Genomic DNA, 56,317 nt, shown 5'->3' on the forward strand with positions numbered 1-56,317 from the left:
GCTGAGCAACATCGCCATCCTGCTCGGCGCGGAGTTCGACGCCGAGCTGGAGCGCAGCCGCGCCATCGCGGCCGGGCACCCGGCCGACGAGGAGCCGTACGTCGAGCTGCGCGATGACCGGAAGCTGAAGAAGAAGCGCAACGCCGCCACCCGCCGCTGACCGCCCGGGCCGCCCGGCCCGCCCCGCCGCCTCCGCCGCAGTCGAGCGACGGGGGCGGCGGCGCGCGCTGCGGCAGCGCTCAGCCGAGGAGTTTCCAAGATCCAACACGTGCTTTTGCTCAGATGGACAAAAGTTTGGACTGGATGTGCCGAAGCTATGGACACGTCGCCCCGAAGGCTCCTACTGTGTCGGACACGACACATCGCCGTTGCGTCGGTGTGAACGACTCCGATGCGGAGGTGAGTCCCGGTGCGGACGGTTGACCCCCTGCACGTACGGCTGCTCCGAACGCTCCGCGACGAGGGGGCGGTGTCCCGGGCGGAGCTCGGCGACCGGTTGCAGATGCCCCGCCCCCGCCTCCTCGCCGAGCTGGACCGCCTGGTCGCCCTCGGCTACGTCGCCGAGGCGGGGCTGGCCGCGTCCCGCGGTGGCCGACGCTCCACCCTGGTCGAACTCAGTCCCCACCTGCGCTTCGCCGCGGTCGACCTGGGCGCCAGCTCGATCGACGTCGAGGTGGTGAACGGCCGGCTGGAACCGGTGACCGCCTACACCGAGCCGGCCGACATCCGCTCCGGCCCGAAGGTGACCCTGCAACGGGTCAACGAGCTGCTGCACAAGGCCAAGGTGGACGGGGCGTACGAGCGGCTCGACGCGATCGGCATCGGCGTGCCCGGCCCGGTGAGCTTCCGCGACGGTGTGCCGGTCTCGCCGCCGATCATGCCGGGCTGGGACCGGTTCCCGGTCCGTGAGCTGCTCACCCGCGAGCACGGCTGCCCGGCCGTGGTCGACAACGACGTGAACATCATGGCGATCGGCGAGCGGCACGGTGGCGTCGCCCACTCGGTGGACGACTTCCTCTTCATCAAGATCGGCACCGGCATCGGCTGCGGCATCTACCTCAACGGGGAGGTCTACCGGGGCACCGACGGGTGCGCCGGCGACATCGGCCACATCCAGGTCGACCCGAACGGCCCGATGTGCTCCTGCGGGAACCTCGGCTGCCTGGAGGCGGTGTTCAGCGGCGCCGCGCTGGCCCGGGAGGCCATCGCGGCGGCCCGCGCCGGGGTCTCCCCGGCGCTCGCCGACCGGCTGGCCGCCCGGGGTGCGGTGACCGCGCTGGACGTGGCGCAGGGGGCGGCCGAGGGGGACGTCACCTGCATCCAGCTCATCCGCGACGGCGGCCGGCGGGTCGGCAGCGTGCTGGCCGGGCTGGTCAGCTTCACCAACCCGTCGATGATCGTCATCGGCGGTGGGCTCGCCCAGCTCGGTCACATCCTGCTCGCCGAGATCCGCAGCGTGGTCTACCGCCGCTCGCTGCCGCTGGCCACCGGCAACCTGCCGGTCGTCCTCTCCGAGCTGGGCCCACGGGCCGGTGTCGCCGGTGCCGCGGTGCTCGCCAGCGACCTGGCCTTCGGGGAGGCGTCATGACGGCCCCGGACCCGGTCGGCGGCCCGACCGCCCCGGGGACACCCACGGACCACGGGGGACCGACCGGCCCGGGACGGCGCGGGGCCGGTGACACCGGCCAGGGGGAGCGCGCCGTCCCGGGACCGACCGACCGCAGCGAGGAGGCCGACGTGACGAAGGCACCACTGGTGGAGGCCCCGGCCGACACCGTCGCGGGCGAGGTGGTCCTGCGCCTCACCGACGTGGTCAAGACCTTCCCCGGCGTACGGGCGCTGGACGGCGTGCAGCTCGAGGTGCGGGCCGGCGAGGTGCACTGCCTGCTCGGGCAGAACGGGGCCGGCAAGTCCACCCTGATCAAGGTGCTCTCCGGGGTGCACCGGCCGGACTCCGGGGACGTCGAGTGGCGTGGCGAACCGGCGGCCTTCGCCAACCCGCAGGCCGCGATGCGGGCCGGGATCGCCACCATCTACCAGGAGCTCGACCTGGTCGAGGACCTGTCGGTGGCGGAGAACGCCTTCCTCGGTCACGAGCCGCGTCGGCTCGGATTCGTCCGCCGCGGCCACATGGCCCGGCGTACCCGGCAAATCCTGGCCCGGCTCGGCCACCCGGAGATCCCGCCCGGCCGGCTGGTCCGCCACCTGCCCGCCGCCGGCAAGCAGATCGTCAGCATGGCCCGCGCCCTCTCGCACGAGGCCCGACTGATCATCATGGACGAGCCGAGCGCGGTGCTCGCCCACGACGAGGTGGGCAACCTGTTCCGGATCATCCGGGAGCTCACCGCGCAGGGCATCGCGGTCATCTACATCTCGCACCGGATGGAGGAGATCCGCGAGATCGGCGACCGGGTCACCGTACTCAAGGACGGCCGGACCACCGCGGCGAACCTGCCGGCCCGGGAGACCCCGACCCGCGACCTGGTCGCCCGGATGACCGGCCGGACCATCGAGTACGTCTTCCCGGAGCGCCCGGCCGACGAGACCGCCGGCGCGGAACTGCTGCGGGTCGACGGGTTGACCCGGACCGGCGAGTTCGCCGACGTCTCGCTGACCGTGCGGGCCGGTGAGATCGTCGGCATCGCCGGCCTGGTCGGCTCCGGCCGCTCCGAGCTGCTGGAGACGATCTACGGCGCCCGGCGGGCGAGCGGCGGCACGGTCCGGATGGGCGACCGGATGCTGCGCCCGGGCAGCGTCGGGGCGGCGGTGCGGGCCGGCATGGGGATGGCCCCGGAGGAGCGCAAGAGCCAGGCGCTGCTGCTCGGCGAGCCGATCTACCGCAACGTCACCCTGGCCACCTTCGGCCGCTACGCCCGCCTCGGGTTCACCGACGCCGGGCGGGAACGGGTCGCGGCGGACCGGATCGCCGCCTCGCTGGAGCTGCGCCCCCGGGACGTACGCCGGCCGGTGCGCACCCTCTCCGGCGGCAACCAGCAGAAGGTGGTGGTCGGCCGGTGGCTGCTCGGGGACACCCGGCTGCTGCTGCTCGACGAGCCGACCCGGGGCGTCGACGTCGGTGCCCGGGCCGAGCTGTACCAGGTCATCCGGGAACTCGCCGCGCGGGGCGTCGGGGTGCTGCTGGTCTCCAGCGAGGTGCCCGAGGTGCTCGGCCTGGCCGACCGGGTGCTGGTGATGCGGGAGGGCCGGGTGGTCCGGGAGGCCCCGGCCGGCGAACTCGACGAGAACACCGTGCTCGACCTCGTCATGGCGGGGTCTCTCATGGAAGGCGCGCCGGCATGACCGAGCGATGCGCCCAGATCGACGCGTGGATGGAGGCGGCATGAGCGAGATGACACCCACCGCGGCGCCGGAACGGGCGGCGGGGCTGCCGGCCCAGTCGCCGCCGGTCGACCCGGCCGAGACGGCGAAGGCCGACGCGCTGCGGCTCTCCTGGTGGCGCGGCGACGGCGGGGAGGGCGCCAAGCGCAACCTCGGCCTGCTGGCGACGCTGGTGGTACTGGTCGTCATCGGCATCCTCACCCGACCCGACCTCTACGGCAACGCGAGCTGGGTGTGGGGCAACACGCTCACCATCCTCAAGCTGGCCTCGGTGGTCGGCGTGGTCACCGTCGGGATGACCTTCGTGATCATCGGCGGCGGCATCGACCTCTCGGTCGGCGCGATCGTCGCGCTCGCCGGGGTCTGGTCCACCACGGTCGCCACCCAGAGCTACGGCGCCGGCGGCATGATCTTCAGCGCGCTGGTTGTCGGGCTGGCCGTCGGCGTGGTCAACGGCCTGCTCATCTCGTACGGGCGGCTGGTGCCGTTCATCGCCACGCTGGCCATGATGGTGGCCGCTCGCGGCCTGGCCGCCGAGATCTCCGACAAGCAGACCCAGGTCTCGAACAACCAGTTCATCAACGGCATCGCCAGCACGAACGTGCTCGGCATCCCGCTGCTGGTGTACATCCTGGCCGCGGTGGTGATCGCCGGCTGGGTGCTGCTCAACCGGACCACCTTCGGCCGCCGCACGGTGGCCGTCGGTGGCAACCCGGAGGCGGCCCGGCTCGCCGGCATCAACGTCCGCCGGCACACGCTGCTGCTCTACGCGCTCTCCGGCCTCTGCTGCGGCATCGCCGCGGTCATGCTGACCGCGCAGGCCACCTCCGCCCAGGCGGCGATGGCGAACCTCTACGAGCTGGACGCGATCGCCGCCGCGATCATCGGCGGCACGCTGCTCAGCGGCGGGCGGGGCACCATCATCGGTTCCCTGCTCGGGGTGGTCATCTTCTCCACCATCACCAACCTCTTCGCCATCAACGGCCTCTCCACGGAGGCCCAGAACATGGTCAAGGGCGGCATCATCGTCGCCGCCGTCCTGGTCCAGCAGGTCCAGTTCGGCAGCGTCACCCAGTTCCTCCGCCGCAACCGGGCCACCACCACCTGATTCCACCGCGACACCGGCGGCCACCTCGACAGCGACGGTGGCCGGGCCCAGCACACCCATTTTCACCCCACCACCTCATCCAGGAGGCCGTCATGACAACGCAGGGTCGCGATCTGTCGCGCCGCCGGCTGCTCTTCGGCGGGGCCGCGCTCTCCGCCGGCGTAGTGCTCGCCGGGTGCACCAGCAACGAGCAGGCGCCCACCGCCGCCCAGACCAAGGCCGCCGCGGCCGGCGGCAACAACGATCCCGGCAAGAAGGTGACCATCGGCTTCTCCGCTCCGGCCGCCGACCACGGCTGGATCGCCGCCATCACCAACAACGCCAAGGCGCAGGCCGCGGCGTACTCCGACGTGGAGCTCAAGTCGGTGGAGGCCGGAGCGGACGCGGCGGCCCAGCGCGCGGCGCTGTCCACCCTGATCTCCCAGAAGCCCGACGTGATCGTGCTGCTGCCGCACGACGGCAAGGAGCTCAACGCGTTCGGCCTGGAGGCGATGAAGGCCGGCATCCCGGTGGTCAACCTGGACCGGGCCTTCCCCGACGCGCGGGCCTACCGGCTGCAGATCAAGGGCGACAACTACGGCATGGGGGTGGCCGCCGCCACCTACATCGCCGAGCAGCTCAAGGCCAAGGGCGTCAGCAACCCCGTCATCGGCGAGATCCCCGGCATCGACTCGCTGGAGCTGACCCAGGAACGCTCCAAGGGCTTCGCCGACACCCTCGCCTCCTTCGGCCTCAAGGTGGCCAACCGCCGCCCGGCCGAGTTCACCGCCGACTCGGGCCAGCAGGCCGCCACCGGCCTCTTCCAGGCGCTGCCCAAGATCGACGCGCTCTGGAACCACGACGACGACCAGGGCATCGGGGTCCTCGCCGCGGTCAACCAGGCCAACCGCAAGGAGTTCTTCATGGTCGGCGGTGCCGGCTCGAAGAAGGCCATGGAGGACATCAAGGCCGACAACACCGTCCTGAAGGCGACCGTCACCTACAGCCCGTCGATGGCCTCCTCGGCCATCTCGCTGGCCCGGCTGATCGGCCAGAAGAAGGGCATGTCCGACCTGGTCGAGCTCCAGGTTCCGAAGGAGATCGTGCTGGCCTCGGAGACGATCACCAAGGAGAACGCGAGCGACTACCTGAAGCTCGGGTTCTGACACACGGGGGGAGACCCACCTTGTCCACTCACGACAACGTCCTGCGGGTCGGCATGGTCGGCTACGCGTTCATGGGCGCCGCGCACTCTCAGGCGTGGCGCACCGTGAACCGGGTGTACGACCTGCCGGCGCGGGTGCGGATGGCACTCATCTGCGGCCGGGACGAACCGAAGGTGGCCGAGGCCGCCGACCGGCTCGGCTGGGACGGCCACACCACGGACTGGCGGCGGCTGGTCGAGTCCGACGAGATCGACGTGGTCGACATCTGCACACCGGGTGACAGCCACTGCGAGATCGCCATCGCCGCGCTGGCCGCCGGCAAGCACGTGCTCTGCGAGAAGCCGCTGGCCAACACCGTCGAGGAAGCCCGGCAGATGACCGCCGCCGCCGCCCAGGCCCGCGCCGCCGGGATCCGGGCGATGTGCGGCTTCAACTACCGCCGAGTGCCCGCGGTGACGATGATGCGGCAGCTCATCGCGGACGGGCGGCTCGGGCAGATCCGGCACGTCCGTGCGGTGTACCTGCAGGACTGGATCGTGGACCCGCAGTTCCCGCTGGTCTGGCGGTTGCAGAAGGACAGGGCGGGCTCCGGCGCGCTCGGTGACATCGGCGCGCACATCATCGATCTCACCCAGTACGTCACCGGGCAGCGGATCACCGGGGTCAGCGCGGCGACCGAGACCTTCGTCAAGGAACGGCCGTTGCCGGCCGGGTCGAGCGGCCTGGCCGCGCAGGCCGACGGCAACGGCCGGGCGACGGGCCAGGTCACCGTGGACGACGCGGCGGTCTTCGTGGCCCGGCTCGACGGGGGAGCGCTCGCCACGTACGAGGCGAGCCGGTTCGCCACCGGCCGCAAGAACGCGCTCCGGGTCGAGATCAACGGGTCGCTCGGCACCGTGGTGTTCGACCTGGAACGCCTCAACGAGCTGGAGTACTACGACGCCACCCGGCCGGCCGCCGAGCAGGGCTTCACCCGGATCCTGGTGACCGAGGCGGAGCACCCGTACATGTCGGCCTGGTGGCCGCCCGGCCACATCATCGGCTACGAGCACTCCTTCACCCACCAGATGCGCGACTTCGTCGAGGCGGTCGCCACCGGCACCGACCCGGCGCCGTCGTTCGCCGACGCGTTGCAGGTCCAGCTCGTGCTCGACGCGGTGACCCGGTCGGCGGAGCTGGCCGCCTGGACGGAGGTGGAGCCCGCGCTGGCCGAAGTGGCCGCCTGATCCGACGCGGCGCCGCCCGGCGCCGCCCGACGAGGCTTCCCGGAGCCGACCGGCGAGGGCCGCCGTGGTTGCGCCCCACGGCGGGAACGAGGTCGACTCCAGGGAGCGTGCCACCGGAAACTCCGGCACGGCACGACCAGCACGGCCGTCCGGTGCGGCCGGACCGGGATTCCCCGGCCGCACCGGCGGACCGGCCCGACGACCTGGGGAGGGACCACGATGCGTACGGGTGTCTGGCTGGTGGGAGCGCGCGGCTCCGTCGCGACCACCAGCATCGTCGGGGCGTTGGCCCTGCGGGCCGGGCTCACCGACCCGACCGGCTGCGTCACCGAACTGCCGGAGCTGCGGGGACCGGCCCTGCCGGCCTTCGCCGACCTCGTGTTCGGCGGCCACGACGTGGTGGCGTGCCCGCTCGTCAAGCGGGCCGAGGCGCTCGCCGCCGCCGGGGTGCTCCCCGGCCGGCTGGTGGACGCCCTCACCGCGGACCTGGCCGGCGTCGAGGAGGCGCTGCGTCCCGCCCCGACCGGCGGCACCGAGGCCGAGCGGGTCGACGCCGTGGTCCGCGACCTGACCGACTTCCGGGAGCGGCACCGGCTGGACCGGGTGGTGGTGGTCAACGTCTCCGCCACCGAACCGGTCGCCGCCGCGCACCCGGCCCACCAGGACCTCGCCGCGCTGCGCGCGGCGCTGGCCGGCCCCGCCGAGGTGCTGCCGGCCAGCTCGCGCTACGCGTACGCGGCCTTCACCGCCGGCTGCCCGTACGTCGACTTCACCCCGTCCACCGGGGCCCGGCTGCCCGCGCTGGCGGCGCTGGCCGCCGAAGCCGGCCTGCCGTACGCCGGGCATGACGGCAAGACCGGGGAGACCCTGGTCAAGTCCGTGCTCGCGCCGATGTTCGCGATGCGGCACCTGGCCGTGCGCTCCTGGTCCGGGGTGAACCTGCTCGGCGGCGGGGACGGCGCCACGCTCGCCGAGCCCGCCGCCAACGCGGCCAAGGTGGCCAGCAAGCAGCGGGTGCTCGGGGAGACCCTCGGCTACGTCCCGCAGGGCGACACCCGGATCGACCACGTGGAGGAGCTGGGCGACTTCAAGACCGCCTGGGACCTGGTCACCTTCGCCGGCTTCCTCGGCACCGGGATGCGGATGGAGTTCACCTGGCACGGCTGCGACTCGGCCCTCGCCGCCCCGCTGGTGCTCGACCTGGCCCGGCTCACCGCCGCCGCGCACGCCGCCGGCCGCCGCGGCCCCCTGACCGAGCTGGCCTTCTTCTTCAAGGACGGCATCGACGCGCCCACCCACGCGCTGGCCGAACAGTGGACCCTGCTCCGCGAGTTCGTGGCCGGGCTGCACGCCGGGGAGCGCCGATGACCCGCATGGGCGACCTCGCCGAGCTGGTCCGGGCGCCCGCCGCGCTCTCCGTACCGGGGGACGTGCTCGCCGGCGCGGCGGCGGCCGGCGCGCTGGGCCGGCGTACGCCCGCGCTGGCCGGGGCGTCGGTGCTGCTCTACTGGGCCGGCATGGCCGGCAACGACTGGGCCGACCGGCGGCTGGACGCGGTGGAGCGTCCCGAGCGGCCGATCCCGTCCGGCCGGGTCCGCCCGGCCGCCGCGTTCGGCGTCGCCGCCGGCCTGACCGCCGCTGGGCTGGCCCTCGCCACCGCCGCCGGGGGCCGGCGGGCCGCCGCCGTCGCCGTCCCGCTCGCCGCCGCGATCTGGGGATACGACCTGGTGGCCAAGGACACCGCCGCCGGTCCCGCCGTGATGGCCGCCTGCCGGGGCCTCGACGTGCTGCTCGGTGCGACCACCGCCGGCCCAACGCCGCGCCGATCCGGCGCGTCCGGTCCGTCCGGGCGCCGGAGCTCCCCGGCGGTCGCCGCCCGGTCCGCCGGGCTGGTCCGGGCGCTGCCGGCGGCGCTGACCGTCGCCGCGCACACCTGGACCGTCACCGCGCTCTCCCGGCGCGAGGTCTCCGGCGCGGACCGCCGGCTGCCCCGGGCCACCCTGGCCGGCACCGCCCTGGTCGCCGCCACCGCGCTGGGCCGCGCCGACCCGATTCCGGTCGCGCTCGCCGCCGGCTACGCCACCCGCTACGGGTCAGCGCAGGCCCGGGTGCTGGCCGACCCGTCGCCGCCCCGGGTACGCGCCGCCGTCGGCGCGGGCATCACCGGGCTGCCCGCGTTGCAGGGCGCGCTGACCGCCCGGGCCGGTGCCCGGCTGCTCGGCCTCGCCGTCGCCGCCGCCGCGCCGGTCGGCCGCCGCCTGGCCCGACTGATCTCACCGACATGACCGGCCAGGCGGCGGAGCTGCGGTTCGGGTACGGGACCAACGGGTTCGCCAACCACCGGCTCGACGACGCGCTCGCCGTCCTCGCCGACCTCGGCTACCGGGGGGTGGCCCTCACCCTGGACCACGACCACCTGGACCCGTTCACGCCGGACCTGCCCCGCCGGGTGGCCGCGGTGCAGCGCCGGCTGGCCGCGCTCGGCCTGGCCGTGGTGGTCGAGACCGGGGCCCGCTACCTGCTCGACCCGTGGCACAAGCATGCCCCGACGCTGCTGCACGACGATCCGGCGCTGCGCGTCGAGTTCCTCCGCCGGGCCGTCCGGATCGGCGCGGACCTGGGCGCCGAGGCGGTCTCGTTCTGGGCCGGCGTACGCCCGCCCGAGGTGCCGGGGTCCGTCGCCTGGGAGCGGCTCGTCGCCGGCTGCGCCACGGTCTGTGCCGAGGCCGAGGCGGCCGGCGTGCCGCTCGGCTTCGAGCCGGAGCCGGGGATGCTGGTCGAGGACATCGCCGGCTGGCGGCGGCTGCGGGACGCGCTGGGCGCGCCGTCCGGCTTCGGCATCACCCTCGACATCGGACACTGCCGGTGCCTGGAGCCCGATCCGGTGCCGGACTGCGTCGCGGCGGTCGCCGACCACCTGGTCAACGTGCAGATCGACGACATGCGCCGGGGCGTGCACGAGCACCTGGAGTTCGGCACCGGCGAGATCGACTTCCCGCCGGTGCTGCGCGCCCTCGCCGACGCCGGCTACCGCGGCCTGGTGGCCGTGGAGCTGCCCCGGCACTCGCACGCCGCGCCGGCGGTCGCCGCCCGCTCGCTCGACTTCCTGCGCATCGCCGCCAAAGGCGGTGGCTGACCACCTGCCACCCGGCTCAGAGGGGAGACGCCAGTGACACCCGACCGACTGCGCGCCGCGTTGCGGGGCGTACCCGATCCGCAGTGGCTGGACGCGGCGCTGCGCCGCGTCGCCACCGAACCCACGGCGATCCCGCGGCTGTTCGCCATCGCCGCCCGGCGGTGCGGCCGGGCACCGCTGCCCGACCCGCCCGGCTGGACGGCCGACGAGGCCGCCCGGGCGCTGCTGCTCACCGCCCTGCCCGGCGACCACGCGGCGGTGGCCGACGCCCTCTACCGGCAGGGCGACGCCGCCGAGAAGCGGGCCGTGCTCCGCGCGCTGCCGCTGCTGCCGATCGGCGCCGAGTGTGTGCCGCTGCTGCACGACGCGATCCGCACCAACGACACCCGGCTGATCGCCGCCGCCCTCGGCCCCTACGCCCGGCACCTGGAACAGGCGGCCTGGCGGCAGGCCGTGCTCAAGTGCGTCTTCACCGGCGTACCGCTGGCCGTCGTCGACGACCTGGCCGGCCGGGCGGACGGCGAGCTGGCGGCGATGCTGGCCGCGCTCGCCGCCGAACGGCACGCGGCGGGCCGGACCATGCCCGCCGACGCCACCGACCTGCTCGACCGGCTCGGCGCCGGCTCGCACTCCACCACCGCCAGGGAGGCGTGATGCGCATCTTCGACCCGCACATCCACATGACGTCCCGGACCACGGACGACTACGAGCGGATGGCCGCCGCCGGGGTACGCGCCGTGGTGGAGCCGGCGTTCTGGCTCGGCCAGCCGCGCACCAGCGTCGACTCGTTCGTCGACTACTTTGACTCGCTGGTCGGCTGGGAGCCGTTCCGGGCCGGGCAGTTCGGCGTCCGGCACCACGCCACCGTGGCGCTGAACCCGAAGGAGGCCAACGACCCGCGCTGCCGCCCGGTGCTGGATGTGCTCCCGCGCTACCTGGACAAGGACGGCGTGGTCGCGGTCGGCGAGATCGGCTACGACTCGATGACCCCGGCCGAGGACGCCGCGTTCGCCGGGCAGCTCGCCCTCGCCGTCGCGCACGACCTGCCCGCCCTGGTGCACACCCCGCACCGGGACAAGGCCCGGGGGGTCGAGCGCAGCCTGGCGGTGGTCGCCGAGTCCGGCATCGACCCCGGCCGGGTGCTGGTCGACCACCTCAACGAGGTCACCGTGAAGCTGGTCCGGGACACCGGCTGCTGGCTGGGCTTCTCCATCTACCCGGAGACGAAGATGTCGCCGCCGCGGATGGTCGAGCTGCTGAAGACGTACGGGACCGAGCGGATGCTGGTCAACTCGGCCGCCGACTGGGGACGCTCCGACCCGCTCCTGACCCGGGCCACCGGCGAGGCGATGCTGCTCGCCGGGTTCACCGAGGACGACGTCGACCGGGTGCTGTGGCGCAACCCGGTGGAGTTCTACGGCCAGTCCGGCCGGCTCGACCTCACCGACCTGGACTCCGTGGCCCCCACCTTCGCCGGCAACTCCATCCTGCGCGGGGGCGAGTGATGCGGTTCCGGCACGCGGACGGCAGCAACGTCCACCTCGGCTACTGCACCAACGTCCACCCGGCCGAGGACCTGGCCGGGGTCCTCGCCCAGCTCGACACGTACGCCGTCGGCGTCCGGCGGGCGCTCGGCGCCGACCGGCTGGGGCTGGGGCTCTGGCTGGCCGCCCCGGTCGCCGCCGAACTGGCCGCCGACCCGGCGGCCCGCCGCCGGCTCCGGCAGGAGCTGACCGTACGCGGGCTTGAGGTGGTCACCCTCAACGGCTTCCCGTACGCGGCCTTCCAGGCGCCGGTGGTGAAGGGCGCGGTCTACCACCCGGACTGGACCACCCCGGAGCGGCTCGGGTACACGCTGAACCTGGCCCGGGTGCTGGCCGACCTGCTCCCCGACGACGCGGCCCGCGGCTCGGTCTCCACCCTGCCGCTGGCCTGGCGGACCCCGTGGGACGCCGACCGGGCCGACGCCGCCCGGCGCCGCCTCGACGAGCTGGCCGCCGGGCTCGCCGCGGTGGAGCGGGAGACGGGCCGGACCGTCCGGGTCGGCTTCGAACCGGAACCGGGCTGTCTGGTGGAGTCGACCAGACAGGCCCGCGAGGTATTGTCGGCCATGGATACCGACCGGCTCGGGATCTGCCTCGATCTGGCGCACCTCGCCTGCGCCTGGGAGGAGCCGGTCGAGGCGCTGGGCCGGCTCCGGGACGCCGGGCTGCCGGTGGTCAAGGTGCAGGTCTCCGCCGCCGTCGAGGCCAGCGACCCGGCCGGCTCGGCCGAGGCGCTGCGCCGCTGGGTCGAGCCGCGCTTCCTGCATCAGACCCGGGCCGCCGGCTGCGCCGGCGCCGCCGACCCGGCCGACCCGGCGTACGCGGCCGACGACCTGGACGTCGCCCTCGACGCGCGGCTGCCCGGGGCGTGGCGGGTGCACTACCACGTGCCGCTGCACGCCCCGCCCGAGCCGCCGCTGCGCTCGACCATGCCGGTGCTGCGGGCCGCCCTCGCCGCGCTCTTCGCCGGGCCGGTGGCCGGCTGCGACCACCTCGACGTCGAGACGTACACCTGGGGGGTGCTGCCGGAGGCGCGGCGGCCGCGCACCGACGCGGAGCTGGCCACCGGCATCGCCGCCGAACTGGCCGTCGCCCGCGACGAGCTGCTCGCGCTCGGACTGGCCGCACCGGCGGGGGTGGTGGCGTGAGCGCGAGGAGTGAGCCGGGTTGGCGAGCCCCGCAGTCGCGAACGAAGGAGGGTGCCGCATGAGCAAGCGCCTCGTGGTGCTGGACGTGGTGGGCCTGACCCCGCGGCTGCTGGCGCACATGCCCCGGCTGCGCGCGGTCGCCCAGGCCGGCTTCCAGGCCGAGCTGGGCACCGTGCTGCCCGCGGTGACCTGCTCGGTGCAGTCCACCTTCCTCACCGGCGAACCGCCGTCGGGCCACGGCATCGTCGGCAACGGCTGGTACTTCCGCGACCTCGGCGAGGTGCTGCTCTGGCGGCAGCACAACGCGCTGGTCGGCGGGGAGAAGCTGTGGCAGGCGGCCCGCCGGGTCGAGCCCGGCTACCGGGTCGCCAACGTCTGCTGGTGGTACGCGATGGGCGCCGACGTGGACTGGACGGTCACCCCGCGCCCGATCTACTACGCCGACGGGCGCAAGGAGCCGGACTGCTGGACCGACCCGCCCGAGCTGCACGACGAGCTCACCGGCGCGCTCGGCACCTTCCCGCTCTTCACCTACTGGGGGCCGGGCGCCGGGCTGCCCTCGTCGGCCTGGATCTGCCGGGCCGCGGAGCAGATCCTGGCCGATCACGCGCCGGACCTCACCCTGGTCTACGTCCCGCACCTCGACTACGACCTGCAACGGTTCGGCCCGTCCTCGCCGCAGGCCGCCGCCGCGGCGGCCGAGCTGGACGGGGTGCTCGGGCCGCTGCTGGACGCCGCCCGGGAACGGGACGCCACCGTGGTGGCGCTGTCGGAGTACGGCATCACCGACGTCTCCCGCCCGGTCGACGTCAACCGGCTGCTGCGTGCGGAAGGGCTGCTGCGGGTCTACACGCAGGACGGGATGGAGTACCTGGACCCGTGGACCTCCCGCGCCTTCGCCGTGGCCGACCACCAGGTCGCGCACGTCTACGTCAAGGACCCGGCCGACGTGCCGGCGGTGGCGAAGCTCTGCGCGGCCCTGCCCGGGGTGGCCGAGGTGCTGGACGCCGCCGGCCAGGCCGGCTACGGGCTGGACCACGAGCGTTCCGGTGAGCTGGTGCTGGTGGCCGAGCCGGACGCCTGGTTCACCTACTACTACTGGCTGGACGACGGCCGCGCGCCCGACTTCGCCCGGCTGGTGGAGATCCATCGCAAGCCCGGCTACGACCCTGCGGAGCTCTTCTTCGACCCGGCCGCCCCGGTCGCGGCGAAGCGCCGGGCCGCGGTGGCGCTGGCCCGCAAGAAGCTCGGGATGCGCTACCTGATGAGCGTGGTCGGGCTGGACGCCGGGGCGCGGGCCGTGCGCGGCTCGCACGGCCGGCTGCCCGCCGACCCGGCGGACGGGCCGGTGCTGCTCTGTTCCGACCCGGCCGCGGCCCGGGACCGGGTCGCCGCGACCGACGTGAAGGGTCTGCTGCTGCAGCTGGCCGGATTGGCCCGGGAGGCGCCGTGACCCTTGCCGTCGCACCGACCGACCCGGCCCTGCTGCGGGACCGCTTCGACGCCGCGCTCGCCGCGTTCCTGCGCGGGCGGCGGCCGGGTCGGTCGGACGACGGTACGGGGGACGTCCACGCCGTGCTGCGCCGGTTCGTGCTGGCCGGTGGCAAGCGGCTGCGGCCCCTCTTCTGCTACTGGGGCTGGCGTGGCTTCGGCGGCCCGGACGGGCAGCCGATCGTGGTCGCGGCGGCGGCACTGGAGCTGTTCCACGCCTTCGCCCTGATCCACGACGACATCCTGGACCGCAGCGAGCTGCGGCGCGGCCGGCCCTCGGTGCACCGGATCTTCGCCGACCTGCACGCCCGCTCCGGCTGGCGCGGTGACCCCGAGGCGTACGGCCGGGACGCCGCCCTGCTCTGCGGCGACCTCTGCGTCGCCTGGTCGGGGGAGATGTTCCACGGTTGCGGGCTGGAACCCGCGCGGGTCCGGCCCGGCCTCGCCGTCTTCGCCCGGATGCGGGCGGAGGTGATCGCGGGGGAGTACCTGGACGTGGTCTCGGCGCTCGGCGACGGCTCGGTGGCCACCGCGCTGGCGGTGATCCGGATGAAGACCGCCCGCTACACGGTGACCCGCCCGTTGCAGGTCGGTGCGGCGCTGGCCGGCGCCGCCCCGGCCGACGTGGACGCCCTCACCGCCTTCGGCGACCCGCTCGGGGACGCCTTCCAGCTCCGCGACGACCTGCTCGGGGTCTTCGGCGACCCGGCGGTGACCGGCAAGTCGAACCTGGACGACCTGCGCGAGGGGAAGCCGACGGTGCTGATGGCGCTGGCCCGGGAGTCCGCCGACCCGGTCCGGGCGGCGCGGCTGCGCGCGCTGGTCGGCCGGCCCGCCCTGGACGAGGCCGGCGCCGCCGAGGTCCGCGGGATCGTCGAGGCGGTCGGCGCCCGCGCCGCGGTCGAGGGGATGATCCGGGCCCGCGCCGACGCCGCCCTGGCCGCGTTGGACCGGCTCCCGCTGGCCGGGCCGGCGCGAGCCGCCCTGGCCGACCTGGCCGCCCGCGCGATCGACCGCAGCCGGTGACCTGACGGGAGGGGACGCGGTCACGCCTCGCGTTGGCCCCTCCCACCAGCAAGGAGAGCGACATGCGGAAAGTCCTCCGAACGGTCCTCGGCGCGGCGGCCGCCGTTTCCGCCACCCTCGCCTGCACCAGCCAGGACATCCCGGCCGACGCCGACGACGACCCCTACGACGTGCTGATCTTCACCAGGACCACCGGCTTCCGGCACGACTCGATCCCGGCCGGCATCCAGGCCGTCCGCGAACTCGGCGCGGCGAACAACTTCACCGTCACCGCCACCGAGGACGCCGCGCAGTTCACCACCGCCAACCTGGCCCGGTACGAGGCGGTGGTCTTCCTCAACACCACCGGCGACGTGCTCGGCCCGGCCCAGCAGGCCGCGTTCGAGGCGTACATCGGTGCCGGCGGCGGCTTCGTGGGCGTGCACTCGGCGGCCGACACCGAGTACGACTGGCCCTTCTACGGCCACCTGGTGGGCGCGCGGTTCGCCGCCCACCCGGCGATCCAACAGGCGACCGTGACGGTGGAGGACCGCACGCACCCCGCCACCGCGCACCTGCCGCAGACCTGGACCCGCACCGACGAGTGGTACGACTACCGCACCAACCCCCGCTCCTCGGCACACGTGCTGGCCAGCCTGGACGAGTCGTCGTACGTCGGCGGCGCGATGGGCGGTGACCACCCGTTCGCCTGGTGCAGGGCGTACGCCGGCGGGCGCTCCTTCTACACCGGCGGCGGGCACACCCAGGCGTCCTACGCCGATCCCGCGTTCCGCGCCCACCTGCTCGGCGGCATCCGGTACGCGGCCGCCCGGGCCCGGGCCGACTGCGGTCCGTAGACCGCGTCGTGCTGTGCCGGCCTTCCGCGCCGGCTCCAGCCCGCCTAGAGTGAGGGCGGCGACCGCGAGGTGGCCGGTGACCCGACGGGAGGCGCAACCCGTCGGGCCCAGGCGCGACCGCGCCCACCGGTGCTCCGTCGGGTCGCCCGCACCCGGTCGTCCCTCGCCCCGGTCGCTACGGAATCCCCCATCACGACAGGGGAGAAGGACAATGGCGCGACCCATCACGCTCTTCACCGGCCAGTGGGCCGATCTTCCGTTCGACGAGGTCTGCCGGCTCGCCGCCGAGTGGGGGTACGACGGCCTGGAGATCGCCTGCTGGGGCGACCACTTCGAGGTCGACAAGGCGCTCGCCGACGACTCGTACGTGGACCGGAAGCGGGCCACCCTCGCCAAGCACAACCTCCAGGTCTTCGCCATCTCCAACCACCTGGTCGGCCAGGCGGTCTGCGACCACCCGATCGACGAGCGGCACCAGGACATCCTCCCGGCCCGGATCTGGGGCGACGGCGAGCCGGAGGGCGTACGCCGCCGCGCCGCCGAGGAGATGAAGGACACCGCGCGGGCGGCGGCGAAGCTCGGGGTGAAGACGGTGATCGGCTTCACCGGCTCGTCGATCTGGCACACCCTGGCGATGTTCCCGCCGGTGCCGCCGGCCATGATCGAGCGCGGCTACCAGGACTTCGCCGACCGGTGGAACCCGATCCTCGACGTCTTCGACGAGGTGGGGGTCCGGTTCGCCCACGAGGTGCACCCGAGCGAGATCGCCTACGACTACTGGACCACCAAGCGGACGCTGGAGGCGATCGGCCACCGGCCCGCCTTCGGGCTGAACTGGGACCCCTCGCACTTCGTCTGGCAGGAGCTGGACCCGGTCAACTTCATCTTCGACTTCGCCGACCGGATCTACCACGTCGACTGCAAGGACGCGAAGGTCCGCACCGGTGACGGCCGCCGTGGCCGGCTCTCCTCCCACCTGCCCTGGGCGGACCTGCGCCGCGGCTGGGACTTCGTCTCCACCGGCCACGGCGACGTGCCGTGGGAGGACTGCTTCCGCGCGTTGAACGCGATCGGCTACACCGGCCCGATCTCCATCGAGTGGGAGGACGCCGGCATGGACCGGCTGGTCGGCGCGCCCGAGGCGCTCCAGTTCGTCCGCCGGCTCGCCTTCGACGCCCCCGCCGCGGCCTTCGACGCCGCGTTCAGCAGCAGCCGCGACTGACCCGTCGTGCCCCGGGGGCCGGCCGCGCCGGGCCCCGGGGCGCAGCTCAGCAGGCCGCGAAGACCTGGTCGCTGACCAGGCGCGCCGCGCCGACCAGGCCGGCCCGGTCGTCCAGGTCGGAGAGGACGATCGGCATGCTGCCGGTGGCCAGCGGGGTCGAACGCCGGTAGACCACGCCGCGGATCTCGGCGAGCAGGACCGGCCCGATGCCGGGCGCCGCGCCACCGATGATCACGATGGCCGGGTTGACGAAGCTGACCAGACCGACCAGCACCTGGCCGAGCCGGCGGGCGGCGTCGCGGACCAGGGTCTGCGCGGTCGGGTCGCCCTCGGTCGCCGCCCCGGCGACGTCGGCCATGGTCAGCGTGCCGTCCCCGGCCAGTCGCTCGGCGAGCGCCGTCGAGCGCCCGCTCCGGGCGGCGGTCACCGCCTCCCGCACCAGGGCCGGATCCGCGCAGTACGCCTCGACGCAGCCGCTGTTGCCGCAGACGCAGAGCGGCCCGTCCTCGGCGAGCTGGAGGTGGCCGATGTCGCCGGCCCCGCTGGCCGCGCCCCGGTACAGGGCCCCGCCGAGCACCAGCCCGCAGCCGACCGCGCTGCCCAGCTTGACGTAGAGGAAGTCGTCGAACGGCCGGCCGGTGCCGGCGTGCCGCTCGCCGAGCGCCATCACGTTGGCGTCGTTGTCGACCTGCACCGGGCAGCCCAGGTCGGCGGCGATGGTGTCGCGGACCGGGAACCGGTGCCAGCCGGGCAGGGCGGGCGGGGAGACCGGGGCGCCGTCGCGGACCGCGACCGGCGCCGGCAGGGCCACCCCCACCCCGGTGAACCGGGCCAGGCCCGCCTCGGCCCGCAGCTTGCCGAGCCGCTCCACCGCGCGGCCCACCACCGCCTCGGGGCCCAGCCGCACGTCGACCGGCTCCCGGTGCCGGCTGAGCACGGTCAGCTCCCCGTCGGTGAGCGCGACGTCGAGCTGCCCGTCGCCGACCACCACCGCGCCGAAGCGGACCTGCCCGGCGATCCGGAGCAGGGACGACCGTCGACCGCCCCGGGACGCGGCCGGCCCGGCGCCCTCCACCAGACCCTGCGCGGTCAGCCGCTCCACCTCGGCGGTGAACCGGGCTCGGGGCAGGCCCAGGGCGTCGGCCAGTTCCACCCGCGAGCGCGGGCCGTCGTCCCGCAGCAGGCGGAGCAGCCGCGCCTGGTCCGCGTTCTCCGGTCCGATCATGGTCATCGCGATCACCTCCCCTCGAATGTGCCACACGAGTGTCACCATCGCGTGACGCGAGGGGGCCGCACCCGGTTTCCCGGATGCGGCCCCGGCGTGCTGGGGGTTCGGGTCAGCCCCGCAGGCTCGCCATGTGCTGGTAGCTGATCTCCGCGAAGCGCAGCGACCGGCCCGGGTCGGCGCTGCCACCGGGCGCGGTGTCCTGCTCCCACATCGGGTTGTGGTAGCCCTTGGCGCCCATGTTGGCGAAGAAGCCGCCGTAGTCGATGTCGCCCTGGCCGAGCGGCACCATGTCGTACCCGTTGGTGGTGCTCGTGTTGATCTTGCCGTCCTTGGCGTGGAACAGCGGGAACCGGATCGGCTGGGCGGCGACCACGGCCAGCGGGTCGAAGATGCTGGTCTGGGTCACCCCGTCCGGGTCGGTGTAGCTGCGGTAGCGGTACTGGGCCACGTGCGCCCAGTAGATGTCCATCTCGAACCAGACCCACTCCGGGTTGGTCCGTGCGATGAAGTACTCCAGCTTGCGGACGCCGGAGGACCGGGTCGGGCGGCCCTGCGCGTCCAGCGGCCCGCTGTCCAGCAGGAAGTTGTACGCCGCGTCGTGGTTGTGCGTGTAGAGCTTCAGGCCCCGGGCGGCGGCCATCTGGCCGAAGGTGTTCCACCGGTCGACCGCGGCGTCCCAGTCGGCCTGGTAGTTGCTGCCGGTCGGGTCGCTGCCGGTGCCGATGTGGGTCATGCCGAGGATCTCGGCGGTGTCCAGGGTCTGCTCGAACTGGGCGATGGTGTCCGGGGTGACCGTGCCCGGGACCGAGGCGTGCGAGCCGTTGGCGCGCAGCCCGTTGTCGTCCAGGATCTTGCGAATCTCCTGCGGGGTGATCTGCCGGCCGAGGATCGAGGTGTGCTGGGTGTACCCGGCGAACTCGACCTCCTGGTAGCCGATCTCGGCGAGCCGGGCGAGCACCCGCTCGAACCCGAACGGCACGCCGGTGGCGTCGGGGGCGGCGCTGATCCGGTCGCGGACGCTGTAGAGGATGATGCCCCGCTTGCCGGTCGGGACGAGCAGACCGTTGCCGGCGAAGGCGGCCGACGGGGCGAAGCCGGCGGCGCCGACGGCGACGGCGCCCGCCGCGCCGGCGATGGTGCCGAGCATCCGGCGACGGCTCATCCCATGCGATGTGTCGTTCATGTCCTGACTGCCTTTCTCACGGTGCTGGACGGTGTGGGAGGTGGCGGGGTGGGGCCGCCGCCGGGGCGGCGACCCACCCCCGGCGTCACGGGGTGACGCCGATGCCCTGGCCGGTGAACTCGACCCAGTTGAGGTTGCCGAAGCCGCTGGTCGGGCCACCGGAGACGGTGGTGAGGACCAGGTAGAGCTTGTGCGTCCCGCCCGGGTCGGTGATCGGCACGGTGGTGCTGGTGAAGGCGTTGTTGCCGGCGGTCGCCTTGACCGTGGCCGTGGTCAGCAGCGGGCCGGTGGGGGAGTCCAGCCGGAACTCGACGCCGAACCGGGGCTGCCCGGCGGTGGCGGCGCTGCCCCCGGAGGTCCGCAGCGTCACCGACTGCATGTTCTTCAGGTTCACGGTGTTGTTGATCGCGAGCCAGTCACCGCGGTCGAGGCTGCCGCGCTGCTGCCCGCCGCCGGTGTCCGCCGTGGTGGCGACCGTGGTGCCGGACTCGTCGGTGGCGAACTCGACCTCGTGCCGCTTGGCCTGGACGATCTGCTGGTCCACCGTGGTCAGCGCCGGCTGCCCGTTGGCGCCCTTGTCGGTGTACGACGCGCTGACCACGCCGTAGATGTAGCCGCCGTGCGAGGCGTCGTCCGCGTCCGTGGGCAGCACCCCGGAGCAGCCGAACTGGTTCGCCTCACCGTGGCCGTGGCTGTCATGGCCGAGGACGAAGGTCACCTCGACCTTGCTGCAGTCGATCGGGCCGTCCTCCGGGTCGGTGACGGTCACCGACCAGGGGATGTCGTCGCCCCAGCTGAAGAAGCCGCCCTCGAGCGGGGTGACGACGGTGACGGTCGGCGCGGTGTTGCCGACGGTGATGGTGGTGTTCGCCGACGCGGTCTTGCCGCTGGAGTCGGTCACCGTCAGCCGGGCGGTGTAGACGCCGTTGGTGGTGTAGGTAAACGACGGGTTCGGGTCGATCGAGTCGGTCGTGCCGTTGCCGTCGAAGTCCCAGGCGAACGAGATCGAGTCGGCCGGGTCGGGGTCCTTCGAGCCCTCGCTGGAGAAGGCGACGGTGAGCGGTGCCCGCCCGTTGGTCGGGGTCGCGTTCAGCACAGCGGTGGGCGCCCGCAGGCCCTTGACGTAGCTGAACTTCAGCATCGCGGCGTCCGGGTTGATGTTGAAGAACCCGTCGCCGTACGTCAGCAGGTAGAAGTTGCCGTCCGCACCCCAGCGCATGTCCATCGGGTTGTCGCAGAGGAACGGCTTGGCCGGGGTGGTCGGCGCCTGCCCGCAGTTCAACACGTTGTTGATCTTCAGGATGTCGCCGTTGTCGTCCAGCCGGATCTCCTTGAGGGTGTCCCGGGTGAACTCACCGAAGAAGATGGCGCCGTCGTAGTACTCGGGGAACTTCGTCTCCGACCTCAGCTCCGGGTCGTAGTCGTACTTCGCCGCCCCGTGCGGGCCGACGCCACCGGTGCCCAGCTCCGGGAAGAGCACCGGGCAGGTCTGGGTGGGCGTCGACAGGTAGGACTCCGGACACGGGGTCGGCGCCTGGAACGAGTACCACAGCTCGGACTTCTCCACCCGCGGCAGGTCGGTCAGGCCGGTGTTGTGCCGCGACGTGTTCTTCGGTGCCGCGCAGTCGAACGGCGCGACCGGCGAGATGGGATTGGTGGTCCAGTCCATCTCGATGTACGGCAGGTTCGGCTGCACGCACAGCGGCCAGCCGTAGTTCGCCGGCTTCTCGACCACCATCATCCGGCCGGTGCCCGCCGGTCCCCGCCCGACCTGGGCGACCGAGGAGTCGGGGGAGTAGTCGGTGATGTAGGCGACGTCGTTCTTGTCCACGGTGATCCGGAACGGGTTCCGGAAGCCCATCGCGTAGATCTCCGGCCGGGTCTTCGCCGTGCCGGCCGGAAAGAGGTTCCCCGCCGGGACGGTGTACGAGCCGTCCGCGCCCACCGTGATCCGCAGGATCTTGCCGCGCAGGTCGTTGGTGTTGGCCGAACTGCGCCGGGCGTCGACGAACGGGGCCTGGTAGACGCCGGTGGCGCTGACCGAGTCGTTGTGCGGCGAGAAGCCGCCGGACCCGCCGCCGCCGGCCGGGGTGTCGTCCCCGGTGACCAGCCAGAGGTTGTTCTTCGAGTCGAACGCGATGTCGCCGGCCACGTGGCAGCAGGCGCCCCGGTCCACCGGCACCTGGAGGATCTTCTGCTCGGTGCTCAGGTCCAGCGACGGGTTCTCCCCGTCCACGAACTTGAATCGGGAGAGCTGGAAGTAGCCCTTCCACACGTCCCAGGCGGTCGGGTCGGTGCTGGTCGTCGGCGCGCTGCCGGTCGGGGTGTCCAGCGGCGGCGCGTAGTAGAGGTAGACCCACTTGTTGGTGGCGAAGTCCTTGTCGATCGCCGGGCCGTACATCCCGTCCTCGCTGTTGGTGTAGACGGGGATCTGGGCCAGCACGGTGGTCGAGTTGGTCTCCGGGTTGTGCAGGCGTACGCCGCCGCGGCGGTCGGTCTGGATCACCCGGCCATCGGGGAGCACGTCGAAGCCGATCGGCTCGTTGACGTTGGGCTGCGCTCCGACGACGGTCATCTGGTAGTTGGCCAGCACCGTCGCGCCGCAGTCGCCGTCGGTCACGCCGGCCGCCCACTGGATCGCCCCGCCCAGGTGGGCCCGCAGGTCCACGGTGCCGTAGCTCTCCGGGGTGGCGCCGAGTCCGGTGTAGAACGACCGGCCGCCCTGGTAGTCCTTGCACCAGGTGATCGGGTGGTCGAAGCCCATGGTGCCGCCGGCGTAGGTCTTCTCGTCCACCGTGGCCAGTACGTGCGAGACGCCCCGCACGTTGGCCGCGAAGTTGTACCAGCGGTCGGTGGTGCTCCAGCGCTGCGGCAGCGACTCCGACGCCGGGTGGACCCGGTCGGCGACGGTGACGGTGGCCTTGCTGGCGGCCGACGGCGCGCCGGTGGCCCGGGTGCCGAGCACGTTGGTGAGGAAGGACCAGTCCGGTTCGGCCTCGATGGCGGAGTTGACCCCGACGAAGCCGCCGCCGTCGCGGTAGTACTGCTCGAAGGCCGCCTGCTGGGCGTCGTTGAGCACGTCGCCGGCGGTGTTCAGGAACACCACGGCACGGAACTGCTTCAGGTGCGGCTCGTCGAACTTGCGGGGGTCGTTGGTGACCTCGACGGTGAACCGCCGGTCCTGCCCGAGTTGCTGGATGGCCTGCACACCGGCCGCGGTGGCGGCATTGTTGCCGCTGGCCGACCGGGTGAAGACGAGCACCTTGTACTGGATGCCGTTGCTGTTTGGAGCTGGGGCGGTGAGCACCGGCGCGGCCTGCGCCGGGGTCGGAGCCTGCTCCGCCGTCGCGACGAGCGTCGCGCCGACGAGGGCGAGCAGGCTGAGATGGATGGCGGCCCTACGGCCGAATGGTCTGCGCATCGAACCTCGCTCTGGTCGGGCGGGTCCGCCTCAGCGGATGAGGCTGAGGAGGTCGCTGGGAGGTGACGAGAGCCTGGCCAGGTTCTACGCGAGACGATATTTGCGTCCGGGACCAAAGAGAAGAGGGGGAACCCAAAAGTTTTAGATGAATCGACACCACTTTCGTTCAGGATGAGCAAAAGTAGGTCGTGGGTGCTCTTCGGACAGACGGGAGCGGGCCGGTCGCCCGATGGCGACCGGCCCGCTCTCCGGATACGTCAGAGGTTACTGCTCGTGCCGGACGACTTGCTGCTCGTGCTGCTGCTCGTCGAGCCGGTCGCGCTGGTCGAACCCGGGCCGGTCGACCCGGACTTGGCGCCGACGGTGGCCGGCGTGCCGGCGAACGGCTTGTCGGCCGCGGTCAGCCCCTGCTTGCTGCCGTTGCCGGTGCCCAGCTTCTCGCCGAGCTTGGTCTGGCCCAGCTTGTCCTTGCCCTCGGAGTAGAGCCGGGTCGCCTGGGCCTGGGCCACGCCCGCCGCCTCCTGGACGGTCGGGTGGTCGAGCACCTTGCGGCCCCGGATCATCAGCTCCTCGTACTTCTCTCGGCCGGCACGGGCGCCCAGGACGAATCCCGCAGCCAGCCCGCCAAGAAACATGATCTTTCCGCGCATGGCGGCTCCTTCCGTACCTGACGCGCCGCCGTCCCCGTCCGGGCGGTTCCCCGGCGGGAGCGACCATCTCGCGCCTGCGTCCTCTGTCGGCGGCTAACTACCCATCCTGCTCTCCGCTCATGCCTCCTTGGGGCGAGATGACGATTTGTCCGTTTTGCTGGTGGGGTCGCGTGGCCGGGACGTGGGCGGTCCCCGGTGCGGTAACCCCCTGGCGCACCACCCCCCGATGTCCTGTACTCTTGTCCCCGTCGCCCGGCGCGGAGAGATCCGCAGCGCCGGGTGATCTACGGTCCCCCGTAGCTCAATTGGCAGAGCAGCCGGCTGTTAACCGGCAGGTTTTTGGTTCGAGTCCAAACGGGGGAGCTCAGCTCCACGACGCCCGTCGGCCTGGCCGGCGGGCGTTTCTCGTGCGCCGGCACCGGCCCAACGCCCGGTTTCCGCCCGCGGGCGCCGCTTCGCCCGGCAGGATGGTCGCTGTCGACTGGGACTCCCGCTGCGTCGACCGGTGCGTCGGTACGAGGGTGGGTGGAGATGGCCGGAGGGCGAGGCCGCTGGACGGCCACCCTGATCGCGCTGGTGGTCGTGCTGGGCTGGCTGGTCCTCGGCGGCATCGCCGGGCCCTACTCCGGGAAGCTCGGTGACGTCGCGACCAACAACAACGCCTCCTTCCTTCCCGCCGACGCCGAGGCGACCCGGGCGCAGAACCTGTCGGCCGGCTTCGTCGAGAGGGAGACCACCCCGGCCCTCGTCGTCTACGAACGCACCTCGGGCATCACCCCCGCCGACCAGCAGCGGATCCAGGTCGACGCGGCGCGCTTCGCCCAGGTGCCGGGCGTGGTCGGCCCGCTGCCGCCGCCGATCGTCAGCCAGGACCGGCAGGCCGTGCAGGTCGTCGTCCCGATCGACAGCTCGGAGGGCGAACAGATCCGCGCGGTGGTCGACCGGTTGCGCACGATCGCCGGCGCGGACCGGGACGGCCTCACCGTCGACGTCGCCGGGCCGGCCGGGCTGCTCGCCGACCTGATCGAGGTGTTCACCGCCATCGACGGCCCGCTGCTGCTGGTCACCCTGGTCGTGGTGCTGGTCATCCTGCTGATCGTCTACCGCAGCCCGGTGCTGTGGATCTTCCCGCTGCTCGCCGCCGGGATGTCGTACTCGCTGGCCGCGCTCTGCGTCTACCTGCTGGCCAGGAACGACGTCATCAAGCTGAACGGGCAGGCCCAGGGCATCCTCACCGTGTTGGTCTTCGGCGCCGGCACCGACTACGCGCTGCTGCTCATCGCCCGCTACCGCGAGGAACTGCACCGGCACGACCGGCCCGGGGCGGCGATGCGGGCCGCCTGGCGGGGCGCCGCCCCGGCGATCATCGCGTCCGGCGCGACGGTCATCGTCAGCCTGCTCTGCCTCCTGCTGTCCAGCCTCAACTCCAACCGGGCGCTCGGCCCGGTCGCCGCGGTCGGCATCGCCGCCACGCTGCTGGTGATGCTCACCTTCCTCCCCGCCCTGCTGCTACTCGGCGGACGGTGGGCGTTCTGGCCCCGGCGGCCCCGCCTCGACCACGCCGACCCGCACACCGAGCACGGTGTCTGGGGCCGGATCGCCGGCTTCGTGGCCCGCCGGGCTCGGACCGTCTGGCTGGTCACCGCGGTGGTCCTGGCCGCCCTCGCGGTCGGCGTGACCCAGCTCGGCGCCACCACCCTCGGCCAGTCCGACCTGTTCACCAACCGCACCGACTCGGTCGCCGGCCAGGAGGCGATCGCCCGGCACTACCCGGCCGGCACCGGCAGCCCGGCCACCATCTTCACCAACGAGGCCACCGCCCGGCAGGTGGCCCAGGTGGCGCAGGGCGTGCCCGGGGTGTCCTCCGTCCGCCCCCTCACCGCCCAGAACCAGGCCGGGCCGCCCGACCCGAACGCACCGCCCCTCGTGGTCGACGGGCGGGTGCAGCTGCTGGCCACCCTGGCCGACCCGCCGGACAGCAACGGGGCCGAGCGGACCATCCGCGATCTGCGCGCGGCGGTGCACCGGGTGCCCGGCGCGGACTCCGTGGTCGGCGGGTTCACCGCCATCAACGTGGACACCGCCGCCGCCACCACCCGCGACCGTAACGTCATCATCCCGGTGGTGCTGCTGGTCATCGCGATCATCCTGGCGCTGCTGCTGCGCGCCCTGGTCGCCCCGATCCTGCTGATCGCCACCGTGGTGCTGTCGTTCCTGGCCACGCTCGGCCTCTGCGCACTGATCTTCAGGTACCTGCTGGACTTCCCCGGCGTCGACCAGTCCTTCCCGCTCTTCGCGTTCGTCTTCCTGGTCGCCCTCGGCATCGACTACAACATCTTCCTGATGAGCCGGGTCCGCGAGGAGTCGGTCCGGCGGGGCACCCGGGCCGGCGTCCTGGCCGGGCTCGCCGTCACCGGCGGCGTGATCACCTCGGCCGGCATCGTGCTCGCCGCCACCTTCTCCGCGCTCGCCGTCCTGCCGCTGGTGGTGCTCGTCGAGCTGGGCGTGGCGGTCGCCGCCGGGGTGCTGCTCGACACCATCGTCGTCCGGTCGCTGCTGGTGCCCGCGCTCGCGTACGACATCGGGCCGAAGATCTGGTGGCCGAGCCGGCTCGCCCGGGCCAACCGGGACGGCGACCGGGCCGGGGCGGAGGTCGTCGGTGTCCGGTGAGGCCGACGTCGTCATCGTCGGCGGCGGGCTGGCCGGCCTCGCCGCCGCCCGCCGGCTGCACCGCGCCGGCGTGCCGTGGCGGCTGCTCGAAGCCGGCGACCGGCTCGGCGGCCGGGTGGCCACCGACGAGGTCGACGGCTACCTGCTGGACCGCGGCTTCCAGGTGCTCAACACCGCGTACCCGCGGCTCGGCGGCCTGCTCGACCTGGGCCCCCTCGACCTCGGCTGGTTCACCTCCGGCGTGCTGGTCCGCCGCGGCGACCGCCTCGAACGGCTGGTCAACCCGCTGCGCGACCCCGCCGGCACGCGCGGCACGATGACCGCCCGGATCGGCTCCCTCGTCGACCGGCTCCGCTTCGCCGCACTCGCCACCGGCTGCGCCACCCTGCCGGTGGGCCGGCTGCTCAACGCGCCCGAGACGACCAGCGAGGCGGCGCTGCGCCGGGCCGGGCTCTCCGACGCGTTCATCGAGGAGCTGCTCCGGCCGTTCCTCTCCGGGGTGCTCCTCGACCGGGAGCTGGCGACCTCCAGCCACGTGCTGGCGGTGTTCCTGCGCTCGTTCGCCCGGGGCCGGATCGGGCTGCCCGCCCGGGGGATGGCCGCGCTGCCCCGGGCCGTCGCCGCTCCGCTGCCCGCCGAGCTGATCGAGGTGGACACCCCGGTCGCGGAGGTCGCGCCCGGCCGGGTCCGCACCGGCAGCGGCGAGATCACCTGCCGCGCCGTGTTGGTCGCCGTGGACCCGCCGGCAGCCGCCACGCTGCTGCCCCAGCTCCACCGGGTACGCATGCACGGCTACACGACCTACTACCACAGCACCGACACCCCGCCCCTGGCCGAGCCGATCCTGCTGCTCGACGGGGAGCGGCGGGAACTGGTCGCCAACACCGTGGTGCCGAGCAACGCCGCGCCCACCTACGCGCCGGGCGGCCGGCACCTGGTGGCCACCTCGGTGGTCGGCCCGCAGGCCCCGCCCGAGCCGGTCATCCGGCGGGAACTCGACCGGCTCTACGGCCGCTCCACCGCCGACTGGACCCACCTCACCACCGTCTCCGTGCCGGACGCGCTGCCCGCCATGCCGCCACCGCAGGGCCGGCTGCGCAAGCCGGTCGCGCTGGCCGACGGGCTCTTCGTCGCCGGCGACCACCGGGACAGCCCGTCCATCCAGGGCGCGCTGGCCAGCGGCTGGCGGGCCGCCGGCGCCGTGCTCGCCGCGCTACGGCCCAGCTGACGGCGGAGGTCCGAGCTGGACGGGGGACCCGAAGACGGTTCGTGATCACCTATCATCGCCGCCATGCCCGCACCCTACCCGGCGATCACCTTCGAGCCGGCCGCCGCGTATCCCGAGGTCACACCGCTGCGCGCGGCGCTCACCGCCGGCGACTGGGCCGGTGTGCACGCGTTGCTGGACCCGCTGGACTGGAACGGCCGCTCCCTGCTGGTCGGCCTCGCCGGCGAGGTGTCCGGGATCGAGCCGTTCCTGCGGTCCGTCACGGCCGCCCACCCGGGAGACACCCTCGCGCCGACCCTCCTCGCCGCGCACCTGATCAGGGTGGGCTGGGACATCCGCACCGGCGCCCGGGCGCAGTACGTCAGCCGGGAGCAGTTCGAGCAGTTCCACGCGTACCTGCGGCAGGCGGAGCAGCTCCTCATCGACGTCTGCGCCCGCGACCCGGGCAATGCGGCGGCCTGGCAGCTGCGGCTGCGCGCGGCGAGGGGCCTCGAGCTGGGCCAGGCGGAGGCGCGCCGTCGCTACGACCGGCTCTCCCGGGCCTTCCCGCACCACGTGAGCGCCCAGCAGTCGCTGCTGCAGCAGTTCTGCCCGAAGTGGAGCGGCACCTGGGACAAGGCGTTCGCCTTCGCCCGGGAGTGCATGGCCGCCGCCCCGGAGGGAGCCCACAACGCGGTCGTCCTCGCCGAGGCGCACCTGGAGCGGTGGACCGACGGGGACAGCAGCGCCGAGCGGGCCCGCTACCGCAAGGACCCGCAGTTCAAGCGGGACATCTGGGAGGCCGCCCAGCGGTCGGTGCTGCACCCGCGCTTCGAGCACCGGCACGGTTGGGTGTCGGTCCGGTCGATGTTCGCCCTGATGCTCTGCGTCGCCGAGTTCTGGGATGCCGCGATCGCCCAGTTCACCGCGCTCGGCCACCTGGCCAGCGAGTACCCGTGGTCGTACCTCGGTGGGGTCGAGGGCCTGGAGAAGTTCCGCGGCGAGGCGTACGCGAAGGGTGGCCAGCGATGATCCGCCAGCTCGAGGTCGACGGGGTGCCGACCCTGCTCGCCCCCACGGCCGGGCCGATGCGCGCCGGCCTCACCTTCCGGGTGGGCGTCGCCGACGAGACCCTGGCCCGCAGCGGCGTCACCCACCTGCTGGAGCACCTGGCGCTCGCCCCGCTCGGCCTCACCGACTACCACTTCAACGGGGCCACCGCCCCCACCTTCACCTCCTTCTACATGCAGGGCTCGGAACAGGACATCGCCGGCTTCCTCACCGCCGTCTGCCGCAACCTGCACGACCTGCCGATGGCCCGGCTGCAGGTGGAGAAGGAGATCCTGCGGACCGAGTGGAGCGGCCGCGGCAGCATCGACCAGGTGCCGTTGTGGCGGCACGGCGCCCGGGACCACGGCCTGACCAGCTACCCGGAGTTCGGCCTGTACGCGCTCACCGAGCACGACCTGCGGGCGTGGGCGGCCCGGTGGTTCACCCGGGAGAACGCGGTGCTCTGGATCGCCGGGGACCGGGTACCGGAGGGCCTCCGGCTGACCCTGCCGCCCGGCGTACGGCAGCCCGTGCCGCCGGTGTCGTCGGCGCTGCCGCGCACCCCGGCGTACTTCGTGCACGGCTCGCGGATGGTGGTGCTGGACTCCGTCGTGCGGCGCCGGACCGCCGCGGCCGTCTTCGCCGACGTGCTGGAGCGCGAGCTGTACCGCTCGCTGCGCCAGGAGGACGGCCTCTCCTACGCCGTCGACACCGGATACGACCCGCGCGGCGACGGGCGGGCCACCCTGCGCGCCCTCGCCGACGCGCTCCCCGAGAAGCAGGACGCCCTGGTCGGCGGCTTCGTCGACACCCTGGCCAAGCTGCGCGTCGGGCGGATCGAGCAGGCCGACCTGGACGCCACCCTGGCCAAGCGGGACGACGTCCTGGGCACCGCCGAGGTGGACGCGGCCCGGCTGCCCGGCCAGGCGTGGGACCTGCTCACCGGCCAGCCGGTCCGCGGCGTCGACGAGCTGCGCGCCGAACTCAAGGCGGTCACCCTCGCCGACCTGCACGAGGTCGCCCAGGAGGTCACGTCCAGCGCGCTGCTCATGGTCCCCGACGGCACCCGGGCGGACTGGGCCGGCTTCACCCCGGCACCCACCCAGTCCGAGCACGCCGTCGCCGGCACCGCCTACCGGGAACGCGAGGGCGGCGGCGAGCTGCGGGTCGGCGTCGAGGGCGTCAGCTTCGCCGCGCCCGAGGGCGCCGCCACCGTCCGGTACGCCGAGTGCGCCGCCCTGCTCGCCTGGCCGGACGGCGCCCGCCGGATGATCGGCTACGACGGCATCACGGTGCACATCGAACCGACCCTGCTCGACCTGCACCCCGGCGCCATCGCGGTGATCGACCAGCAGGTGCCCGCCGACCGCCGGGTGCCGATGCCGGCCCGCCCGCCGGAGCGGGTCCCCCAGCCGTACGCGGGCGGCGGCCGGCCCGGCGCCACGGCCCGACCGGCGCCGCACGCCTGGTGGGCGATCCTGCTGATGGTGCTCAGCGGCCTCGCCACCCTCGGCGTCGGCGGGTTCAGCCTGCTGCTCACCATCGGCATGCTGCTGCCCGACGAGACCGGGACCGACGACGGCTGGCTGTGGGCCGTGGTCGTGGCGGGCTGGCTGCTCACTGTTATCCTCGCGTTGCCCATCGTGCTGTTGCGGCGGCGGCGACGCTGAGGTTCGTGGTGGCCGGTGATCCATCCGGCGGGTTAGGATCCCGGCGCGGTGACGGGGCGGTAGCTCAGCGGGTTAGAGCAGGGGACTCATAATCCCTCGGTCGCGGGTTCGAGTCCCGCCCGCCCCACCACGAAAACACCCTGGTCAGGCATGGTGCCGACGACCCGGATGAACGGCGTCAAGATCGGGACCGACGCCGTCAGTCCGCACTGAGTCCGCAGCAGCACGAGCCGCCGCCCGGTCGAGACGGTCCGCCACCTGGAGAAGGCCCGCTTCACCGATGCGGTTCCCCGCCGTCATGGCAGGCTGTCGACGACTGGGCAGATACCGAATCTTCGTTGCCTCGGCGCTGGCCGACCTGAAGGATGCGGGTCGTGAAGATCGAGATCCGACCCGTCGAACGCTCCGAGGCAGTCGATTACCTCAAGGTGCTGCCGTACGTCAACGGGCTGCCGAACTGGGAGCCGGCTCCCAGTGCGGGGCACGGCGGCCCGGAAGCGTGGCCGCCGCCGAGAAAGCCGGCCACCGAGCAGCAGCTGGAAGCCTGGGCTGATGAGGTGATGGATGACCACTTCCATCCTCAGGCCGCCTTCGTGGACGGGAAGCTGGTGGGTGGCTCGGCGATGCTCTCGCTGGCCATCACCGTGCCGGGGCTGCGTGCTGTGCCGTTCGGCGGTGTCACGGCAACTGGCGTGATCGCGACCCACCGTCGGCGCGGGCTCCTGCGCGGCATGATGCAGGCGATGTTCGATGAAGCCTTGGCGCGCGGCGAACCGTTGGCCGCTCTGAGCGCGAGTGAGGGGGGCATCTACGGGCGCTTCGGGTTCTCCCCGGCGACGATGCGCGCCCGTTGGGAGTTGGAGCGCATCGACGCCCGCTTCATCGACTCCGAATTTGCCGCGGGCTCGTTGGAGCTGGTAGACGCTGCGGCGGCGCGGCAGGCCTGGCCGCAGATTCATAAGCAGATTCGGCAACGCCAGATCGGCGAACTCGCTCCCCAGCCCGGCCGGTGGACGGCCTGTCCGATGAGGCCGCCGGCACCGACGGGCCGATGCGGTACCTGCTGCACCGTGACGTAGACGGCAACCTTGACGGCGTTGCGAACTTCCGGCTCCCGTGGTCGCCGTTGCCGGAACATACCGGGACGCTCGTCGTCGAGGGGTTTCAAGCCTCGACCCCGGAGGCCTATCGGGCGATGTGGATGCTTCTGACCGACTTCGACCTCACCCGGAAGATCGTCGCGCCGTCCCGGCCGACAGACGAACCGCTGCGCTGGATGCTGCGTAATCCACGCGCCATGCGGATCACCCGGCAGTCCGACAACCTGTGGCTCCGCATCCTCGACCTGCCGGGCGCCTTGACCGCGCGCGCCTACGACACCACCGCCGAGCTGACGTTCGCGATCGAGGACGACAGCATGTGCCCGCACAATGTCGGCGTATGGCGGTTGGCAGTGTCCCCCGAGGGGGCGACCTGCACCCGAACGGACATGCGACCGGATCTCACAATGGACATCCAGTCGTTGAGCTCCCTATACCTGGGCGGCATGTCCGCTGCCGTGCTGGCCGGAGCCGGCCGCATCCGCCCTCACCGACTCAGTGCGGTGACCGACACCGCCCGCGTCTTCCGCGTTGATCCCGAACCGTTCAACTCTTTCGGCTTTTGACCTATCCGGTTTGGGTGGCGAATTCTCGAGGAACCTGGAAGGAACCGCCAGGCCATCCACGGGCCACAGGGTGGTGTCAGCGGGGGCCAGACCAGGCCACGTAGGAGCGCGTCGAGCAGGCGTGGCGGCCCGTTCCGAGCCGATCTTGTGCGATTCCCAAGCTGACAGCTGCACTCGGATCACCCGGGTCATCGTGACCATGTTGACGGCGATGAGGGACCGGGCGCGATGTCGTACCCGCTTGCTACGGTGCGCCGCAGTTGGCCGGTCAGAGCAACCCCGTGTGGGACAGCGCGGCTACGGGGGGCGGGCACTGGTAGGTCCCCGGAGTGATCCCGGGACTGAATATCGGACACCGCGACCCGCCCCCCGCCACGAGCCCGCTCATGTCGAGCCCAGCGCGGCGACGAACGTGTCCTGGTTGGCCTCGGTGTGGGCGAGTTCGCGCTGGGTCCAGGCGAGGATCTCGGCAGAACGGGGGCGAGGGACCGAGGCCGTCTCGTCGTCGACCATGTCTCGCCAGAACGCCTCGTTGCGATGTAAGCGCTCGCGGATGGCCGCGGGTAGGCGACCACGGTCGGTCGGGCTCAAGCCGTACGCGTCCGCCAGGGTCCGCACCTGGCGGGCCTGTTCTGTCGCAGGTCCCCGGTCGGGCCGTGACGAGATGCACCAGGCCCAGGCCAGGTACCCCAGGTCCTCCAACGGGTGGCCAGGAGCCGCGAAGTCGAAGTCGATGAACGCCGCCGGCTGGCCGTCGCGGAAGACGGTGTTGTTCGGACCGGGGTCGTGATGGCAGACCACCTCACCCCCCAGGACGCAGGCCAAGTCGCGCGTGGCGTCATGCAGTTGTCGAAGCAGCCTTGCGGCCTGGCCAACCTGCTTGTCCGTGAAGTGCTGCCATCGTGCAGGCACGTGGCCGGGCACGAACGACAACATGTCACGACCGTGTTGATCCCACCCCAGATGCTGAGGGCAGCCGTCGAAGCCCTTCTTGGCGAGATGAGTCAGCAGCCGCGCCACAAATCGCGACGCAGGCGAGGCCGGGCGACGCACCGTGTCGCCCACCCGGACCACACCAGCCGTCAAACGACCTCCGGCCAAGTTCTGCTCCACGCCATGCTCACTGACCTGACCCATCTCGCGACCCTAACGGCCGCGCAGCCTGCATCACCTGAAGGCCGGCCCCTGCCAGGCCGGACCTCGCTCGATGCACGCTGCTGCCGCCGGCCAGGGTGGTGCCTCACCAGCGGCGGGTCAGTGAGCACCTGCCGGAGGCGCTACTGCCAAGGTGGGGTGTATCGGCTCAGGTATTTGCGAGCACGGGGGAGCGGATCATCCCAATACTGGTTCGGCATGCGGTGGTGGTGCTTCTCGCAGAACTCAGCCAGACCGTCCGTGATCTTTACGCGCTCAATCGGGTGGCCTTCGAAGTCTGTGTTGACCGCCAGCAGTTGCGGCTCGGGATTCCAGCCCGAGTGGTCGAACGCCCAGCCATCCCAGATCGCGTACGCGTGGAAGACCTGCCGCTCGCCCGCGAAGCGCACCGCCGCTATCTCGATCGACCGCCTCGGGTAGGAATCCCGGCAGACCCAGGCGAGAATGTGACACGCTCCGGCAGCGAAGAAGGCCTGGTCCGTCCGTTCCCATGCGATGCGCTGGTCTGATCGCTCGATCGCCGTCCGACGAAACGCGCCCGCTGCTTCGGCTGTCACGGGACGGACGTTAGTGGATGGTCCGACGCGTCCGCTCGTGCCGCGAGTACGCCCCTCGGCGGGCCGGCGATCTTCCTGTTCGGCCGAAGTCGGCTGGAACGGGTCGTCTTCAACCTGCTCGCCCTGCGCCGGCTCGTCGGCATCGGCGTTCTGGTCCTGCTGGCGCCGCCGCTGTTCTTCGACCCGCCGCTGCTCGCCGCCCTCGCCGCTGCCGTCGTGCTGCTCGGCGTCGCCGTCGCCGTCGCCGACGCCCGACGCGCCGCCGGCCGCCCACCGGAGGGCCCCGTCCCCGTCCGCCTAGCGGAGGCGGTCCGCATCATTCCGCGCTTTCAGTGGGAGGACTCGCGGTTGAACAGTCGTTTCGACCAGAGGTATCCGCCCAGCGCGATGACGGCGCACCAGACGAGCGCGAGCCACGCGTTGTTCCCGATCGGCTTGTCCATCAGCAGGCCGCGCAGGGTTTCGATGATCGGCGTGAACGGCTGGTACTCGGCGAACCAGCGCAGACCGGCCGGCATGGAGTCGGTGGGGACGAACCCGCTGCCGAGGAAGGGCAGCAGCACGAGCGGCATGGGCAGGTTGCTCGCGGTCTCGACGCTCTTGCTCACCTGGCCGAGCGCGACGGACAACCAGACGAGCGCGAAGGTGACCGCCACCAGGAACCCGGCCGTGGCCAGCCACGCGCCCAGCCCGGCGGTGGGCCGGAAGCCGACCAGCAGCGCCACGCCGATCACGATGGCCAGGCTGAGCATCGCCTGGATCATGCTGCCCAGGACGTGTCCGGTCAGCACCGAGACGCGGGCGATGTGCATGGTGCGAAACCGGGTGATGATGCCTTCGGTCATGTCCATGGCGATCGAGATCGCGGTCCCCTGGACCGTGGCCGTCACGGTCATCAGGATGATCGCGGGCGCCACGTAGTTGGCGTACGCGGCACGCCCGCCGGCCGCGCCGCTGTGCACCGCCCCGCCGAGCCCGGCGCCCAGCGTGCCGCCGAGCACGTAGACGAACAGCAGCAGGAAGACGACGGGCATCCCGACGAGGGTCACGGTCATCGACGGGTACCGCAGCATGCGCTTGAGGTTGCGGCGCAGCATCGTCGCCGAGTCGCGTAGCGGATGGAAACGGAGGCTTGCCGGAGCCGGGGCGGTGAGGGCCGGGGTGCTCATCGAGTGGTCACCTTCTCGTCGGTGGAGTTGCCGGTGAGGGCGAGGAAGACGTCGTCGAGATCGGGGGTGTGCACGGACAGTTCGTCGACCTCGATGGCCCGGTCGTCGAGCCGGCCGATCAGCGTCTTCAGCGCGCGCAGGCTGCCATCGCTGGGCACCCGCAGGGCGAGCGCGTCGTTGTCGCGCGAGGCCTGACCCAGCACGCGCATGGCCGCGTCGAGGCCCTCCTGGTCGGCGAACCGCAGGCGAACGTGTCCACCGGGGATGCGGCGCTTGAGTTCCTCCGCGGTTCCCTCGGCGACCACCCGACCGTGGTCGAGGACCGCGATCCGGTCGGCCAGCTCGTCGGCCTCGTCCAGGTACTGGGTGGTCAGGAAGATGGTGACGCCGGCGGCCACCAGGTCTCGGACGATCTGCCACATGTCCCGGCGGCTGCGCGGGTCCAGTCCGGTGGTCGGCTCGTCGAGGAAGATCACTTGCGGGCTGCCGACCAGGGTCATCGCCAGGTCGAGCCGCCGCAGCATGCCCCCGGAGTAGGTCGCTGCCGGCTTCGTGGCCGCCTCGGTCAGGTCGAACTGTTCGAGCAGCTGGGCGGCGCGCCGCCGGCCTTCGCCCCGGGCGAGGTGGTGCAGATCCGCCATCAGCCGCAGGTTCTCCTCGCCGGTGAGCAGCTTGTCCACCGCGGAGAACTGACCGGTGACGCCGATCGCGGCGCGCACCGCGTCCGGCTCGCGGGCGAGGTCGTGCCCGGCGACCTGGACGTCACCGTCGTCGGCACTGAGCAGAGTGGACAAAATCTTGACGGTGGTGGTCTTCCCGGCGCCGTTCGCGCCGAGCAGCGAGAAGATCGTTCCCCGCGGCACGTTCAGCTCGAGACCGTCGAGCACGACGTGGTCGCCGAAGGATTTCCGTAGCCCGGTTGCGGCAATCGCCGGCCGGGACTGGGTGATGGTCATGGTTCCCTTCTCCGGGGCTGGAAGCGGATCAGGAGCGATGGATGGTGATGTCGCCGTAGGAGGTGCGGCCACGCACCTCGACGGTCTGGTCGGCCTCGTCGGGCCGGGTGGTGTTCTCCAGCAGGTTGCGTACGTGCCCGAATCCGGTGTTCATGTCCAGCCAGGCGGCGGTGCCCTCGGCGATGCCGATGTCCAGGTCGCCCATCGCGGTGCCGAGTACGGTCGAGCCGCGGACCACCTCGCCGAGGCGGATGCCGCCGTTGGACGTCTTCGCGTCGACGCCGGCGCCGGCCCGCTCGACGGCGATGGCGCCGTTGGCGTTGCGCACCCGCACGTCGCCGGTGGCCGCGTCGATCGTGGTGTCGCCGTTGGAGTTCTTGACCACCACGGTGCCCTCGACCTCGCCGATCCGGATCTTGCCCGAGCCGGTGGAGATCTCGGCGTTGCCCGTGATGCCGTCGACGGTGACGTGACCGATCCCCGTGTGCAGTCGCAGCGGGCCGGTTCGTTCGAGCCAGACGTTGCCGGTGGTCTTGAGGCGGCACTCGCCGAGCCGGCCGGCACAGCGGATGTCGCCCATCTGCAGGTGAGCGGAGAGTTGGGAACCGCTGGGCAGTTCGATGAGAACGTCCACGGACCTGCTCTTCTTGGAGAAGTCGAAGGTGCGCTTCGGGCCGGTGACCTGGAGCATGCCGTTGGTGCAGTCGACCCGGACCTGCGCAGCGGCCTGCACGTCGGACTCGTCGGTCTCGTCGCTCGGCCGGACCTCGACGACGGTGTCGGCCCGGTCGCTCGCGATGATCCGCACGTGGCCGACGCCGAATTCGAGCGTGACGGAGATCGGTTCGGGCGTCTCGAAAGTAGGCATGGTTGTCCCCGCATCATGGGTAGGTGAGTCGTCCCCGCAGGTCGGGGACGTGGGGTGAAGACAGCGTGTGCGGTGCGGTCAGCGCACCCAGCCGGTGAAGCGCTGCGGGGTCCGTTTCCCGCCGCCGCGTGGCTCGGGACGCTGCTCGCGATCGGACCGCTGCAAGCCGGCGGCGGCTGCCCGGACCAGCCAGGCGTTGACCGAGCGTCCCTCCTTGGCCGCGGCCTCCTCGATCGCGGCCTTGAGCTGCTCGGGCATGCGTACGTTGATCCGCGCGGCTGGGCCGTCCTCGGCGATCAGCAGATCGCTGTCCGGCGCGCCGTCGACCGTCGCCGCAGTGTCCCCGGCCGCGAGCCCGAGCGGCTCGGCGGGTGGTGAGGTCACGACGAAGTTCGGATCGCGTCCGCGCAGGCGCAGCTCCACCGAACCCGGAGCCAGGTCCCGGGTGATCTCGTCGGCGGCGGCCGACAGCGCGTCCAGCAGCGTCATCCGGATCGCCGACTCGAGCGACCCGGTCAGGCGCTCGACCAGCGCACGCGCCTCTTCACCACCGGTTTCGGCGAGCGTGGCGAACTCACGTCCGAGGTTGCTCACGTACGGGGTCAAGTCCATGGTGCCAATATGGCACACCGATGGCACAAAGGCAAGGCATATTGGCCCACGGAGGTGCCATGTCTGGCACCCCCTGGCGCGTCCGGATGTCGCCCGTCCCGCGTCCCTCCTGCTGGGATGACCTAGTGTCCTGAGTCGTTGATTCGCCGCTGAATTCGGGTAGGCTTCGTGGCATGCCGCGAACAGGGCGCCCGAAGGCCGAGCTGGTGTTGTCCGATGTAGAGCGTCAGACTCTGATGTCCTGGGCTCGTCGGGCGAAAACCGCGCAGGCGTTGGCGTTGCGGGCGCGGATTGTGTTGGCGTGCGCGGAAGGGGCGACGAACAAGGACGTTGCCGCGGCGTTGGGTGTGTGGCCGCAGACGGTGAACAAGTGGCGGGCCAGGTTCGTGCGTGAGCGGCTGGAGGGCCTGTCCGACGAGCCCCGCCCGGGCGCCACCCGGAAGATCACCGATGAGCAGGTCGAGGCGGTGATCGTGAAGACTCTGGAAGAGGCACCGATCAACAACGACATTCATTGGTCGACCCGGTCGATGGCCAAGGCGGTCGGGTTGAATCAGACGGCGGTCTCGCGGATCTGGCGGGCGTTCGGCCTCAAGCCGCATCTGGTGGACACGTGGAAGCTGTCGAAGGATCCGCAGTTCATCGAGAAGGTCCGTGACGTGGTCGGGTTGTACTTGGACCCGCCGGACAAGGCGATGGTCCTCGCGGTGGATGAGAAGTCGCAGATGCAGGCCCTCGACCGCAGCGCCCCGGTGCTGCCGATGATGCCAGGGGTGCCCGGCCGGCAGACCCACGACTACGTCCGCTACGGCACGACCAGCCTGTTCGCCGCCTTGGACGTTGCCACCGGCCAGGTGATCAGCCAGCACCAGCGCCGCCACCGCCACCAGGAGTTCCTGCGGTTCCTCAAGACCATCGACGCCAACACCCCGCCCGAGCTCGATCTGCACCTGATCTGTGACAACTACGCCACCCACAAGACCCCGGCGATCAAGACCTGGCTCGCCGCGCACCCCCGCTTCCACCTGCACTTCACCCCCACCTCGGGCAGCTGGCTCAACCTCGTCGAACGCTGGTTCGCCGAACTGACCCGCCGCAAGCTTCGCCGCAGCAGCCACCGCAGCGTCAAAGACCTCGAAACCGACGTCAACACCTGGATCGCTGCCTGGAACGAAGACCCGAAACCCTTCGTCTGGACCAAGACCGCCGACGAGATCCTCGACAACCTCGCCAACTACTGCACGAGACTTAATCAACTCTCCAACGACTCAGGACACTAGACGAGTAATTCCTAAGTCGGTCCGGGGCTGCGAACGCAGCGAAGGGTGTTGATGATCCGTTTGTGACGACAGACATCAACACCCTTCTCACCGCACTGTACGTGAAGATCGACGACTGGCTGGGGCGGCCCCGCAGGTCCGGTCGGCCACCGAAGCTGTCAGATGCTGAGCTGCTGACCCTGGCGGTGGCCCAGGTGCTGCTCGGGATCCGGTCCGAGGCCCGCTGGCTGCGGTTCGTCCCCGCGCATCTGCCCGGAGCGTTTCCCTATCTGCCGGGGCAGTCCGGCTACAACAAGCGCCTACGCGCCGCCGTGCCGCTACTGAAGAGGGCGATCCGGGCGGTGGCCGCGGACACCGACCTGTGGGCCGACTCGGTCTGGGTGGTCGACTCCACCCCGGTCGAGTGCGGCCGGTCCCGGCCCACCGTGCGCCGCTCATGGTTAGCGGGCTGGGCCAGCTACGGCTACTGCCCGTCGCACTCGCGCTGGTTCTGGGGTCTGCGGCTGCACCTGGTCTGCACCCCGGCCGGCCTGCCCGTCACCTGGGCTCTGGCCAACCCCAAGATCGACGAACGGCAAGTGTTGACCGCGGTCCTCGAACACGACCCGGACCTTTTGGCCGAACGCCCAGGCCTGCTGATCATCGCGGACAAGGGCTATGTGTCCGCCGAGCTGGACCGCTGGCTGGCCGAACGCGGAGTGCGGCTGCTACGGCCCTCCTACCGCAACCGCACCCCACGACCCGGCGAGCACCTGCTCAAACCGATCCGGCAACTCATCGAATCGGTCAACGACACGCTCAAGGGCCAACTCGACCTCGAGCTACACGGCGGCCGCAGCATCGAAGGCGTCGCCGCCCGCGTCGCACAACGACTCCTGGCCATGACCGCCGCCATCTGGCACAACCGCACCACCGGACAACCCCTGACCAGGTCCCTGATCGCCTACGACCACTGACCAGGATTAGGACTTACTCGTCTAGTGCGGCGGCGAGGGGGCCTCGGGGGGACGGCCGGCGGCGTGGCGGGCGTCGGCGAGGGCGACGCCGAGCAGTACGAGCGCGGCTACGGCCGCGGTGGCCAGCGGCGGGGCGAGATGCAGGGGGACGGCGGCGATCGCCAGGGCGGCGATGGCGACGACGCGGCGGAGGGACAGCCGGTCGAACACGGCGCGTTCCAGCCGGATGCGGCCGTAGAGGAACAGTGCCGGGCCGCCGAGGCTCGCGAGGAGCCACGCCGGCTCCGGCGCGCCGTCCGGGTGCTTCAGTACGATCTCGAAGCCGACGGCGGTGGCGACGATGCCCAGCACCATGACGACATGGGCAGTGCCGATGGCGCGGCCGGCGGCGTCCCGGTCCCCAGCCGCGGCGACGGTCTCGGCGAGGACCTGGCCGGAGCGGTAGAAGTAGATGCGCCACATCAACACCGTCGACAGGAACGCCACCACCAGCCCCGCGGCGGTCGTCACGGTGACCGGCTGGTTGGTCAGCGTGGTGCCGACGGCGAGCACGGTTTCGCCGAGGGCGATCAGCAGGAACTGCTGGTAGCGCTCGGGCAGGTGGTGGCGGCTGTCCGTGGCCCAGGCACTGACCGGCGGCCCGGCCATCCCCGGTACCGGCCAGCGCAGCTGCGCGGCGATGAAGTCAACGATCACGGCGGCCCCCCACAGGGCGGCCCGGGCGCCGCCGATGACGGCCGCGCCGGCGAACCAGATCACCGCCGAGGCCGCGAACCACAGGACCGACCGGCGGTAGAGGTGGCGCAGGGGGTGTCCGCGCAGCGCGGGTATCAGGATGAGCGGCCGGCCCAACTGCAGGATCACGTACGGCAGCACGAACGCCCATCCGCGGCCGATGAACGCGGCCGGCAGCGACGTCGACATGATCAGCAGCCCGAAGGCACTGGCCAGCACGATCCACTGGATCTTGCGGCGGCGGGGGTCGAACCAGCTGGTGATGTGCGCGGTCGTGATCCACAACCAGATCAGCGGCAGCGACAGCACCGGCAGGAAGGCCATCGCCCGCCACCGCACGACGACGTCTTCGCTGACGATGTCCCGTGCCACCCGGGTGACCACCCCGGCCAGGGCGAACACCAACACCAGGTCGACGAACAGTTCCAGGAAGTTGGCCTGCCGCACGTCCTCGCGACGTTGCAACAGGTCCTGACCGTCTCCACCGCCTTCCCGATGCCCCATACCGCACATACTCGCCCGCCCAACCCCGACTCATTGGGCGTTGGACGCCGTACACCCGGAGGGAAGGCAGCCACCCGCTGACCGCCAACGCCACCTGAGCCGGCCAGCGCCGAGCCGAGTACGGATACTCATCCGCACCTTGACGATCGGCGAAAGGATCGGGCCGTGACCATGACGACGGGTAGGCGTACTCTCCTCGGCGGCCTGTTGCTGGCCGCGGCGACGGTCGGCGCCTGGTTCGCCTGGCTGGGCTGGGACTCGGGCTACACGGTCGACCCGGAGACCGGCGCGATCAGCGGCCCGTACGCGGTGTGGCAGGTGGCCGGCTGCGTGCTCACCCTGGCCGTGATCGCCGCCGTCGGCGCCTGGTGGCTCAGCCCCTGGCTGGTGGCGCCGGTGATGACGGTCGCCTTCACCGTCACCTGGGCCGTGCACGCCGCGTCGACCGACGACACCGGGCTGTGGGCGGTCGGGGCCGTGCTGGTGCTGATCGGGATGGCGGCGGGGAGCACGGTGGTCGCCCTTGTCGCCCGGCGGATCCGGCGCCGCACCGGACGCGGCTCAACCCGGTGACGTCGCGCATGCCGAGGTCGGCGCTGCTGCTCGCCGAGGGCGACTGAGCGGACCACGAGGGGCCCCGCCGAACCGGCGGGGCCCCTCGTGGTCGGGATGCGGTCAGGAGAGGGTCTTCAGGTAGTCGGGGTTGGCCTTGAGCCACTCCTCGACGGCCTTCTCCTCGTCGCCCTTGTGGGTGTTGAACATCAGGTCCTCCAGGGACCCGAGCTGCTGACCGTCCATCTTGAACTTCTTCAGCATCGCCGTGACCTCGGGGAAGTCCTTGCCGAAGCCCTTCCGGGCGAAGGTGTTGATCTGCTCGGCCTGGCCGAGGGTGCCCTTCGGGTCGGCCAGGTCCTTCAGCTCGTACTTCGCGTAGGCCCAGTGCGGGTGCCAGAGGGTGACCGCGATCGGCTTGTGGTCGGCGATCGCCCCGTCGAGCGCGGCGAGCATGGCCGGGGTGGAGGAGGTCTTCAGCTTCATCGCGCCGTCCAGGCCGTAGCCGGGGAGCACCTTCTCCTGGGTGGCCTTGGTCAGGCCGGCGCCCGGCTCGATCCCGATCAGCTGCCCGTCGAAGGTGCCGGCCTTGGCGGCCAGGTCCTCCAGCGAGTCGACGCCGTCGACGTACTTCGGCACCGCGATGCTCAGGCTGGCGTCGTCGTGCCAGACGCCGAGCTTCTCCAGCTTGTCACCGTACTTCTCCACGTACGAGGCGTGCGTCTGGGGCAGCCAGCCGTCCAGGAAGAGGTCGATGTCGCCGCCGGCGAGGCCGCCGTAGACGAGACCGGCCTCCAGGTTCTTGAGCTGGACCCGGTAGCCCTTCTCCTCCAGGATGTGCTGCCACAGGTGGGACGCGGCGATCGCCTCGTCCCAGGCCATGTAGCCGATGGTGATCTTCTTGCCGTTGCCGGACGCGCCGTCCGACTTCCCGCCGCAGGCGGCGGCACCACCCAGGGCCAGGGTGGCGGTCACCGCGAGCGCGAGGACGCGCTTCAGGGTCGTGAACACAGGGTTGTCCTTCCTGATTCGAGCCGGCGGACCCGCGTACGCGGGAACAGGGGTGCCGGTGGAGGGCGACGCTCAGGCGGCCTCCCGCGCGAGGCGTTGCGCCCGCGCGGAGGGGAACCGGTCGCCCACGGAATCGGTCAGTCGGTCGAGCACCACGGCGAGGACCACGACCGCGATGCCGCCCTCGAAGCCGCTGCCCACCTCGACCTGGGAGAGCGCGAACATGATCACGTCGCCGAGGCCGCCGGCGCCGACCATGCCGGCGATGACGACCATGGACAGGGCCAGCATGATCACCTGGTTGACCCCGGTCATGATGGTGGGCAGGGCCAGCGGCAGCTTCGTCCGCAGCAGCACCATCCACGGTGGCGCGCCGAACGACTCCGCGGCCTGGACGATCTCCTTGTCGACCTGGCGCAGGCCCAGCTCGGTCAGGCGTACGCCGGGCGGCATGCTGAACACCAGCGTGGCCAGCACCCCGGGCACGGTGCCGATGCCGAAGAAGAAGATCGCCGGGATGAGGTAGACGAACGCCGGCATCGTCTGCATCAGGTCCAGCACCGGTCGGGCCACCGCCGACGCCCGCTTGTTCTCGGCGATGAACACGCCCAGCGGGATCGCCAGCAGCAGGGCGAGCACGCTGGCCACGAGCACCTGGGCCAGGGTGCTCATGGTCTCCTCCCAGTACGGCATCCCGGCCACCAGGCCGAGGCCGACCGCGGTGCCGAGGCCGAACTTCCAGCCGCGCAGCCACCAGCCGAGCGCGGCGAGGACCAGCACGACCACCACCGCCGGTACGCCGGTGAGCAGGTCGCCGAGCGGGCCGACCAGCGCGTCGACCACGGCGGCGACCGCGTCGAAGAACGGGCCGAGGGTGCCGGTGGCCCAGTCGACGGCGGACTCGGTCCAGGCGCCCAGCGGCACCCGGGGCAGCCAGCTGTCGACCGGCGACTGCGTGACGCTCATGCCGACTCTCCCTTCGCGGCGACCAGTTCGATCTCGTCCGATGCCGGCTCGTCGGCCGGTTCGTCCGCCGTCGGCACCTCGTCGGGGGTGGCGGCGGCCAACGCGCTGAGCAGCGTGATCCGGGGGATCACCCCGGTCAGCCGGCCCCGCTCGTCCAGCACGGCCACCGGGTGCTGGCTCTCCGCGGAGTCGGCGAAGAGGTCGGCCACCGCGGTGTCCTCGGTGACCGTGCGGACCCGCTCGGTCGAGACGTACCCGTCGAGGTTCTGCCGGCCCTCGCGGAGCGCGCGCAGCACCTCGTGCTCGGTGACCGTGCCGAGGAACCTCTTCATCGGCCCCGTCACGTAGATCACCGAACTCTGGCTCTCCCGCAGCGCCTTCGCGGCCACCCGGGGACCGGCGTTCGCGTCCAGGACCTGGTGCGGCTTCTCCATCACCGACGCGGCGGTGAGGATCCTGGTCCGGTCGACGTCGGCGACGAACTGCGCCACGTACCCGTTGGCCGGGTCGGTGAGGATCTCCTCGGCGGTGCCGATCTGGACGATCCGGCCGTCGCGCATCACCGCGATCCGGTCGCCGAGCCGCATGGCCTCGTTGAGGTCGTGGGTGATGAAGATGATGGTCTTGCCCAACTCGGCCTGGAGTTCGAGGAGCTGGTCCTGGATCTCCCGGCGGATGAGCGGGTCCAGCGCCGAGAACGCCTCGTCCATCAGCAGGATGTCGGTGCCGGCCGCGAGCGCGCGGGCCAGCCCGACCCGCTGCCGCATGCCGCCGGAGAGGTCGTGGGGGAGCTTGTCCGCCCACTCCTCGAGGCCCACCATCCGCAGCGCGTCCAGGGCGCGCTCGCGTCGCTCGGCCTTGGGCAGGCCGGCGACCTCCAGCGCGTACCCGGCGTTCTCCAGCACCGTCCGGTGTGGCATGAGCGCGAAGTGCTGGAAGACCATGCTGATCTTCTCCCGCCGCAGCTTGCGCAGCGCGGCGGGCTTCAGCGTGGTCAGCTCGACCCCGTCGATCCGCACGCTGCCCTTGGTGGGGCGGAGCAGGCCGTTGAGCATCCGGATGAGGGTCGACTTGCCGGAGCCGGAGAGGCCCATCACGACGAAGATCTCGCCGGGGCGTACCTCGAAGTTCGCGTCGATCACGGCGGCCGTGGCGGGCAGCCCGGCCAGGGCCTCGGCGCGGGGCGCGCCGTTCGTCAGGCGCCTTACCGCTTCGTCAGCTCGACTGCCGAATATTTTATAGAGCGACTTCACTGCGAGCGCGGACACGATCCCCTCTCCGACGGAAACCGCTGGCGGATCGCGCCATCGGTGACCGTCTTCGCGTCTCGTCCGTCGATATCAACATCGGTCACGTTCTGTGGGCCACACGGGCAGGCCGAGAAACCTACCGACGTCATCGCGATAAATCCAGCCGGTGCTGCGGGGAATGTGGATCTGCACACAAAAACTGCCGCTGCGGAGTTGTCGAATTCGGTCGTCGGCACGCACGGCGGACGTGCTCACCGGCATCGTCGGCCGAACGTTTTCGCTGCTCCCTGGGCTGTTCGTCCCGTACAGTGGCACCGCCGAAGGGTGCCGCGCCGCTGCCACCCTTCGTCCCCGAATAGGGCGTCGGCGATAGAGAAGCGTCAGGTCCGCAGATTTTCGCCCCCGATGTCGTCGCCGCTCGGCGGCGCATATGGGCGAGCCGCTCCCGGCGGTTGGCCGGTTCGCCGCAAGAAATCGCCGAGGACGAATCAGCAGTGTCCGGCCGCGTCGTCCTCACGCTTATGGATGTGATACGGCGCGGCTGATCCGTGGGATCGACGGGTGTACGCGCGAGAACCGGGTCGCGCCGGGCGGGGCATACTTGCCGGATGTCGAAACCGGCTCAGCCCGCCCGCCGGGAGACGGTGTCGCCCATGCTGGCCGCGCTACGCGCCGGCACCCGGGAGCACCATCTCGTCCTGGAGCGTCACCTGAACCTGCCCGGCCGGATCCGCGAGCGGGCGGACCTGGCGGCCGTGCTGGCCGCGCTGCTCGCCTCCTGGGCGCCGGTGGAGCGGCAACTCGCCGCCGCCGACTGGTCGGGGCTGGGGCTCGACCCCCGGCTCGGCGAGGCGGCCGGGCTGCTCCGCGCCGACCTGGCCACCCTCGACGCCGACCCGGCCGACGCGGTTGCCTCCGCCGACCCGCCGGGCGTCCGGTTCGACAGCCCCGCCCGGGCGTTGGGCGGGCGGTACGTCCTGCTCGGCAGTGCCCTGGGTGGCAGCGTCATCGCCCCCGCCGTGGAACGGCTCCTCGGTCTGCCGGAGGGGACGGCGACCGGATTCTTCCGCCGCAGCGGCCGGGTGCCGGGCCGCGACTGGCGGGACTTCCGCCGCGCCGTCGCCGCCCGGGACTGGTCGACCGAGGAGCTGCGCGAGGCGACCGAGGCCGCCCGGGACACCTTCACGTTCGTCGGCCGCGCCGCCGCGCCGATCCTCGGCGACCGGGACGCCGACCCGGCCGCGGCCTGACTCCGCCGCGGTTCGCCCCAGGCGGATCACGCCTCGCCGGGGCGCCCCGACGGCGGGCCGGTGAATTCTCCGGCGACGGTCCGCAGCGCCCGGGTCAGCTCCTGCGCCGACGGCGCCGTCTCCGGGTCGACCAGCCACTGCGCCGCCATCCCGCCGAGCAGTGCCTGGTGGAAGGAGCCGAGCGCGAGCGCCGTGGGTTCGTCAGCGGCGGGGTCGAGCCGGTGGAAGATCTCGGCGAGGCCGAGTCGGGCCTGGCCGGTGACGGCGGCGAACGCCTGACGTAGCTCGGGCTCCCGGTCCAGCTGGGCAATCAGCTCGAACTGGATGGCCCAGAGCGGTCGCAGCCGGGTGAAGGACTTGATGATCCGTTCCCAGGCCGCTTCGAACCGCTGCTCCGGCGTCGCGCGGGCGCTCTTCCTCTTCCCGTCGCCCGCCGAGGAGCCCGACCACCGGGACCTCGCCGCGCAGCGGGCCGCGCTGGCCCGGGCGTTCGCCGGTGCCGGCTGGCGGGTGCCGGAGCTGCTGGACGCGCTGGCGGACGCGCCGGACCTCTACTTCGACTCGATGAGCCAGGTGCGGATGGACAGCTGGTCGACCGGGCGGGTGGGCCTGGTCGGCGACGCCGCCTACGGCGCCTCGCCGGCGTCCGGGCAGGGCACCAGCCTCGGCCTCGTCGGGGCATACGTGCTGGCCGCGTCGCTGGCCGAGGCGGCGGCTGACCCGGCGGCCGGGTTCGCCGCGTACGAGCGCCGGATGCGGCCGTTCGTCGCCGCGAACCAGCAGCTCGCCGAGCGGAACCTGAAGGGCATGGTGCTCGGCTCGGCCGCGCAGATCCGGTTGCAGACGCTGATGCTGCGGCTCATGCCGCGCCTGCCCGGCCGGGAGGCGATGATCCGCCGGGTCACCGAGCCGATCCGCACGGCGGCCGCCGCGATCACCCTCCCGGACGTCCCGGGCCGGGCGGGTTGAGCGGGGCGGGGTCCGCCGCGGTGGACCCCGCGCCGGCGCTCACGCCGGGGGCTGGTCCAGGCGTTCCGCGTACGCGTCGCGCAGCTCGTCCCAGCCGAAGTCCTTCGCCTCGGCCCCGCGGATCGGGCCGACCGGGTCGCCGGCGAGCAGGTGGTCGGCGACGTCCAGGCAGAGGTGCCAACCGGCGGCCATCTGCGGGGCGAGATCGGGCCGGTCGATCCGGTGTCGCAGGGTCAGCCGGGTGCCGGTCCCGGTCGGGGTCAGCTCCCAGCGCAGCAGCCCGTCGCCCCAGCTGTACTCCAGCAGCGACGGCCGCTCGGTGCGCACCACCGTCGCCGGCTCCGGCCAGGTCTGGTCGCCGTCGACGGTGCTGAGCGTGGCGTCGCCCGGCGTGCCGAGGTCCCGGCTGGCCACGAAGGGCGCCCACTGGGCGAGCTGGTCCGGCTCGGTCAGCGCGGCCCACACCTTCTCCGGCGGGTGCCGCAGGTCCCGGACGAACACCAGGTCCCAGCGCTCGTCGGCCGGTACGCGGGCGACCTCGGCGAGCGGGCCGGGTCGGAAGTTGTCGCGGTCCATCGTCACTCCTGACTGTCGAGGTGGTGCTCCAGGGCGTCGAGGTGCTCGGCCCACATCCGCCGGTACGGCCCGAGCCAGTCGTCCACGGCTCGTAGCGGGCGGGTGTCGAGCCGGTAGATCCGCTGCTGTGCGGCGGTCCGGAAGGTGACGAAGCCGGCCTCGCGCAAAACCTTCAGGTGCTTGGAGACGGCCGGTTGGCTCATCCCCAGCGCGTCCACCAGCTCGCCCACGCTGCTCTCCGCCCGGCGAAGCCGGTCGAGGATGCGGCGGCGGGTGGGCTCGGCCAGGACGGTGAAGGCGTCAACGGACACCACCCGAATATGCCTCATCACTCATATGCCTGTCAAGGAATAATGGCTGGTGCGGTTACGTCAGCGGAGCGGCCCGGCCGGTTCCTATGCTCGGGTCATGGAACTGCGGATCTTCACCGAACCCCAGCAGGGCGCCAGCTACGACCAACTGCTCGCTGTGGCGCGCCGCGCGGAGGAGACCGGCTTCGGCGCCTTCTTCCGGTCCGACCACTACCTGAAGATGGGCTCGGTGCCCGGCGAGCCCGGTCCGACCGACGCCTGGACCACCCTCGCCGGCCTGGCCCGGGACACCTCCCGGATCCGGCTCGGCACCCTGATGACCGCGGCCACCTTCCGGCTCCCCGGCCCGCTCGCCATCACCGTGGCGCAGGTCGACCAGATGAGCGGCGGCCGGGTCGAGCTGGGCATCGGCGCCGGCTGGTTCGCCGAGGAGCACACCGCGTACGGGATCCCGTTCCCCTCGGTGGGGGAGCGCTTCGACCGGCTGGAGGAGCAGCTCGCCGTCATCACCGGTCTCTGGGAGACGCCGGCCGGCGGCACCTTCGACTTCCCTGGGAAGTACTACCCGGTCAGCGACTCGCCGGCGCTGCCCAAGCCGGTGCAGCAACCGCGCCCGCCGGTCCTGCTCGGCGGCACCGGCCCGAAGCGGACCCCGCGCCTGGCCGCCCGGTACGCCGCCGAATTCAACATGCCGTTCGTGTCGCTCGCGGACTCGGCCGCCCTGATCGAGCGGGTCCGGGCCGCCTGCGTGGAGATCGACCGCGACCCGGCCACCATGGTCTGGTCCCACGCCCTGGTGGTCTGCTGCGGGCGGGACGAGGCCGAGGTGGCCCGGCGGGCCGCGGCGATCGGCCGGGAGCCCGCCGAGCTGCGGGAGAACGGCCTGGCCGGCACCCCAGCCGAGATCGTCGACCGGCTCGGCCGGTACGCGTCGATCGGCAGCCAGCGGGTCTATCTCCAGGTGCTCGACCTGGCCGACCTGGACCACCTGGAGCTGATCGCCGCCGAGGTCATGCCCCAGCTCTGAGCCGCCTCACCCGGGCCGGTCCGCCGTCAGCGGGCCGGCCCGTCGAAGTTGTGCCGCACCGTGTCCAGCCGGCCGTCACGGTCGCTGTCCAGGTACGTGACGTCCGGGACGCCGTCGCCGTCGAGGTCGACCTGCACCAGGTCGGCGACACCGTCGCCGTCCAGGTCGGTGACCGTCTCCGTCGACCCGTCCAGGTGGCGGGTGACGATGGAGTACCCCGCCCGGGGCGGCGGGCCGGGTCGCGGGACGGGATCCGGTTCGGGCTCCGGGGTCGGCGCCGGCACCGGCGCGGTGCCGTGCGCCGGCGGCCCGCTCGCCGGGTCGAGGCCGACGCCGGTCGGGTCGATCTCCTCCTCCGACGGGTGGACGTCGCCGCGGAGGGTCGGGTCGGGGTAGCTGCTCATGTACGCAGAGTTCCCCGCGCGGCCCCGGGGCAACCGTGGCTTGACAGGTTGACGGATGATGCACCCGGACGACGACGCCGACGACGGGGGTGACAACGTGGAGCTGCACCGGAGCCGGGGAGCGCTACCACTGGCGATCGTCTGCGTGGCGGGTGGCGTGATGGTCCTCGCCGTCGCCGGCGAAGGGCTGCTGCGCCGGCTGGTCGCGATCAGCGTCATCCTGATCGGCGGCGCGGCGCTGCTCAACGCGCTGCGGCCGTTCCGCTTCGTGATCGGTGCCGACGGGCTGCAGGTGCGCCGGCCGAGGCTGCGCGGGACGTACGCGTGGGCGCAGTTCGACGCGCTCGCCCTCGACGACGCGGGCCGGCTGGTCGGGGTGCCCGGCCCCGGCCTGCCGTCGGGCGCGCCGGCCACCGGCCGGCATCCGCGCGACGGCCGTCCCGCCGTGGAACTGCTCGACCTCACCCAGGTGCGGGAGAGCCCCGACGAGGTGGCCGCGGCGCTGACCCGGTACGCCGGCGGCCGGTTCACCGACGCGCGCAGCCCGCTGGGCGGGGCGGACCTCGACTTCACCATCGGGCTGCGCGGCTACGACGTCCGCGAGGTGGACCGCCTGGTGCGCCGCGCCCGGGAGGCGCTGGCCCGGGGCGGGCCGGCGGAGCGGCGGGCCGCCCGGGCGGAGATCGAGCAGGCCCGCGCCGCCGGTCTGCTGGTCGCCCTGCGTGGGTACCACACCGGCCAGGTGGACGCGGCGCTCGACGCCCTCTGCGCCGCCCTGACCGACACCGACACGCCGACCGATCGGACGACCTCCCCGTGACCGACGCCGCCACGCCCGTCCCCGCCGACCCCGACGGACCGCCCCCGGTCCCAGGTGGGAACTGGGCGGGGAACGTCCGCTACCGCGCCGCGCGGCGCCACCGACCGTCCACCGTCGACGAGCTGCGCCGGCTGGTGGCCGGCGCCGACCGGGTGCGGGCGGCGGGCACCGGGCACTCGTTGAACCGGCTCGGCGACACCGCCGGCGACCTGGTCTCGGTGGCCGGGCTGCCGGCCACCGTCGCCCTGGACCCCGGCCGGGGCACCGTCACCGTCGCCGCCGGACTGCGCTACGGCGACCTCGCCACCCGGCTGCACGCCGAGGGGTACGCGGTGGCCAACCTGGCGTCGCTGCCGCACATCTCGGTCGCCGGGGCGGTGGCCACCGCCAGCCACGGCTCGGGCCGCGCCAACCGCAACCTGGCCGCCGCCGTGGCCGGGCTGGAGCTGGTCACCGCCGACGGTGACCTGCTCACCGTCGACCGCGCCGACCCGCGCTTCGCCGGCCTGGTGGTCAACCTCGGCGCGCTCGGCGTCGTCACCCGGGTCACCCTGGACGTGGTGCCCGCCTTCGACCTCCGGCAGTACGTCCGGCTCGGCCTGCCCCGCGACGCCCTCGACGCGGCGTTCGACGCGGCCTACAGCGTGAGCGTCTTCACCGGCTGGCGTTCGTCCCGGCTCGACCAGGTGTGGCTCAAGCAGCGGGCCGACCAGCCGCCGCCCCCGGCGGACTGGCTCGGCACCACCGCCGCCGACGTGGCGTGCCACCCGGTGCCCGGCATGCCGACGGAGAACTGCACCGCCCAGCTCGGCGAGCCGGGGCCGTGGCACGAGCGGCTGCCGCACTTCCGGCTCGGCTTCACCCCGAGCAGCGGCGACGAGCTCCAGTCCGAGTGGCACCTGCCGCGCGCCACGGCCGGTGCGGCGCTCGCCGCGTTGGATCCGGCCGCGGCGCGGATCGCCGCCGTCCTGCAGATCTGCGAGCTGCGTACGGTCGCGGCCGACGGGCTGTGGCTCAGCCCGAACCACGAGCGGGACAGCGTGGCGATCCACTTCACCTGGATCGGGGACGCGGCGGCGGTGGCGCCGGTGCTGGCCGAGGTGGAGGAGCGGCTCGCGCCCTTCGCCCCGCGCCCGCACTGGGGCAAGCTCTTCGCCCGCAACCCGGCCGCGACCTACCCCCGGTACGACGACTTCCGCGCCCTGCTGCGCGAGTTCGACCCGGCCGGGAAGTTCCGCACCGAGGAGCTGGACCGGTACTTCCCCCGCGACTAGCGGTGCGTGGCCATCTGGTCGCGCAGGCTGCCGCGCTGCGCCGCCCGGCTGATGTCGCTGGGCGAGACGATCCCGACCAGCCGCTGGTCGGTCACCACCAGCGCCCGGCCGTCGGCGCACTCGTTGAGCCGGGGGAGCAGGTCGGTGAGCTGCTCGTCCGGGGAGGCGAGCACCAGGTCGCCGGCCTGGCAGGACACCTCGCCCAGGGTGGTCGAGACCCGGCGGTCGGCCGGGATGCCCCGGACCCGGTCGAGGGTGACCAGGCCGATCGGCCGTCCGCCGTCCTCGGTCAGCGGCAGCGCGGAGTGCCGGTACGTGAAGAGGTGGTGGTCCACGAAGTCGGCGACGGTCATGTCCTTGGACGCGGTCTGCGGTTGCGGGGTCATCACGTCGGCGACGCGTACGCCGCGCAGGGCAGTGCCCATCCGGGCCTGGCGCTCCTCCGCGCCGGCGGCCCCGATCAGGAACCAGCCGATCAGCGCCAGCCATAGGCCACCCACCCCGGCGCCGGCCACGAACCGCCAGATGCCGAGGCCGATCAGCAGGATGCCGAGCCCCCAGCCGGCCCGGGCGGCCACCACGGCCGCCTTGGTCCGGTCGCCGGTGGCCTTCCAGACCGCCGCGCGCAGCAGCCGCCCGCCGTCCAGCGGCGCGGCCGGCAGCACGTTGAAGATCGCCAGCAGCACGTTGATGCCGGCCAGCCAGGACAGCGCACCGAGCACCAGGCCGTGCGCCCCGGCGAGGGCGAGCACCCCGGCGATCGCGGCGAAGAAGAGCCCGAGCACGAGGCTGACCAGTGGCCCGACACCGGCGATGCGCAGCTCGGCGCCCGGGTCCTTGGCCTCGCCCTTCAGCTCCGAGACCCCGCCGAAGAGCCAGAGCGTGATCCCCTCGACCTCGATCCCGTTGCGCTTGGCGATCACCGCGTGCGCCACCTCGTGGGCGAGCAGGCCGAAGAAGAACACGATCGACGCGCTCAACCCCGCCACCAGATAGGCGGCGGCGGAGTGACCGGGGTAGGAGCGGGGGAACAGGCTGGCGGAGAGCGCCCAGGCGATCAGCACGAAGATGACCAGGACGCTCCAGTTGACCCCGACGGGTACGCCCGCGACCCGACCAAGTCGGAAGCTCGCCCTCATGGCTGGGGCATACCCCCGCGCCGCCCCACCATGCCCCAGGTGTGCGACCGAGCTGCGGATCAGCCCACCCGGCCGACCGGCGTCAGGGCTCAGCGGCCGGGGGCTTCGCTGACCACCGTCGGCGAATACTCGTTCGCCGCCTCCACGGCCCACTCCAGTGCGAAGTCCGCCTCCTCCTCCCAGCCCGGCTCGCCGCCGACGAAGTGCGACCGCCCGGGGTACTCGCGGTAGCTGGTGATCGCCGTCGAGCCCCGGTAGAGGTTGGCGTTGGCGGACACCACGGAGGGCGGCAGCACGTGGTCCTCGCCGCCGGCGGTCAGCAGTAGCGGGGCCCGGTCGGCCCGTTTGTTGTCGACCTTCGTGGCCGCGTTCGGGTCCAGGTTGGCGAAGGCGGCCTCGAACAGCACGTGTCCGGCGCCGGGTACGGCGTACCGCTCCCAGGCCGCGTCGGACTCCTCGGCGCTCAGCGTGTTGCCGAAGGCGTATCGGAAGTCCTCCCGGGTGAACGGCACCGCGCGGTGCCGGTTGGCCGGGTTGTGCAGGATGGAGAACGAGGAGCGCAGCGTGCTGAGCGGCAGCTTCAGCACGCCCTTCACCTGGGCGGGATGCACGCCCACCCCGGCGGCGCCGAGCCCCCGGTCGATCAGCAGCTGGGTGAACAGGCCGCCGAACGAGTGCCCCATGATGATCGGCGGCCGGGGGAGGTCCCGGATGATCGCCGCGTAGTGGTCGACGGCGTCGGCGACCCGCTGCTCGGCGATCGGGGTCGGATCCTCCCGCAGCTCCTCGACCTCCCGGTCCATCCCGGGCCAGGCGGGGGTCAGCACCCGGAAGCCCAGCGCCGAGTAACGGTCGACCCAGTGCTCCCAGCTGCGCGTGGTCATCCAGAGTCCGTGGATCAGCACGATCGTGTCGACCCGTCCCGTCGGTGCGGCCATGGGAACCTCCCGGTGTGGCGACCTGCGGACGGGCGCCGGATACCCGGTCGGGCGGCGGGCAACCCCGGGCTCAGCGGGGCGGGACGTGCGCGGCGACGCCGCCGCGCGTTCCTGCTGCCCCGCCCGGGCGGCGCCTCGACTCTGCCCGGGCGGGCCTGACAAATGTCATGGTCGGAAGGTGACGAGCGCTCCGGGGAACCGGACACCGCACGCCGCAACATCGTTGTCATGACCGACACCGCACCGGCCGTCGAACTGGCCGGACTCACCAAGACCTTCGGCCCGGTGACCGCCGTCGACGGCCTCAGCCTGCGGATCGAGCCGGGCGAGGTGGTCGCCTTCCTCGGCCCCAACGGCGCCGGCAAGACCACCACGGTGGACATGCTGCTCGGCCTGGCCCGCCCGGACGCCGGCACCGTCCGGCTGTTCGGCGGGACGCCGGCCGACGCCGTCCGGCTCGGCCGGGTCGCCGCCGTGATGCAGTCCGGCGGACTGCTCAAGGACCTCACCGTCGCCGAGACGGTACGGATGACCGCGCACTTCTACGGCCACACCCGGCCGGTGGCCGAGGTGCTGGAACGGGCCGGCATCGCCGACATCGCCGACCGGCCGGTGGGCAAGTGCTCCGGGGGCCAGCAGCAGCGGCTGCGCTTCGCCCTGGCGCTGCTGCCCGACCCGGACCTGATGGTGCTGGACGAGCCGACCACCGGCATGGACGTCGAGGGCCGCCGGGACTTCTGGCAGGCCATCCGGGCCGACGCCCGCTCCGGGCGAACCGTCCTCTTCGCCACCCACTACCTCGACGAGGCCGACGCGTACGCGGACCGGATCGTGCTGGTCCGGCAGGGCCGGGTGGTCGCCGACGGCACCACCGCCGAGATCAAGAACCTGGCCGCCGGCCGGCTCGTCCGGGCGACCCTGCCCGGCGCCGACCAGGCCGCGCTGGCTGCGCTCCCGGGCGTGCAGGCGGTCGAGTTGCGCGGCGACGCGGTCCTGGTCCACACCGAGGACTCGGACCTCGTCGCCCGGCACCTGCTGACCCGGACCGACGCCCGGGACCTGGAGATCACCTCGCGCAACCTCGAGGACGCCTTCCTCGCCCTGACCACCGCCGCCTGACCGCCGACCCGCTGATACCGGAGCCTGAGATGACCGTCACCGCCTCGACCACCACCGCCTCGTCCACCCGGGTCGACGACCGCCGGCCCCCCGCCCTGGGCGGGTTCTCCACCGCCGTGCTCGGCATCGAGATCCGCCGGGTGCTGCGCAACCGCCGGACCCTGGTGTTCATCCTGATCATGCCGGCGGTCTTCTTCCTCCTCTTCGGACTGCCGCAGCGCGGTCAGCACCTGGACAACGGCCTGCCCGTCACCGGTTGGATCATGATCAGCCTCGCCGTCTACGCGGCGATGGTCGCCACCACCAGCGCCGGGGCCGCGGTCGCCACCGAGCGGGCGCTGGGCTGGAGCCGCCAGCTGCGGCTCACCCCGCTGCGCCCGGCCGCGTACGTGGCCACGAAGGTGGCCACCGCGATGGTGCTCGGCCTGCTCGGCGTGCTGGTCGAGTTCGCCGTCGGCGCCGCCTCCGGGGTCCGGCTGCCGGTGCACGTCTGGATCGAGTCGGGGCTGACCGCGTGGCTCGGCTCGCTGGTCTTCGCCGCCCTCGGCCTCTTCGTCGGCTACCTCGCCCCGGCCGAGAACGTCATGCAGTTCATGGGCCCGGTGCTGGCGATCCTGGCCATGTTCGGTGGCCTGTTCTTCCCGCTCGACATGCTGCCGCACGTGATGCAGCAGATCGCCAAGTTCACCCCGGTGTACGGCGTCGGCCAGCTCGCCCGGTCCCCGTTGACCGGGGACGGGATGGACTGGGTGGCGGTCGGCAACATCGCCGCCTGGACCGCCTTCTTCGGCCTCGCCGCGGCCCGGCTGTTCCGCCGCGACACCACCCGCGTCTGATCCGGGCCGGCGGGACTAGCGTGTTCAAGGTGCATCTTCCGCCGGACGGGACCTACCTGGCGAGCCGCCGCTGGCGGTTCACCGGCTGGCTGCTGGCCGCGGTGTGGCTCTTCTTCCTCAACATCCCGCTGCTCGCGGCGCTGCACCAGCCGGAGATCTGGCGGCGGGTGGTGGGGGCGACGACGCTGATCGCCTTCGGCGTCTGCTACGTGTGGGTCTTCCAGTGGGCCCGGGCCCACCGGCTGGCCCACCGGACCATCCCGCTCCTCCCGGCCTGGGCGGCCCTGGCGCTGCTGGTCGGGCTCGGGCTCGCCGGCATCCCGGGCACCGGTGGCGACTGGCTGACCACGCTGGTCTTCGTCGCGGCGGCAGCGGTGTTCCTCCTGCCGAACCTGCAGGCGCTGGTCGTGGTGGCGCTGGCAGCGCTGACGCCGCCGGTGACGGCCGCGCTGGTGCCCGGTTGGGCGGCGGAGGGCACGGTGGTCTTCGCGGTGCTGCTCGCCTCGTTCGCCATGTTCGGGGTGACCCGGCTGACCCAGCGCAACGCCGAACTCCAGGCCGCCCAGCAGGAGATCCGCCGGCTCGCGGTGGCCGAGGAGCGGGCCCGCACCGCCCGGGACCTGCACGACATCCTCGGCCACTCGCTGACCGTGGTGGCGGTCAAGGCGGAGCTGGCCGGGCGGCTGCTGGAGCTGGACCCGGCCCGCGCGGCCACCGAGATCGCCGACGTGGAGCGGCTGGCCCGGCAGGCCCTCGCCGACGTGCGGGGCACCGTCGGGGCGTACCGCGGGGTGAGCCTGGCGGCGGAGCTGGCCGGCGCCGGCTCGGCGCTGGCCGCCGCGGGCATCGCCGCGGAGCTGCCGGAGACGGTGCCGTCGCTGTCGGCGGAGCGGGACGAGCTCTTCGGCTGGACGGTCCGCGAGGGCGTGACCAACGTGGTCCGGCACAGCGGCGCGCGGCGCTGCGAGATCCGGGTGGATCCGGCGGCCGTGGAGATCCGCGACGACGGCCGCGGGCCGGCCGGCGAGCCGGGTGCGGGGCACGGCCTGGTCGGGGTGCGGGAGCGGGCCCGGCGGCTGGACGCCACCGTCACCGTCGGCCGCCGTCCCGAGGGGCG

General features: G+C 72.7%; 52 protein-coding genes, 2 tRNA genes and 1 pseudogene (2 of these 55 running past the window's edge). 35 read left to right on the forward strand and 20 right to left on the reverse strand.

The features are described 5' to 3' along the window. The 16 genes and pseudogenes from Q2K19_RS18400 to Q2K19_RS18475 all read left to right on the forward strand — a co-directional run. Positions 1-160 carry the final stretch of a YihY/virulence factor BrkB family protein gene (locus Q2K19_RS18400; protein ID WP_302762525.1) on the forward strand. The gene continues 857 nt to the left of window position 1, outside the view, so the window shows 160 of its 1,017 coding nt (coding positions 858-1,017); its start codon lies off the left edge, out of view; the stop codon is at positions 158-160. Between the two features lie 249 nt (positions 161-409). After that, entirely contained in the window at positions 410-1,588 is a 1,179-nt protein-coding gene (locus Q2K19_RS18405) for an ROK family transcriptional regulator (RefSeq protein ID WP_302762526.1), read from the forward strand. Positions 1,589-1,737: 149 nt separating this feature from the next. Then, entirely contained in the window at positions 1,738-3,300 is a 1,563-nt protein-coding gene (locus Q2K19_RS18410; RefSeq protein ID WP_302762527.1) for a sugar ABC transporter ATP-binding protein, read from the forward strand. Between the two features lie 40 nt (positions 3,301-3,340). Continuing rightward, positions 3,341-4,447: an ABC transporter permease gene (locus Q2K19_RS18415; protein WP_302762528.1), complete on the forward strand. Its 1,107-nt coding sequence runs from the start codon at positions 3,341-3,343 to the stop codon at positions 4,445-4,447. Positions 4,448-4,539: 92 nt separating this feature from the next. Further along, positions 4,540-5,592 (forward strand): substrate-binding domain-containing protein, encoded by a 1,053-nt coding sequence (locus Q2K19_RS18420; RefSeq protein WP_302762529.1) that lies wholly within the window; start codon positions 4,540-4,542, stop codon positions 5,590-5,592. 20 nt (positions 5,593-5,612) lie between these two features. Further along, positions 5,613-6,818 (forward strand): Gfo/Idh/MocA family protein, encoded by a 1,206-nt coding sequence (locus Q2K19_RS18425; protein WP_302762530.1) that lies wholly within the window; start codon positions 5,613-5,615, stop codon positions 6,816-6,818. 219 nt (positions 6,819-7,037) lie between these two features. Continuing rightward, positions 7,038-8,186 (forward strand): inositol-3-phosphate synthase, encoded by a 1,149-nt coding sequence (locus tag Q2K19_RS18430; protein ID WP_302762531.1) that lies wholly within the window; start codon positions 7,038-7,040, stop codon positions 8,184-8,186. Continuing rightward, a complete protein-coding gene (locus Q2K19_RS18435) occupies positions 8,183-9,103 on the forward strand; it encodes an SCO3242 family prenyltransferase (RefSeq protein ID WP_302762532.1) in 921 nt (306 codons plus the stop codon). Before Q2K19_RS18430 ends, Q2K19_RS18435 begins: the two co-directional genes overlap by 4 nt. Beyond that, a complete protein-coding gene (locus Q2K19_RS18440; protein ID WP_302762533.1) occupies positions 9,100-9,954 on the forward strand; it encodes a sugar phosphate isomerase/epimerase family protein in 855 nt (284 codons plus the stop codon). Before Q2K19_RS18435 ends, Q2K19_RS18440 begins: the two co-directional genes overlap by 4 nt. Before the next feature lie 33 nt (positions 9,955-9,987). Continuing rightward, positions 9,988-10,608, forward strand: coding sequence for an EboA domain-containing protein (locus Q2K19_RS18445; protein ID WP_302762534.1), 621 nt, complete (start codon positions 9,988-9,990; stop codon positions 10,606-10,608). Then, positions 10,608-11,459 carry a TatD family hydrolase gene (locus Q2K19_RS18450; RefSeq protein WP_302762535.1) on the forward strand — a complete coding sequence of 284 codons (852 nt, stop codon included), beginning with the start codon at positions 10,608-10,610 and terminating at the stop codon, positions 11,457-11,459. The genes Q2K19_RS18445 and Q2K19_RS18450 overlap by 1 nt, the downstream gene beginning before the upstream one ends. Then, positions 11,459-12,646 carry a metabolite traffic protein EboE gene (gene eboE / locus Q2K19_RS18455; RefSeq protein ID WP_302762536.1) on the forward strand — a complete coding sequence of 396 codons (1,188 nt, stop codon included), beginning with the start codon at positions 11,459-11,461 and terminating at the stop codon, positions 12,644-12,646. Before Q2K19_RS18450 ends, eboE begins: the two co-directional genes overlap by 1 nt. 58 nt (positions 12,647-12,704) lie before the next feature. Continuing rightward, positions 12,705-14,099, forward strand: a complete 1,395-nt coding sequence (locus Q2K19_RS18460) for an alkaline phosphatase family protein (RefSeq protein WP_302762537.1) — start codon at positions 12,705-12,707, stop codon at positions 14,097-14,099. Next, positions 14,096-15,163 carry a polyprenyl synthetase family protein gene (locus Q2K19_RS18465; protein ID WP_302762538.1) on the forward strand — a complete coding sequence of 356 codons (1,068 nt, stop codon included), beginning with the start codon at positions 14,096-14,098 and terminating at the stop codon, positions 15,161-15,163. The genes Q2K19_RS18460 and Q2K19_RS18465 overlap by 4 nt, the downstream gene beginning before the upstream one ends. A gap of 62 nt (positions 15,164-15,225) precedes the next feature. Next, positions 15,226-15,996: pseudogene (locus Q2K19_RS18470) on the forward strand (ThuA domain-containing protein); the annotation flags it as partial. A 214-nt stretch (positions 15,997-16,210) separates the two neighbouring features. Next, entirely contained in the window at positions 16,211-17,221 is a 1,011-nt protein-coding gene (locus Q2K19_RS18475; RefSeq protein WP_302762540.1) for a sugar phosphate isomerase/epimerase family protein, read from the forward strand. 46 nt (positions 17,222-17,267) lie between these two features. On the opposite strand, the gene Q2K19_RS18480 is transcribed toward Q2K19_RS18475, so the two are convergent. From Q2K19_RS18480 to Q2K19_RS18495, 4 genes are all read right to left on the reverse strand, one after another. Beyond that, entirely contained in the window at positions 17,268-18,452 is a 1,185-nt protein-coding gene (locus tag Q2K19_RS18480; protein ID WP_302762541.1) for an ROK family transcriptional regulator, read from the reverse strand. A gap of 106 nt (positions 18,453-18,558) precedes the next feature. Next, entirely contained in the window at positions 18,559-19,632 is a 1,074-nt protein-coding gene (locus Q2K19_RS18485; protein WP_302762542.1) for a sugar phosphate isomerase/epimerase family protein, read from the reverse strand. 85 nt (positions 19,633-19,717) lie between these two features. Further along, on the reverse strand, positions 19,718-23,053 hold the full coding sequence (locus tag Q2K19_RS18490) for a ThuA domain-containing protein (RefSeq protein ID WP_302762543.1): 3,336 nt from the start codon (positions 23,051-23,053) through the stop codon (positions 19,718-19,720). A gap of 257 nt (positions 23,054-23,310) precedes the next feature. Continuing rightward, positions 23,311-23,703, reverse strand: a complete 393-nt coding sequence (locus Q2K19_RS18495; protein ID WP_302762544.1) for a hypothetical protein — start codon at positions 23,701-23,703, stop codon at positions 23,311-23,313. A gap of 290 nt (positions 23,704-23,993) precedes the next feature. Here Q2K19_RS18495 and Q2K19_RS18500 point away from each other — a divergent pair. The 8 genes from Q2K19_RS18500 (at position 23,994) to Q2K19_RS18535 (ending at position 31,966) form a co-directional block, all read left to right on the forward strand. After that, a tRNA-Asn gene (locus tag Q2K19_RS18500) sits at positions 23,994-24,066 on the forward strand. A gap of 168 nt (positions 24,067-24,234) precedes the next feature. Beyond that, positions 24,235-26,373, forward strand: a complete 2,139-nt coding sequence (locus tag Q2K19_RS18505; protein ID WP_302762545.1) for an MMPL family transporter — start codon at positions 24,235-24,237, stop codon at positions 26,371-26,373. Next, a complete protein-coding gene (locus Q2K19_RS18510) occupies positions 26,363-27,601 on the forward strand; it encodes an NAD(P)/FAD-dependent oxidoreductase (protein ID WP_302762546.1) in 1,239 nt (412 codons plus the stop codon). Before Q2K19_RS18505 ends, Q2K19_RS18510 begins: the two co-directional genes overlap by 11 nt. A 63-nt stretch (positions 27,602-27,664) precedes the next feature. Further along, positions 27,665-28,612 (forward strand): hypothetical protein, encoded by a 948-nt coding sequence (locus Q2K19_RS18515; protein ID WP_302762547.1) that lies wholly within the window; start codon positions 27,665-27,667, stop codon positions 28,610-28,612. Then, a complete protein-coding gene (locus Q2K19_RS18520; RefSeq protein ID WP_302762548.1) occupies positions 28,609-30,300 on the forward strand; it encodes an insulinase family protein in 1,692 nt (563 codons plus the stop codon). Before Q2K19_RS18515 ends, Q2K19_RS18520 begins: the two co-directional genes overlap by 4 nt. A 53-nt stretch (positions 30,301-30,353) precedes the next feature. Continuing rightward, positions 30,354-30,430 (forward strand) — tRNA-Ile (locus Q2K19_RS18525). Positions 30,431-30,674: 244 nt separating this feature from the next. Further along, complete coding sequence (locus tag Q2K19_RS18530; RefSeq protein ID WP_302762549.1) at positions 30,675-31,379, forward strand: GNAT family N-acetyltransferase; 705 nt, start codon at positions 30,675-30,677, stop codon at positions 31,377-31,379. Next, the gene (locus Q2K19_RS18535) at positions 31,352-31,966 is read left to right on the forward strand and encodes a sterol carrier protein domain-containing protein (protein ID WP_302762550.1); all 615 of its coding nucleotides are present in this window, start codon (positions 31,352-31,354) and stop codon (positions 31,964-31,966) included. Before Q2K19_RS18530 ends, Q2K19_RS18535 begins: the two co-directional genes overlap by 28 nt. A 384-nt stretch (positions 31,967-32,350) precedes the next feature. On the opposite strand, the gene Q2K19_RS18540 is transcribed toward Q2K19_RS18535, so the two are convergent. The 6 genes from Q2K19_RS18540 to Q2K19_RS18565 form a co-directional block, all read right to left on the reverse strand. Further along, complete coding sequence (locus Q2K19_RS18540) at positions 32,351-33,103, reverse strand: phosphotransferase (protein ID WP_302762551.1); 753 nt, start codon at positions 33,101-33,103, stop codon at positions 32,351-32,353. Positions 33,104-33,243: 140 nt separating this feature from the next. Continuing rightward, the gene (locus Q2K19_RS18545; protein WP_302762552.1) at positions 33,244-33,678 is read right to left on the reverse strand and encodes a hypothetical protein; all 435 of its coding nucleotides are present in this window, start codon (positions 33,676-33,678) and stop codon (positions 33,244-33,246) included. A gap of 329 nt (positions 33,679-34,007) precedes the next feature. Beyond that, positions 34,008-34,847, reverse strand: a complete 840-nt coding sequence (locus Q2K19_RS18550) for an ABC transporter permease (protein ID WP_302762553.1) — start codon at positions 34,845-34,847, stop codon at positions 34,008-34,010. Continuing rightward, the gene (locus Q2K19_RS18555; RefSeq protein ID WP_302762554.1) at positions 34,844-35,803 is read right to left on the reverse strand and encodes an ATP-binding cassette domain-containing protein; all 960 of its coding nucleotides are present in this window, start codon (positions 35,801-35,803) and stop codon (positions 34,844-34,846) included. The genes Q2K19_RS18550 and Q2K19_RS18555 overlap by 4 nt, the downstream gene beginning before the upstream one ends. A 28-nt stretch (positions 35,804-35,831) precedes the next feature. Beyond that, entirely contained in the window at positions 35,832-36,671 is an 840-nt protein-coding gene (locus Q2K19_RS18560) for a DUF4097 family beta strand repeat-containing protein (RefSeq protein ID WP_302762555.1), read from the reverse strand. Between the two features lie 78 nt (positions 36,672-36,749). Beyond that, on the reverse strand, positions 36,750-37,283 hold the full coding sequence (locus Q2K19_RS18565; protein WP_446839806.1) for a ribbon-helix-helix protein, CopG family: 534 nt from the start codon (positions 37,281-37,283) through the stop codon (positions 36,750-36,752). A 173-nt stretch (positions 37,284-37,456) separates the two neighbouring features. On the opposite strand from Q2K19_RS18565, the gene Q2K19_RS18570 reads away from it, so the two are divergent. Beyond that, positions 37,457-38,563, forward strand: a complete 1,107-nt coding sequence (locus Q2K19_RS18570) for an IS630 family transposase (RefSeq protein WP_302762557.1) — start codon at positions 37,457-37,459, stop codon at positions 38,561-38,563. A 62-nt stretch (positions 38,564-38,625) separates the two neighbouring features. Further along, entirely contained in the window at positions 38,626-39,519 is an 894-nt protein-coding gene (locus Q2K19_RS18575; RefSeq protein WP_302762558.1) for an IS982 family transposase, read from the forward strand. A gap of 21 nt (positions 39,520-39,540) precedes the next feature. Here Q2K19_RS18575 and Q2K19_RS18580 read toward each other — a convergent pair whose 3' ends face one another. Further along, positions 39,541-40,758, reverse strand: a complete 1,218-nt coding sequence (locus tag Q2K19_RS18580; protein ID WP_302762559.1) for a low temperature requirement protein A — start codon at positions 40,756-40,758, stop codon at positions 39,541-39,543. Positions 40,759-40,929: 171 nt separating this feature from the next. Between Q2K19_RS18580 and Q2K19_RS18585 the strand changes: the two genes are divergently transcribed. Continuing rightward, a complete protein-coding gene (locus tag Q2K19_RS18585) occupies positions 40,930-41,331 on the forward strand; it encodes a hypothetical protein (protein WP_302772617.1) in 402 nt (133 codons plus the stop codon). A gap of 102 nt (positions 41,332-41,433) precedes the next feature. On the opposite strand, the gene Q2K19_RS18590 is transcribed toward Q2K19_RS18585, so the two are convergent. From Q2K19_RS18590 to Q2K19_RS18600, 3 genes are all read right to left on the reverse strand, one after another. After that, the gene (locus Q2K19_RS18590; RefSeq protein ID WP_302762560.1) at positions 41,434-42,321 is read right to left on the reverse strand and encodes a glycine betaine ABC transporter substrate-binding protein; all 888 of its coding nucleotides are present in this window, start codon (positions 42,319-42,321) and stop codon (positions 41,434-41,436) included. Positions 42,322-42,393: 72 nt separating this feature from the next. Beyond that, entirely contained in the window at positions 42,394-43,287 is an 894-nt protein-coding gene (locus Q2K19_RS18595) for an ABC transporter permease (RefSeq protein WP_302762561.1), read from the reverse strand. Beyond that, the gene (locus Q2K19_RS18600; RefSeq protein ID WP_446839805.1) at positions 43,284-44,558 is read right to left on the reverse strand and encodes a quaternary amine ABC transporter ATP-binding protein; all 1,275 of its coding nucleotides are present in this window, start codon (positions 44,556-44,558) and stop codon (positions 43,284-43,286) included. Before Q2K19_RS18600 ends, Q2K19_RS18595 begins: the two co-directional genes overlap by 4 nt. 587 nt (positions 44,559-45,145) lie before the next feature. Here Q2K19_RS18600 and Q2K19_RS18605 point away from each other — a divergent pair. Next, positions 45,146-45,787, forward strand: coding sequence for a biliverdin-producing heme oxygenase (locus tag Q2K19_RS18605; RefSeq protein ID WP_302762563.1), 642 nt, complete (start codon positions 45,146-45,148; stop codon positions 45,785-45,787). A 26-nt stretch (positions 45,788-45,813) separates the two neighbouring features. Here Q2K19_RS18605 and Q2K19_RS33350 read toward each other — a convergent pair whose 3' ends face one another. Next, entirely contained in the window at positions 45,814-46,152 is a 339-nt protein-coding gene (locus Q2K19_RS33350) for a hypothetical protein (protein WP_368046149.1), read from the reverse strand. Between Q2K19_RS33350 and Q2K19_RS18615 the strand changes: the two genes are divergently transcribed. Next, complete coding sequence (locus tag Q2K19_RS18615; RefSeq protein ID WP_302762565.1) at positions 46,148-46,756, forward strand: FAD-dependent monooxygenase; 609 nt, start codon at positions 46,148-46,150, stop codon at positions 46,754-46,756. The two genes, Q2K19_RS33350 and Q2K19_RS18615, sit on opposite strands and share 5 nt — an antisense overlap. Before the next feature lie 39 nt (positions 46,757-46,795). Here Q2K19_RS18615 and Q2K19_RS18620 read toward each other — a convergent pair whose 3' ends face one another. Continuing rightward, entirely contained in the window at positions 46,796-47,332 is a 537-nt protein-coding gene (locus Q2K19_RS18620) for an SRPBCC family protein (RefSeq protein WP_302762566.1), read from the reverse strand. A gap of 2 nt (positions 47,333-47,334) precedes the next feature. Next, positions 47,335-47,661, reverse strand: coding sequence for an ArsR/SmtB family transcription factor (locus tag Q2K19_RS18625; protein ID WP_302762567.1), 327 nt, complete (start codon positions 47,659-47,661; stop codon positions 47,335-47,337). A gap of 79 nt (positions 47,662-47,740) precedes the next feature. Between Q2K19_RS18625 and Q2K19_RS18630 the strand changes: the two genes are divergently transcribed. Then, a complete protein-coding gene (locus Q2K19_RS18630) occupies positions 47,741-48,670 on the forward strand; it encodes an LLM class F420-dependent oxidoreductase (RefSeq protein ID WP_302762568.1) in 930 nt (309 codons plus the stop codon). Positions 48,671-48,696: 26 nt separating this feature from the next. Here Q2K19_RS18630 and Q2K19_RS18635 read toward each other — a convergent pair whose 3' ends face one another. Beyond that, positions 48,697-49,074 carry a hypothetical protein gene (locus tag Q2K19_RS18635; protein WP_302762569.1) on the reverse strand — a complete coding sequence of 126 codons (378 nt, stop codon included), beginning with the start codon at positions 49,072-49,074 and terminating at the stop codon, positions 48,697-48,699. 55 nt (positions 49,075-49,129) lie between these two features. On the opposite strand from Q2K19_RS18635, the gene Q2K19_RS18640 reads away from it, so the two are divergent. Together Q2K19_RS18640 and Q2K19_RS18645 are read left to right on the forward strand one after the other, a co-directional pair. Further along, positions 49,130-49,894, forward strand: coding sequence for a hypothetical protein (locus tag Q2K19_RS18640; RefSeq protein WP_302762570.1), 765 nt, complete (start codon positions 49,130-49,132; stop codon positions 49,892-49,894). Continuing rightward, complete coding sequence (locus Q2K19_RS18645) at positions 49,891-51,168, forward strand: FAD-binding protein (RefSeq protein ID WP_302762571.1); 1,278 nt, start codon at positions 49,891-49,893, stop codon at positions 51,166-51,168. Before Q2K19_RS18640 ends, Q2K19_RS18645 begins: the two co-directional genes overlap by 4 nt. On the opposite strand, the gene Q2K19_RS18650 is transcribed toward Q2K19_RS18645, so the two are convergent. Next, complete coding sequence (locus Q2K19_RS18650; RefSeq protein ID WP_302762572.1) at positions 51,165-52,307, reverse strand: site-2 protease family protein; 1,143 nt, start codon at positions 52,305-52,307, stop codon at positions 51,165-51,167. The genes Q2K19_RS18645 and Q2K19_RS18650 overlap by 4 nt on opposite strands. 89 nt (positions 52,308-52,396) lie before the next feature. Beyond that, positions 52,397-53,245 (reverse strand): alpha/beta hydrolase, encoded by an 849-nt coding sequence (locus Q2K19_RS18655; protein WP_302762573.1) that lies wholly within the window; start codon positions 53,243-53,245, stop codon positions 52,397-52,399. Positions 53,246-53,473: 228 nt separating this feature from the next. Between Q2K19_RS18655 and Q2K19_RS18660 the strand changes: the two genes are divergently transcribed. The 3 genes in view from Q2K19_RS18660 to Q2K19_RS18670 are tightly spaced (at most 29 nt apart) and all read left to right on the forward strand, a layout consistent with a single transcriptional unit that may run on beyond the window. Next, complete coding sequence (locus tag Q2K19_RS18660; protein WP_302762574.1) at positions 53,474-54,364, forward strand: ABC transporter ATP-binding protein; 891 nt, start codon at positions 53,474-53,476, stop codon at positions 54,362-54,364. 29 nt (positions 54,365-54,393) lie between these two features. Beyond that, positions 54,394-55,200, forward strand: a complete 807-nt coding sequence (locus Q2K19_RS18665) for an ABC transporter permease (RefSeq protein ID WP_302762575.1) — start codon at positions 54,394-54,396, stop codon at positions 55,198-55,200. A gap of 29 nt (positions 55,201-55,229) precedes the next feature. Next, on the forward strand, positions 55,230-56,317 hold the 5' portion of the coding sequence (locus Q2K19_RS18670; RefSeq protein WP_302762576.1) for a sensor histidine kinase. Its footprint extends 49 nt past the window's final position; 1,088 of the gene's 1,137 nt are visible here — the first part of the coding sequence; it begins with the start codon at positions 55,230-55,232; its stop codon lies beyond the right edge, outside the window.

The organism is Micromonospora sp. NBRC 110009, from assembly GCF_030518795.1.
Taxonomy (GTDB): domain Bacteria; phylum Actinomycetota; class Actinomycetes; order Mycobacteriales; family Micromonosporaceae; genus Micromonospora.

Excerpts from the sequence above, each read along its gene's own strand:
- Q2K19_RS18415 (WP_302762528.1), top strand. The coding sequence starts at position 3,341 with ATGAGCGAGATGACACCCACCGCGGCGCCGGAACGGGCGGCGGGGCTG.
- Q2K19_RS18480 (WP_302762541.1), bottom strand. The coding sequence starts at position 18,452 with ATGACCATGATCGGACCGGAGAACGCGGACCAGGCGCGGCTGCTCCGC.
- Q2K19_RS18435 (WP_302762532.1), top strand. The coding sequence starts at position 8,183 with ATGACCCGCATGGGCGACCTCGCCGAGCTGGTCCGGGCGCCCGCCGCG.
- Q2K19_RS18495 (WP_302762544.1), bottom strand. The coding sequence starts at position 23,703 with ATGCGCGGAAAGATCATGTTTCTTGGCGGGCTGGCTGCGGGATTCGTC.
- Q2K19_RS18475 (WP_302762540.1), top strand. The coding sequence starts at position 16,211 with ATGGCGCGACCCATCACGCTCTTCACCGGCCAGTGGGCCGATCTTCCG.
- Q2K19_RS18605 (WP_302762563.1), top strand. The coding sequence starts at position 45,146 with ATGTCGAAACCGGCTCAGCCCGCCCGCCGGGAGACGGTGTCGCCCATG.
- Q2K19_RS18665 (WP_302762575.1), top strand. The coding sequence starts at position 54,394 with ATGACCGTCACCGCCTCGACCACCACCGCCTCGTCCACCCGGGTCGAC.
- Q2K19_RS18505 (WP_302762545.1), top strand. The coding sequence starts at position 24,235 with ATGGCCGGAGGGCGAGGCCGCTGGACGGCCACCCTGATCGCGCTGGTG.
- Q2K19_RS18515 (WP_302762547.1), top strand. The coding sequence starts at position 27,665 with ATGCCCGCACCCTACCCGGCGATCACCTTCGAGCCGGCCGCCGCGTAT.
- Q2K19_RS18580 (WP_302762559.1), bottom strand. The coding sequence starts at position 40,758 with ATGGGGCATCGGGAAGGCGGTGGAGACGGTCAGGACCTGTTGCAACGT.
- Q2K19_RS18570 (WP_302762557.1), top strand. The coding sequence starts at position 37,457 with ATGCCGCGAACAGGGCGCCCGAAGGCCGAGCTGGTGTTGTCCGATGTA.
- Q2K19_RS18460 (WP_302762537.1), top strand. The coding sequence starts at position 12,705 with ATGAGCAAGCGCCTCGTGGTGCTGGACGTGGTGGGCCTGACCCCGCGG.
- Q2K19_RS18660 (WP_302762574.1), top strand. The coding sequence starts at position 53,474 with ATGACCGACACCGCACCGGCCGTCGAACTGGCCGGACTCACCAAGACC.
- Q2K19_RS18565 (WP_446839806.1), bottom strand. The coding sequence starts at position 37,283 with ATGGACTTGACCCCGTACGTGAGCAACCTCGGACGTGAGTTCGCCACG.
- Q2K19_RS18595 (WP_302762561.1), bottom strand. The coding sequence starts at position 43,287 with ATGAGCGTCACGCAGTCGCCGGTCGACAGCTGGCTGCCCCGGGTGCCG.
- Q2K19_RS18560 (WP_302762555.1), bottom strand. The coding sequence starts at position 36,671 with ATGCCTACTTTCGAGACGCCCGAACCGATCTCCGTCACGCTCGAATTC.
- Q2K19_RS18550 (WP_302762553.1), bottom strand. The coding sequence starts at position 34,847 with ATGAGCACCCCGGCCCTCACCGCCCCGGCTCCGGCAAGCCTCCGTTTC.
- Q2K19_RS18485 (WP_302762542.1), bottom strand. The coding sequence starts at position 19,632 with ATGAACGACACATCGCATGGGATGAGCCGTCGCCGGATGCTCGGCACC.
- Q2K19_RS18535 (WP_302762550.1), top strand. The coding sequence starts at position 31,352 with ATGCGGTACCTGCTGCACCGTGACGTAGACGGCAACCTTGACGGCGTT.
- Q2K19_RS18520 (WP_302762548.1), top strand. The coding sequence starts at position 28,609 with ATGATCCGCCAGCTCGAGGTCGACGGGGTGCCGACCCTGCTCGCCCCC.
- Q2K19_RS18620 (WP_302762566.1), bottom strand. The coding sequence starts at position 47,332 with ATGGACCGCGACAACTTCCGACCCGGCCCGCTCGCCGAGGTCGCCCGC.
- Q2K19_RS18440 (WP_302762533.1), top strand. The coding sequence starts at position 9,100 with ATGACCGGCCAGGCGGCGGAGCTGCGGTTCGGGTACGGGACCAACGGG.
- Q2K19_RS18635 (WP_302762569.1), bottom strand. The coding sequence starts at position 49,074 with ATGAGCAGCTACCCCGACCCGACCCTCCGCGGCGACGTCCACCCGTCG.
- Q2K19_RS18625 (WP_302762567.1), bottom strand. The coding sequence starts at position 47,661 with ATGAGGCATATTCGGGTGGTGTCCGTTGACGCCTTCACCGTCCTGGCC.
- Q2K19_RS18615 (WP_302762565.1), top strand. The coding sequence starts at position 46,148 with ATGATCCGTTCCCAGGCCGCTTCGAACCGCTGCTCCGGCGTCGCGCGG.
- Q2K19_RS18640 (WP_302762570.1), top strand. The coding sequence starts at position 49,130 with ATGATGCACCCGGACGACGACGCCGACGACGGGGGTGACAACGTGGAG.
- eboE (WP_302762536.1), top strand. The coding sequence starts at position 11,459 with ATGCGGTTCCGGCACGCGGACGGCAGCAACGTCCACCTCGGCTACTGC.
- Q2K19_RS18450 (WP_302762535.1), top strand. The coding sequence starts at position 10,608 with ATGCGCATCTTCGACCCGCACATCCACATGACGTCCCGGACCACGGAC.
- Q2K19_RS18555 (WP_302762554.1), bottom strand. The coding sequence starts at position 35,803 with ATGACCATCACCCAGTCCCGGCCGGCGATTGCCGCAACCGGGCTACGG.
- Q2K19_RS18420 (WP_302762529.1), top strand. The coding sequence starts at position 4,540 with ATGACAACGCAGGGTCGCGATCTGTCGCGCCGCCGGCTGCTCTTCGGC.
- Q2K19_RS18655 (WP_302762573.1), bottom strand. The coding sequence starts at position 53,245 with ATGGCCGCACCGACGGGACGGGTCGACACGATCGTGCTGATCCACGGA.
- Q2K19_RS18585 (WP_302772617.1), top strand. The coding sequence starts at position 40,930 with ATGACGACGGGTAGGCGTACTCTCCTCGGCGGCCTGTTGCTGGCCGCG.
- Q2K19_RS18630 (WP_302762568.1), top strand. The coding sequence starts at position 47,741 with ATGGAACTGCGGATCTTCACCGAACCCCAGCAGGGCGCCAGCTACGAC.
- Q2K19_RS18490 (WP_302762543.1), bottom strand. The coding sequence starts at position 23,053 with ATGCGCAGACCATTCGGCCGTAGGGCCGCCATCCATCTCAGCCTGCTC.
- Q2K19_RS18430 (WP_302762531.1), top strand. The coding sequence starts at position 7,038 with ATGCGTACGGGTGTCTGGCTGGTGGGAGCGCGCGGCTCCGTCGCGACC.
- Q2K19_RS18540 (WP_302762551.1), bottom strand. The coding sequence starts at position 33,103 with ATGGGTCAGGTCAGTGAGCATGGCGTGGAGCAGAACTTGGCCGGAGGT.
- Q2K19_RS18650 (WP_302762572.1), bottom strand. The coding sequence starts at position 52,307 with ATGAGGGCGAGCTTCCGACTTGGTCGGGTCGCGGGCGTACCCGTCGGG.